Source organism: Luteimonas flava, assembly GCF_036584485.1.
GTDB lineage: Bacteria > Pseudomonadota > Gammaproteobacteria > Xanthomonadales > Xanthomonadaceae > Luteimonas > Luteimonas flava.
Window position 1 is genome coordinate 1,140,572 of sequence record NZ_JAZHBM010000002.1, and the last position, 57,588, is coordinate 1,198,159.

The 57,588-nt window shown below is 67.6% G+C and carries 53 protein-coding genes and 2 tRNA genes (1 of these 55 running past the window's edge); 45 read left to right on the top strand and 10 right to left on the bottom strand.

All coding sequences use genetic code 11. The features are described 5' to 3' along the window. Positions 1-389, top strand: the 3' portion of a protein-coding gene (locus V3391_RS12180; protein WP_332078661.1) for an RDD family protein. Its footprint begins 121 nt before the window's first position; 389 of the gene's 510 nt are visible here — the last part of the coding sequence; its start codon lies beyond the left edge, outside the window; the stop codon is at positions 387-389. Position 390: 1 nt separating this feature from the next. Here V3391_RS12180 and V3391_RS12185 read toward each other — a convergent pair whose 3' ends face one another. Together V3391_RS12185 and V3391_RS12190 are read right to left on the bottom strand one after the other, a co-directional pair. Then, complete coding sequence (locus tag V3391_RS12185; protein WP_332078662.1) at positions 391-807, bottom strand: HIT family protein; 417 nt, start codon at positions 805-807, stop codon at positions 391-393. Next, complete coding sequence (locus tag V3391_RS12190) at positions 804-1,493, bottom strand: dienelactone hydrolase family protein (protein ID WP_332078663.1); 690 nt, start codon at positions 1,491-1,493, stop codon at positions 804-806. The genes V3391_RS12185 and V3391_RS12190 overlap by 4 nt, the downstream gene beginning before the upstream one ends. Positions 1,494-1,667: 174 nt before the next feature. On the opposite strand from V3391_RS12190, the gene rimO reads away from it, so the two are divergent. Next, positions 1,668-3,038: a 30S ribosomal protein S12 methylthiotransferase RimO gene (gene rimO / locus V3391_RS12195; protein WP_232136919.1), complete on the top strand. Its 1,371-nt coding sequence runs from the start codon at positions 1,668-1,670 to the stop codon at positions 3,036-3,038. Beyond that, a complete protein-coding gene (locus V3391_RS12200) occupies positions 3,035-3,430 on the top strand; it encodes a hypothetical protein (protein WP_332078664.1) in 396 nt (131 codons plus the stop codon). Before rimO ends, V3391_RS12200 begins: the two co-directional genes overlap by 4 nt. Positions 3,431-3,524: 94 nt before the next feature. Here the strand turns inward: V3391_RS12200 and V3391_RS12205 are convergent, their stop codons facing one another. Genes V3391_RS12205 through V3391_RS12220 form a run of 4 tightly spaced genes read right to left on the bottom strand, consistent with a single transcriptional unit; the run spans position 3,525 to position 6,605 of the window. After that, entirely contained in the window at positions 3,525-4,055 is a 531-nt protein-coding gene (locus V3391_RS12205) for a hypothetical protein (RefSeq protein ID WP_332078665.1), read from the bottom strand. Positions 4,056-4,102: 47 nt separating this feature from the next. Then, the gene (gene greB, locus V3391_RS12210; RefSeq protein WP_332078666.1) at positions 4,103-4,609 is read right to left on the bottom strand and encodes a transcription elongation factor GreB; all 507 of its coding nucleotides are present in this window, start codon (positions 4,607-4,609) and stop codon (positions 4,103-4,105) included. Further along, the gene (locus V3391_RS12215) at positions 4,609-5,109 is read right to left on the bottom strand and encodes a hypothetical protein (protein ID WP_332078667.1); all 501 of its coding nucleotides are present in this window, start codon (positions 5,107-5,109) and stop codon (positions 4,609-4,611) included. The genes greB and V3391_RS12215 overlap by 1 nt, the downstream gene beginning before the upstream one ends. After that, complete coding sequence (locus V3391_RS12220) at positions 5,106-6,605, bottom strand: helicase HerA-like domain-containing protein (RefSeq protein ID WP_332078668.1); 1,500 nt, start codon at positions 6,603-6,605, stop codon at positions 5,106-5,108. Before V3391_RS12220 ends, V3391_RS12215 begins: the two co-directional genes overlap by 4 nt. Positions 6,606-6,732: 127 nt before the next feature. Between V3391_RS12220 and V3391_RS12225 the strand changes: the two genes are divergently transcribed. Continuing rightward, positions 6,733-8,292 carry a transglycosylase SLT domain-containing protein gene (locus tag V3391_RS12225; protein WP_332078669.1) on the top strand — a complete coding sequence of 520 codons (1,560 nt, stop codon included), beginning with the start codon at positions 6,733-6,735 and terminating at the stop codon, positions 8,290-8,292. A gap of 239 nt (positions 8,293-8,531) precedes the next feature. On the opposite strand, the gene asd is transcribed toward V3391_RS12225, so the two are convergent. Together asd and V3391_RS12235 are read right to left on the bottom strand one after the other, a co-directional pair. Next, positions 8,532-9,380: an archaetidylserine decarboxylase gene (gene asd, locus V3391_RS12230; protein WP_332078670.1), complete on the bottom strand. Its 849-nt coding sequence runs from the start codon at positions 9,378-9,380 to the stop codon at positions 8,532-8,534. Further along, positions 9,377-10,042, bottom strand: coding sequence for an SCO family protein (locus V3391_RS12235; protein ID WP_332078671.1), 666 nt, complete (start codon positions 10,040-10,042; stop codon positions 9,377-9,379). The genes asd and V3391_RS12235 overlap by 4 nt, the downstream gene beginning before the upstream one ends. A gap of 111 nt (positions 10,043-10,153) precedes the next feature. Here V3391_RS12235 and prmB point away from each other — a divergent pair, with 111 nt between their 5' ends. The 7 genes from prmB (at position 10,154) to V3391_RS12270 (ending at position 18,104) form a co-directional block, all read left to right on the top strand. Then, positions 10,154-11,125: a 50S ribosomal protein L3 N(5)-glutamine methyltransferase gene (gene prmB / locus V3391_RS12240; protein ID WP_332078672.1), complete on the top strand. Its 972-nt coding sequence runs from the start codon at positions 10,154-10,156 to the stop codon at positions 11,123-11,125. Between the two features lie 267 nt (positions 11,126-11,392). Beyond that, positions 11,393-12,511, top strand: a complete 1,119-nt coding sequence (gene aroC / locus V3391_RS12245; protein WP_332078673.1) for a chorismate synthase — start codon at positions 11,393-11,395, stop codon at positions 12,509-12,511. Beyond that, a complete protein-coding gene (locus V3391_RS12250; protein WP_332078674.1) occupies positions 12,504-13,529 on the top strand; it encodes a 2-hydroxyacid dehydrogenase in 1,026 nt (341 codons plus the stop codon). Before aroC ends, V3391_RS12250 begins: the two co-directional genes overlap by 8 nt. A 91-nt stretch (positions 13,530-13,620) precedes the next feature. Further along, positions 13,621-14,649, top strand: a complete 1,029-nt coding sequence (locus V3391_RS12255) for an aspartate-semialdehyde dehydrogenase (protein WP_332078675.1) — start codon at positions 13,621-13,623, stop codon at positions 14,647-14,649. Between the two features lie 187 nt (positions 14,650-14,836). Continuing rightward, on the top strand, positions 14,837-16,675 hold the full coding sequence (locus V3391_RS12260; protein ID WP_332078676.1) for a FimV/HubP family polar landmark protein: 1,839 nt from the start codon (positions 14,837-14,839) through the stop codon (positions 16,673-16,675). 8 nt (positions 16,676-16,683) lie between these two features. After that, on the top strand, positions 16,684-17,472 hold the full coding sequence (truA, locus tag V3391_RS12265; RefSeq protein WP_332078677.1) for a tRNA pseudouridine(38-40) synthase TruA: 789 nt from the start codon (positions 16,684-16,686) through the stop codon (positions 17,470-17,472). Continuing rightward, on the top strand, positions 17,469-18,104 hold the full coding sequence (locus tag V3391_RS12270; protein ID WP_332078678.1) for a phosphoribosylanthranilate isomerase: 636 nt from the start codon (positions 17,469-17,471) through the stop codon (positions 18,102-18,104). Before truA ends, V3391_RS12270 begins: the two co-directional genes overlap by 4 nt. Before the next feature lie 104 nt (positions 18,105-18,208). On the opposite strand, the gene V3391_RS12275 is transcribed toward V3391_RS12270, so the two are convergent. Next, positions 18,209-19,093 carry a LysR family transcriptional regulator gene (locus tag V3391_RS12275; RefSeq protein ID WP_332078679.1) on the bottom strand — a complete coding sequence of 295 codons (885 nt, stop codon included), beginning with the start codon at positions 19,091-19,093 and terminating at the stop codon, positions 18,209-18,211. A gap of 94 nt (positions 19,094-19,187) precedes the next feature. Here V3391_RS12275 and trpB point away from each other — a divergent pair, with 94 nt between their 5' ends. The 33 genes from trpB to asnB all read left to right on the top strand — a co-directional run bounded on the left by trpB (position 19,188) and on the right by asnB (position 55,224). Then, on the top strand, positions 19,188-20,405 hold the full coding sequence (gene trpB, locus V3391_RS12280) for a tryptophan synthase subunit beta (protein WP_332078680.1): 1,218 nt from the start codon (positions 19,188-19,190) through the stop codon (positions 20,403-20,405). A 26-nt stretch (positions 20,406-20,431) separates the two neighbouring features. Then, complete coding sequence (locus V3391_RS12285; protein ID WP_332078681.1) at positions 20,432-20,923, top strand: hypothetical protein; 492 nt, start codon at positions 20,432-20,434, stop codon at positions 20,921-20,923. Between the two features lie 44 nt (positions 20,924-20,967). Beyond that, entirely contained in the window at positions 20,968-21,774 is an 807-nt protein-coding gene (trpA, locus tag V3391_RS12290) for a tryptophan synthase subunit alpha (RefSeq protein ID WP_332078682.1), read from the top strand. Positions 21,775-21,945: 171 nt separating this feature from the next. Beyond that, complete coding sequence (gene accD / locus V3391_RS12295; protein ID WP_332078683.1) at positions 21,946-22,827, top strand: acetyl-CoA carboxylase, carboxyltransferase subunit beta; 882 nt, start codon at positions 21,946-21,948, stop codon at positions 22,825-22,827. Beyond that, positions 22,824-24,173 (top strand): phosphoglucosamine mutase, encoded by a 1,350-nt coding sequence (gene glmM / locus V3391_RS12300; protein ID WP_332078684.1) that lies wholly within the window; start codon positions 22,824-22,826, stop codon positions 24,171-24,173. Before accD ends, glmM begins: the two co-directional genes overlap by 4 nt. 16 nt (positions 24,174-24,189) lie before the next feature. After that, a complete protein-coding gene (locus tag V3391_RS12305; RefSeq protein ID WP_332078685.1) occupies positions 24,190-25,128 on the top strand; it encodes an isopenicillin N synthase family dioxygenase in 939 nt (312 codons plus the stop codon). Positions 25,129-25,361: 233 nt separating this feature from the next. Continuing rightward, complete coding sequence (tpiA, locus tag V3391_RS12310) at positions 25,362-26,111, top strand: triose-phosphate isomerase (protein ID WP_332078686.1); 750 nt, start codon at positions 25,362-25,364, stop codon at positions 26,109-26,111. Between the two features lie 58 nt (positions 26,112-26,169). Next, a complete protein-coding gene (secG, locus tag V3391_RS12315) occupies positions 26,170-26,622 on the top strand; it encodes a preprotein translocase subunit SecG (protein ID WP_332078687.1) in 453 nt (150 codons plus the stop codon). A 61-nt stretch (positions 26,623-26,683) separates the two neighbouring features. Then, positions 26,684-26,768 (top strand) — tRNA-Leu (locus tag V3391_RS12320). Between the two features lie 343 nt (positions 26,769-27,111). Next, positions 27,112-27,468 (top strand): NADH-quinone oxidoreductase subunit A, encoded by a 357-nt coding sequence (locus V3391_RS12325; RefSeq protein WP_159679484.1) that lies wholly within the window; start codon positions 27,112-27,114, stop codon positions 27,466-27,468. Continuing rightward, positions 27,459-28,037, top strand: coding sequence for a NuoB/complex I 20 kDa subunit family protein (locus tag V3391_RS12330; RefSeq protein ID WP_159679482.1), 579 nt, complete (start codon positions 27,459-27,461; stop codon positions 28,035-28,037). Before V3391_RS12325 ends, V3391_RS12330 begins: the two co-directional genes overlap by 10 nt. Next, positions 28,030-28,788 (top strand): NADH-quinone oxidoreductase subunit C, encoded by a 759-nt coding sequence (locus V3391_RS12335; RefSeq protein WP_332078688.1) that lies wholly within the window; start codon positions 28,030-28,032, stop codon positions 28,786-28,788. The genes V3391_RS12330 and V3391_RS12335 overlap by 8 nt, the downstream gene beginning before the upstream one ends. Before the next feature lie 5 nt (positions 28,789-28,793). Beyond that, a complete protein-coding gene (locus tag V3391_RS12340; protein WP_332078750.1) occupies positions 28,794-30,098 on the top strand; it encodes an NADH-quinone oxidoreductase subunit D in 1,305 nt (434 codons plus the stop codon). Then, entirely contained in the window at positions 30,095-30,622 is a 528-nt protein-coding gene (nuoE, locus tag V3391_RS12345) for an NADH-quinone oxidoreductase subunit NuoE (RefSeq protein ID WP_332078689.1), read from the top strand. Before V3391_RS12340 ends, nuoE begins: the two co-directional genes overlap by 4 nt. A gap of 14 nt (positions 30,623-30,636) precedes the next feature. Further along, entirely contained in the window at positions 30,637-32,004 is a 1,368-nt protein-coding gene (gene nuoF, locus V3391_RS12350) for an NADH-quinone oxidoreductase subunit NuoF (protein WP_332078690.1), read from the top strand. Beyond that, positions 32,001-34,244 carry an NADH-quinone oxidoreductase subunit NuoG gene (gene nuoG, locus V3391_RS12355; protein ID WP_332078691.1) on the top strand — a complete coding sequence of 748 codons (2,244 nt, stop codon included), beginning with the start codon at positions 32,001-32,003 and terminating at the stop codon, positions 34,242-34,244. The genes nuoF and nuoG overlap by 4 nt, the downstream gene beginning before the upstream one ends. Then, positions 34,241-35,341 carry an NADH-quinone oxidoreductase subunit NuoH gene (gene nuoH, locus V3391_RS12360; RefSeq protein WP_332078692.1) on the top strand — a complete coding sequence of 367 codons (1,101 nt, stop codon included), beginning with the start codon at positions 34,241-34,243 and terminating at the stop codon, positions 35,339-35,341. Before nuoG ends, nuoH begins: the two co-directional genes overlap by 4 nt. Further along, on the top strand, positions 35,341-35,829 hold the full coding sequence (gene nuoI, locus V3391_RS12365; protein ID WP_159679473.1) for an NADH-quinone oxidoreductase subunit NuoI: 489 nt from the start codon (positions 35,341-35,343) through the stop codon (positions 35,827-35,829). Before nuoH ends, nuoI begins: the two co-directional genes overlap by 1 nt. Positions 35,830-35,832: 3 nt before the next feature. Continuing rightward, positions 35,833-36,474: an NADH-quinone oxidoreductase subunit J gene (locus V3391_RS12370; protein ID WP_332078693.1), complete on the top strand. Its 642-nt coding sequence runs from the start codon at positions 35,833-35,835 to the stop codon at positions 36,472-36,474. Then, entirely contained in the window at positions 36,471-36,797 is a 327-nt protein-coding gene (gene nuoK, locus V3391_RS12375) for an NADH-quinone oxidoreductase subunit NuoK (protein ID WP_055247260.1), read from the top strand. The genes V3391_RS12370 and nuoK overlap by 4 nt, the downstream gene beginning before the upstream one ends. A gap of 7 nt (positions 36,798-36,804) precedes the next feature. Further along, positions 36,805-38,967, top strand: a complete 2,163-nt coding sequence (gene nuoL, locus V3391_RS12380) for an NADH-quinone oxidoreductase subunit L (protein ID WP_332078694.1) — start codon at positions 36,805-36,807, stop codon at positions 38,965-38,967. Between the two features lie 13 nt (positions 38,968-38,980). Then, positions 38,981-40,495, top strand: coding sequence for an NADH-quinone oxidoreductase subunit M (locus V3391_RS12385; RefSeq protein WP_332078695.1), 1,515 nt, complete (start codon positions 38,981-38,983; stop codon positions 40,493-40,495). Positions 40,496-40,511: 16 nt separating this feature from the next. Beyond that, positions 40,512-41,975 (top strand): NADH-quinone oxidoreductase subunit NuoN, encoded by a 1,464-nt coding sequence (gene nuoN / locus V3391_RS12390; RefSeq protein ID WP_425497256.1) that lies wholly within the window; start codon positions 40,512-40,514, stop codon positions 41,973-41,975. 120 nt (positions 41,976-42,095) lie between these two features. After that, positions 42,096-42,172: transfer RNA gene (locus V3391_RS12395), tRNA-Met, on the top strand. A gap of 233 nt (positions 42,173-42,405) precedes the next feature. Next, positions 42,406-43,032: a ribosome maturation factor RimP gene (gene rimP, locus V3391_RS12400; protein ID WP_332078697.1), complete on the top strand. Its 627-nt coding sequence runs from the start codon at positions 42,406-42,408 to the stop codon at positions 43,030-43,032. 8 nt (positions 43,033-43,040) lie between these two features. Continuing rightward, entirely contained in the window at positions 43,041-44,552 is a 1,512-nt protein-coding gene (nusA, locus tag V3391_RS12405; RefSeq protein ID WP_332078698.1) for a transcription termination factor NusA, read from the top strand. Between the two features lie 154 nt (positions 44,553-44,706). Then, positions 44,707-47,319: a translation initiation factor IF-2 gene (infB, locus tag V3391_RS12410; protein WP_332078699.1), complete on the top strand. Its 2,613-nt coding sequence runs from the start codon at positions 44,707-44,709 to the stop codon at positions 47,317-47,319. Between the two features lie 126 nt (positions 47,320-47,445). Beyond that, entirely contained in the window at positions 47,446-47,805 is a 360-nt protein-coding gene (gene rbfA, locus V3391_RS12415; protein ID WP_232136869.1) for a 30S ribosome-binding factor RbfA, read from the top strand. Beyond that, positions 47,780-48,826, top strand: coding sequence for a tRNA pseudouridine(55) synthase TruB (gene truB / locus V3391_RS12420; RefSeq protein WP_332078700.1), 1,047 nt, complete (start codon positions 47,780-47,782; stop codon positions 48,824-48,826). The genes rbfA and truB overlap by 26 nt, the downstream gene beginning before the upstream one ends. 154 nt (positions 48,827-48,980) lie before the next feature. After that, on the top strand, positions 48,981-49,247 hold the full coding sequence (rpsO, locus tag V3391_RS12425) for a 30S ribosomal protein S15 (protein ID WP_332078701.1): 267 nt from the start codon (positions 48,981-48,983) through the stop codon (positions 49,245-49,247). Positions 49,248-49,367: 120 nt separating this feature from the next. Further along, complete coding sequence (gene pnp, locus V3391_RS12430) at positions 49,368-51,476, top strand: polyribonucleotide nucleotidyltransferase (protein WP_332078702.1); 2,109 nt, start codon at positions 49,368-49,370, stop codon at positions 51,474-51,476. A 315-nt stretch (positions 51,477-51,791) separates the two neighbouring features. Next, positions 51,792-53,201 carry a C4-dicarboxylate transporter DctA gene (gene dctA / locus V3391_RS12435; RefSeq protein WP_332078703.1) on the top strand — a complete coding sequence of 470 codons (1,410 nt, stop codon included), beginning with the start codon at positions 51,792-51,794 and terminating at the stop codon, positions 53,199-53,201. Between the two features lie 313 nt (positions 53,202-53,514). Beyond that, positions 53,515-55,224 carry an asparagine synthase B gene (gene asnB / locus V3391_RS12440; protein WP_332078704.1) on the top strand — a complete coding sequence of 570 codons (1,710 nt, stop codon included), beginning with the start codon at positions 53,515-53,517 and terminating at the stop codon, positions 55,222-55,224. A 50-nt stretch (positions 55,225-55,274) separates the two neighbouring features. Here the strand turns inward: asnB and V3391_RS12445 are convergent, their stop codons facing one another. Further along, positions 55,275-55,823 (bottom strand): cytochrome b, encoded by a 549-nt coding sequence (locus tag V3391_RS12445; protein WP_332078705.1) that lies wholly within the window; start codon positions 55,821-55,823, stop codon positions 55,275-55,277. A 188-nt stretch (positions 55,824-56,011) separates the two neighbouring features. Between V3391_RS12445 and fabV the strand changes: the two genes are divergently transcribed. Next, a complete protein-coding gene (gene fabV, locus V3391_RS12450) occupies positions 56,012-57,223 on the top strand; it encodes an enoyl-ACP reductase FabV (protein ID WP_332078706.1) in 1,212 nt (403 codons plus the stop codon). Positions 57,224-57,588 lie beyond the last annotated feature (365 nt).

The following is a 57,588-nucleotide window of genomic DNA, read 5'->3' on the forward strand; positions in this document are numbered from 1 at the left end:
TCGTGGTCACGCCGGTGATGTGGCTCGGCGGCTACTGGACCGCGGTGATCGACGCGGCACAACGCGGGGAGCAGGTCGGCTTCGGCCTGCAGGCAATGTGGATGGTGATCGGCATGCTGATCTTCGCCGCGATCCACGCGTGGCCGCTGCACGTCGGCGGCCAGACCTGGGGCAAGCGCCTGCTTGGCATCCGCATCGTCACGCTCGATGGCCGTCCGGTTACGGCGCTGCGCGCGATTCTTGCGCGCTATTTTCCGATGCAGGTGGTGGGTGGCATTCCGTGCCTGGGCGCACTCGTACTGCTCGGCAGCATCTGCATGATCTTCCGCCAGGACCGGCGCTGCGGCCACGATTTCGTCGCCGGCACGCGCGTGGTCCGCGCGCGCTGAGTCAGCGCGGCAACGCGGCCTGCAACTGGCCGATGCGGGCGACGAGCTGCTCCGGCGTGTAGGGCCGAGCGGCGACGCGTCCCCAGACCGGCGCCGGCCACGCGGGATCGTCCTGTTCGCGGCCGATCACGTGCACGTGCAGCTGCTCGACCATGTTGCCGAGCGCGGCGATGTTGAGCTTGTAGGGCCGGAAAGCATCGCGCAGCAGGCGCGCGGCGATGTCGATCTCGTCGGTCAGCTGGCGACGCTGGTCGGCATCGAGATCGATCATCTCGCGCGCACCGGCGATGCGCGGCACCAGCACCAGCCATGGATAGTTGGCGTCGTCCATCAGGCGCAGCTCGCACAGCGTGAGTGTCGTCAGCGGGTGGGTGTCGTCGGCCAGTTGCGGATGCAGCGCGAAGGCGGTGTGTGTCATGGCGTCGCGTCCTGCCGCAGGGCGGCGTCGAGGAAGGCGAGGGTGGCGCGCCGTGCGGCGGCTGCGCTGGCCGCGTGGTAGTGGTCCGGGTCGACATCGCGGTTGAAGCCGTGCCCGCCCGGATGCACCAGCAGTTCGGCGTCGGGCTGCGCGCTGCGATGGCGCTCGATGTCCTCGGGCGGGATTGCGGAATCTCCGGCGCCGAACTGGAACAGCATCGGCGCCTGCAGGGGTTCGTCGAGGAACGGTACCGTGCGCGCGCCGTAATAACTGACCGCAGGCAGTGCCAGACGCGTATTGGCGAGAAAGGCCAGGGTGCCGCCCCAGCAGAAGCCGATCACGCCGATGCCGCGATGGCCTTCGGTCTGAAGCGCGACGCGGCAGGCGCGGAGGATGCCGACGGCGCGTTCGGTGCCCAGCGCGTCCACCAGTTCGCGGCCGCGGGCGAAGCCGTCGGCGTCGTAGGCGAGTTCGACATGGCGCGCGACCGGATCGAACAGTGCCGGTGCCAATGCCACGTAGCCCGCAGCCGCGTAGCCATCGGCGATGCTGCGGATGTGCGCGTTGACGCCGAAGATCTCCTGGATCACGACGATTGCGCCCAGCGCGGCAGCGCCATGGGGCGGATCCGCGCGCCAGGCGTTCACCGGTCCGGAGGGCGTGGCGAGGATGACGTCCCGGCCCATGGGGAATCCCTGTTCAGGTGGCGCCCCGAGTCTAACCGAGTCGCGAACGGCGAATCCGTGCGCCCGGTCCACGGGCGGGCCGGCGGTATACTGCGCGGCCATCGCGCGCGGGCGTCACGCCGCGCGGCCGCGATCCCAGCCGCCCTCGGCGGCCATCTCCAAGCCACGGTTCCCATGTCCGCAGCCAATCCCAAGGTCGGGTTCGTCAGCCTCGGCTGTCCGAAAGCCCTCGTCGATTCCGAACGCATCCTCACCCAGCTCCGGGTGGAGGGTTACGACATCGTACAGACCTACGACGATGCCGACGTCGTGGTCGTCAACACCTGCGGCTTCATCGATTCGGCAGTGACCGAATCGCTGGACGCGATCGGCGAGGCCATCGCCGAGAACGGCAAGGTCATCGTGACCGGCTGCCTGGGCAAGCGCGAAGCGGTGATCCGCGAGGCGCATCCGGGCGTGCTGTCGATCAGTGGCCCGCAGGACTACGGCTCGGTGATGCGCGCGGTGCATTCGGCAGCGCCGCAGACGCACAATCCCTTCATCGATCTGGTACCACGCCGCGCGGCGCTCGACGACATCGGCATCAAGCTGACGCCCAAGCACTACGCCTATCTGAAGATTTCCGAGGGCTGCAACCACCGCTGCAGCTTCTGCATCATTCCGTCGATGCGCGGCGATCTGGTCTCGCGCCCGGTCGACGACGTATTGCGCGAAGCCGAGAAGCTCGTGCGCGGCGGCGTGCGCGAACTGCTGGTGATCTCGCAGGACACCTCGGCCTATGGCGTCGACGTGCGCTACGCCGAGCGCACCTGGCGCGAGCGCCAGTACGCCACGCGCATGAAGGCGCTGTGCGAAGGATTGTCGGAGCTGGGCGTATGGACGCGTCTGCATTACGTGTATCCGTACCCGCACGTCGACGACATCATCCCGTTGATGACCGAGCGCCATGCCGACGGCATGCCGAAGCTGCTGCCGTATCTCGACGTGCCGCTGCAGCACGCCAGCCCGCGCATCCTGAAACTCATGAAGCGCCCGGGTGCGATCGACAAGACCCGCGAGCGCATCGCGCGCTGGCGCGAGATCTGCCCGGAACTGACGATCCGCAGCACCTTCATCGTCGGCTTCCCCGGCGAGACCGAGGACGATTTCCAGCAGTTGCTCGATTTCCTCGACGAGGCGCAGCTCGACCGCGTCGGCGCGTTCGCTTACTCGCCGGTGACCGGCGCGACCGCCAATGCGCTGCCCGACGCAGTGCCCGAAGAAGTGAAGCAGGAGCGCCTTGCGCGCTTCATGGAGAAGCAGGCGGAGATCTCGACCGCACGGCTCGAGGCCAAGGTCGGCACGGTGCAGATGTGCATCGTCGACATGGTCGACGGCGATCTCGCGATCGCACGCTCGATGGGCGATGCGCCCGAGATCGACGGCGTGGTGCAGATCCAGGATGGCCGCGAGGCCGACCTGCAGCCCGGCGATTTCGTCGATGTCGCGATCATGGGGAGCGACGAGCACGATCTCTACGGCGAGGTCGCGCAGGTGCTGGCGTGATCCGCCGCGCGGTGCTGCTCGCGGCCGCGTTGTGCGCGGCCGGTATCGCGCACGCCGCCGATGGACTGAGCGGCACGTATCAGCCGGCCGGCGACGCGGGCGCAGCGTTTCCCGCCGACGCGCAGCTGGTGGTGCGCGCCGAAGGTCGCGGCTGGCTGGCGATGTTCCGCGGCGAAGGTCTCGCGCTGTTGCCGCTGAGCGCGATGGAGCAGCACGGTCTGTTTCCGGACATCGGTCCCGAAGCGCGCCTGCAGTGCGCGTATTCGCGTGCGTTCCTGTTCTGCCGCGTGTCGCCGGGCACGGCGTTCCCGGACAAGAATTTCACGTCGACCACAGGGTATTTCACCGCCCTGTCGGATAACGGGATCTTCGAGATGCGTCGCGTCGATTGAGGGCAGCTGCCGCGTGCGACGTGGCTGACCGCGATCGAACGCTGTGTAGCGCGCGGGAGCTGAAACGCGCGCCTGCAGCGCCGGTTTCGATGCGTCAGCGCGTCGTCTCGACGGCGTCGACGTAATCCCAGGTGGCGACCTCGATCGCATCGATCGATGCGATCGCCCACGGCAGCAGACGCCGGCCTTCCTCGCCGCCGTCGTCGCGCATCGTACCCGCGACGTTGTAGTCGACCAGCGCCTGCCACGCAGGCAGCCGCGTATCGAAGGTGTCGCGCAGCTGGCGCAGCGCGGTGTCGGCAGTCGGCGCCGAACCCGTTGCGGCGAGGGCGTGCGCCGCCCGCGACTGGAAATCGGCGCCGAAATGATGGGTGTCCGTGCGGGCACGCCAGAACGCGCCGAGCCGGAAGCGTTCGTCGTCGGCCGCTGTCTGCCCTCGCGCCACACCGGGCAGGCTGCGCTCGATCAGGAAACGCCGCAGGCGGTGCGCGAGATCCGCGTGCGCCAGCGTCTTCGCGTCCGAGGCCGGCTGCGCCGGGCGTTCCCGGGACGGCGGCGCCGTCGGCGCGTCCCGCGTGCAGGCGGGCAGGGCGGGCAATGCAATCAGCAGCAGCCACGCGCTCACGCGGCGCGCGTTCCAGTGCCATCGTGGCGCAGGGACAGCCGTCGCGCTCACGCCGCGCGATAGTCCACGGCGAGGACCGCGAAGCGCACCGGGCCGCCCGGCAGCTGCGCCTCGAATTCGTCGTCGACCCGCTTCTTCAGCATCGCGCGCGCCAGCGGCGAATCGATGCTGATCCAGCCGGCCTTCGCATCGGTTTCGTCCGGCCCGACGATCCGGTAGTGCGCCAGCTCGCCGCTGTCGATGTCTTCCACCTCCACGTGCGCGCCGAAGAACACAGCGTCCGGATCGCTGGGCGCCGCGTCGATCACGCGCAACGATTCCAGCCGCTTCGACAGATAGCGCACGCGCCGGTCGATCTCACCGAGCTGCTTCTTGCGATAGGTGTACTCCGCGTTCTCCGAGCGGTCGCCTTCCGCGGCGGCGGCCGACAACGCACGCACGACCTCGGGCCGGCGCACGCGCCACAGATCGTCAAGTTCGGCCTTCAGGCGCGCATGGCCTTCGGGCGTGATCAACGCAGTGCTCTTTTCGGCGGGCGGGCGCCAGCGAGACATCAACTGCCTGCCTTTGTGTCGAGACGGACCAGAATCATGCCCGTATCGCGCTCGTCGGCCGACTGGCAGCGCCCGCCGTCCTGATGCAGTTCCAGGGCGGCGTCATGGATGCGGAATCCATACAAGTAGTCGTCGTTGGTGGGCGACGCGTCCGGACCAATGAGAATCAGGCAGCTTCCCGCGATTTCATCGATCCACCAGCCTCCCCGAATCGTTCGCGTTCGCGACGGATCGTCATCGCATCGGAGTGAGATGACATACCGGCGATCGCTTTGGATCAGGAGTTCGGCAGTCTGGAATTCGCAGCTCTGAAATCGTCGTGGCTCATCGCGGACACTGCCGGTGTAACGACCTTCGAGCAGATGCTGGCGCGCCGCGGGCCATTCGACGACATAGTGTTGTGCGCGTACCGGCGCGACGAACGACGCCATCACCACCAACAATGCGAAGGCGTAGCCCGCCTGGATGTGCATTTTTCCGGGCGAAGTCGCTCCGCTCATTTCAGTTTTATGCCGCCGAGCAGATTGCGCACGATGCGATTGGTGATCGTGCGGACCGCCTGCTTGCCGGCGCTCTGCACCGCGCCCTGGCGGCGCTTGGTGCCGAACAGGAATTCATTGATCGAGCGGCCCACGCCGCCTTCGCCTTCGTCGGCCTCGGCTTCGCGCGTGGTCTTGGCAGGCGGCGTCCTGGCCTGCGCGGTCGCGTCCTCGGCGCGTTTCGCGAGCAGTTCGGCCGCGGATTCGCGGTTGATCGCGGTGTCGTACTTGCCGCCGACGGGGCTGTTCGCGCGCACCTGCGCGCGCTCTTCCGGGGTGATCGCGCCCATGCGGCAGCGCGGCGGGGCGATCAGGGTGCGCTCGACCGGCATCGGCACGCCCTTGTCCTGCAGCGTGGACACCAGCGCCTCGCCGGTGCCGAGCTGCGAGATCGCACTGGCGACATCGAGCGCGGGATTCGGCACGAAGGTCTCGGCCGCGGTGCGCACGGCCTTCTGGTCGCGCGGGGTGAACGCGCGCAATGCGTGCTGCACGCGATTGCCCAGCTGGCCGAGCACGTTGTCCGGCACGTCGTCGGGGAACTGCGAGCAGAAGTACACGCCCACGCCCTTGGAGCGGATCAGGCGCACGACCTGTTCGATGCGCTGCTGTAGCGCGGGCGGCGCGTCGTTGAACAGCAGATGCGCCTCGTCGAAGATGAAAACGAGCTTGGGTTTGTCGAGGTCACCGACTTCCGGCAGCGTTTCGAACAGTTCCGACAGCAGCCACAACAGGAAGCTCGCATACAGCCGCGGGCGCAGGATCAGCTGGTCGGCGGCGAGGATGCCGATGACGCCGCGACCGTCGGTGGACGTGCGCATCAGATCGGACAGTTCCAGCGCCGGCTCGCCGAAGAAGTGATCGCCGCCGTCCTGTTCCAGCCGCAGCAGCGAGCGCTGGATCGCGGCCACCGATTGCGGGCTGACCAGACCGTATTGCGTGGAGATGTCCTTGCGCTCGTCGGTGACGACGCCCAGCAGGGCGCGCAGATCGGCGAGATCGAGCAGCAGCAGGCCGCGGTCGTCGGCGAGCTTGAACACGATGTCGAGCACGCCCGACTGGGTGTCGTTGAGTTCGAGGATGCGCGCCAGCAGCAGCGGGCCGACTTCGCTGACCGTCGTGCGCACCGGATGACCGAGCTTGCCGTAGAGATCCCAGAACACCACCGGGCTCGCGGCCGGCGCCCAGTCGGCGACGCCGATGTCGGCTGCGCGTGCGAGCAGCTTGTCGTTCGATGTACCCGCAACCGCGAGTCCGGCGACGTCACCTTTGACGTCGGCCATGAACACCGGCACGCCGATGCGCGAGAAGCCTTCGGCCAGCGTCATCAGTGTGACGGTCTTGCCGGTGCCGGTCGCGCCGGCGACCAGGCCGTGGCGGTTGCCGAGCTTCGGCAACAGGTGGACGGACCCGGCGTCGGGGGTGGTGACGGCCTTGCCGAGCAGGATCGGATCCATCGCGCGGGCACTCCATGAGGTGGATGCCGCGATTCTAGCGACTGCGTCGCGGTTCGCGCTGCGCGCCTTGCCGCGCCGCGACGGGCAGGGCTACCCTGCGGGCCCTGTCTGCTGGACCCCCGTCACGATGCGAGATTCCGTTTCCACGACGCTGCGCCTCGGCGCGCTTGCGCTGGCGCTCGCGCTGGCCGCCATGGCCACCGATGCGAATGCGCAGTCGCGCCGCGACCGCGAGGCCGGCGAGGCGCTCAACCAGCGCATGCTCGATGCCGAGGGCCGCTACCGCCAGGCGCTGGTGCAGATCGCCAACGACGATCCGGCCGGCATCGATGCCAGCAACGCGGCGCTGGAGGACATGGAAGACGTGATGCTCGCCTGCGAGAAGCAGCGCGGTTGCAGCGTTCCGCAGCTGCTGACGACCTACAAGCGCCTGCTCAAGTCGGATGCCGATGCGCAGGCCGGCCAAGGTCCCGAGGACGCCGATGTCGACGGTGCCGAAGGCACGCTGCCGACCGCCGATGTGCCGGCCGCCGCCAGCGCCTCGGCGTTGCTGGCCGAGGACGAGCGCTTCAAGCGCATGGTCCAGCTCAATCCCGCTGTGCAGGCGTCGATCCGCCGCTGGCTCACCGACATGCGCGTGTCGCTGATGACCAGCCACGAGAACTACCAGTACATGCAGCATCTGATGTCGCCGGCGTTCAAGCGCAGCGGTCTGCCCGAGGCGCTGCTGTTCGGCATCATGGCCAAGGAATCCAACGGCCGCGTGCATGCGCGCTCGCGCGCAGGCGCTGCCGGTCCGCTGCAGTTCATGCCGGCCACCGGTCGCCGCTTCGGCCTCGGCCCGGACGGCACCGGCTTCGACACGCGCTACGACCCGCGCCTGTCGGCCGACGCAGCCGCGGTGTATCTCAACGAGCGCTTCGCCCAGCACGGCAACGAGATCGAATACTGGCTGGCCGGCTACAACGGCGGCGAAGGTCGCGCGTTGCGCGTCTATCGCGAGGCGGCCGGCCGCAGCTTCTGGGATCCGGACGTCTACAACCAGTTCCCGGCCGAGACCAAGGACTACGTGCCGATGGTGATCGCCGCGGCGTGGCTGTACCTGCATCCGCAGGAATACGGCCTGACGTTCCCGAAGATCGACACGCGACCGGCGACGTTCACCCTCGAACGCCCGGCGTCGATCTACGAGCTGACGATCTGCCTCGGCAACGGCAACACCCGCGACGGCTACATGCGCGCGCTGCGCAATCTCAACCCGAGCTACGAAGCCGAAAGCCTGTTGCCGGTCGGCACCACGCTCGCCGGCACCACGCGCATGGCCAGCCTGTACAAGCGCTGGTGCGTGCGCGGCGAGCGCGCCGATCTCGCTGCGGAACTGGTCAACAGCGATCCGCGCGCGGCGATCGTGCGCACGGGCGCGATCGAAGTGCTGTCGACCGATGGCGATCCGCCGCCGGCCGCGCTACCGCCGTCCGCCGCCGCGCCGCGTCCGCCCGAAGCTGCGCCGGCACCTGCACCGGCGCCCGCCCGCACGCATCGCGTGGCACGCGGCGAAACGCTCGGCAGCATCGCCCAGCGGTATGGCTGCGACGTGCCGGTGCTGGCCCGTGCGAACGGTCTGCGCGCGCCGGCATATGCGCTGCGGCAGGGGCAGTCGTTGAAGCTGGAGGGGTGCTCGCGCTGAGGATGGCGTTGTTCGACGCGCTCGCCTTCTCCCACTAGCCTGGAAACCTGCACCTCTCCCTTTGGGAGAGCGCCTGCCCCGGACTTGATCCGGGGTCGGCGCGCGCAGCGCGTCGGGTGAGGGCGGGGTTGTCTTGCAAAGCGACAACAGCGCTCTCACCCCAACCCCTCTCCCGGCGGGAGAGGGGCTCGGGATTGCGGAGATCTTCGCGTTGCTGAAATCGGCGCCGCGCGCCGCTTTCAGTCGGCTGTCCGCACCGCCAGCCGCTGCCCCAGTCGCACCGGCGATTCGGCGTGCAGTGACGGGTCCAGATCGGCCACGCCCTTCGGCAACAGCACGATCACCGTCGAGCCGTAATTGAAGCGCGCCATTTCTTCGAAACGCTGCAGGGTGATGCCTTGGCCGCGCCAGTCCTTGCGCTGGATGCGGTCGCCGTAGGCGGGAATTTCCTCGCCGCTCCAGACCGTCTCCACGCCCGAGACCAGCAGCGCGCCGACCATGACCTGCACCATCGGCCCGAAGTCGGTGTCGAAATGGCAGACCAGACGCTCGTTGCGGGCGAACAGACGCGGCACCTTCGACACCGCGGCGGTGCCCACGCTGAAAAGCCGGCCGGGCACGTGCACGGTTTCGCACAGCGTGCCGGTCCACGGCATGTGCACGCGGTGGTAGTCGCGCGGCGACAGGTAGACCGTCGCGAAACTGCCGTCGAGATACGGCGCGGCATCGGCCGCGTCGCCCAGCAGTTCGGCGACGGTGAACGACTGGCCCTTGGCCTGGAAGATGCGCCCGGCCTCGATCGGGCCGCACTGGCTGATGTGACCGTCGGCCGGCATCACCAGCGCACGCGGATCGGGATCGGGGGCGCGCGCGCCTTCGCGCAGGGCGCGGGTGAAGAATGCATTGAAGCTGGCGTAGGACGCGGGATCGGGATTCGCCGCTTCCGACAGGTCGACACCGAACTTGCGCACCACGGTGTCGATCAGCCAGCGGCGCGTGCCGGGGTTCTGCGAATACGCCAGACGCCGCGCCAGCGACGACAGGTAGCGGTGCGGCAGGACGTAGGTCAGCGAGGTGACAAGACTCATGGGCGGTGCTCGGCGGTCAGGCGCAGCAGATCGGCAGCCACCGCCTCGGGACGGGGCGTCTCGGCGTTGAGCGCGCTGCCCGAGACCACGCCGGCCATGCGGCCCTGCGGATCGAGCACGGCCAGCGAGGCGCTGTGGTCGACGGTGTAGGCGCCGTCGGGCGCGTCGCGGTCCAGCGGCACCTTGGCGAACACCATCGACAGCGAGCGCGCGAAACGCTCCAGCGACGGGATGTCGGCAGTCGCGGCCAGCGTGTCGCGATGGAAGGCGTGTGCGTAATCGCCGAGGCGTTCGGGCGTGTCGCGCTCGGGATCGACGGAGACGAACAGCACGCGCGGGCGCGTCGCCTCGGGCAGCGCTTCCCACTGGCGCTGCGCCTGGGCGAGATGGGTCAGCGTCATCGGGCAGACATCGGGGCAGTGGGTGAAGCCGATGAACACCAGCGTCCAGTGGCCGGCGAGTTCGCCCGGCAGCAGCTGGGTGCCATCGGACTGCTGCAGCGCGAAATCGGGCAGATCGCGCGGCGCGGGATACAGCTGCACGACCTCCAGCTGCGGCGTGGCGATGCTGCCGCTCGAGGCGAAATACTTCTGCGCGACCAGCAGGCCGAGCCCGCCGGCGAGCGCGACGCAGAGAATGACGAGGGTGGTCCTGTTGAACATCGCGAAGTCCGGTTCGAACGCCGGGCATGATAACCGGCGCGCCCGGCGGGGCCGTGGCGGGGCGGTGACCTATAATCCGCGGCCATCAAGCCGTCCCGAGCTCCGCGCGCCATGACCGAAGAACTGCAGACGATCGTCGACCTGATCCGCTACGGCGCCAGCCGCTTCAACGCCGCCGGCCTGACCTTCGGCCACAGCTACGACAACGCGATCGACGAGGCGACCCAGCTGACCCTGCACGCGCTGCATCTGCCGCACGACCTGAGTCCGGTCTACGGCCAGTCGCGGGTCACGCTCGCGGAGAAGGAAGACGTGCTGGCGCTGTTCCTGCGCCGCATCGAGGACCGCATGCCGGCCGCGTATCTGACCGGCGAGGCCTGGTTCGCGGGTCTGAGCTTCAAGTCCGATGCGCGTGCGCTGGTGCCGCGGTCGCCCATCGCCGAACTGATCCTGGGTGGGTTCGAGCCGTGGCTGGGCGGTCGCGAAGTGCGCCGTGCGCTGGACCTGTGCACCGGTTCTGGCTGCATCGCGATCGCGATGGCGCACCACAATCCCGACTGGCACGTCGACGGTGTCGACCTCAGCGATGACGCCCTGAGCCTCGCCGCCGAGAACGAGCAGCGCCTCGAAGTGCGCAATACGCGCTTCCTCAAATCCGATCTGTTCGACGGGCTGCAGGGCGAGCACTACGACCTGATCGTCACCAATCCGCCCTACGTCACCAATGACGAAACCGACGCGCTGCCGCGCGAATACGGCTACGAGCCCGAGATGGGCCTGCGCGCCGGCGACGACGGCCTCGACCTCGTGCTGAAGATCCTGCGCGACGCCCCGCTGCATCTGACCGAAGACGGCCTGCTGATCTGCGAAGTCGGCGAGTCCGAGCAGCACCTGATCAAGCTGCTGCCCGAGCTGCCGCTGTTCTGGATCGAGTTCCAGGTCGGCCAGATGGGCATCTTCGTCGTCGAGCGCCACGACCTGGTCACGCACAGCGCGAAGATCACGCAACTGGCGGCGGCGCGTGAGGGCACGACCCCGGCTGCCGTCGCGGCGACGGGCAGTGCAGGGGCGGGGTTGTTCTGATTTTTCGCCGTCATCCCGGCGGCTTTCAACAGACGCATGTCTGGTCAGGCCGGGATCCAGCGACTTCAGCTGTGTCCTGGCAATCCGGGTGACGTTTCGGTGACCGGACTCGAAGTCACTGGATTCCGGCTTTCGCCGGAATGACGGATCTCCAGGTCGAACGCGATTGCCCAAAAGTTCGCTCCGCAACCATGCGTCCACGCGCGGCCCGGGCGCGTTAAGCTTGCCGGTCCGCGTTTTCGTGCTGCGTCGCCCGACGCCCGTCCCATGTCCAGCAACAGCTTCGGTCAACTGTTCACCGTCACGACCTTCGGCGAAAGCCATGGTCCGGCGATCGGCTGCGTGGTCGATGGCTGTCCGCCCGGCATCGCATTGACGGCCGGGGATTTCGCGCACGATCTCGCCCGGCGCGCGACCGGCAAGACCCGGCACACCTCGGCGCGGCGCGAGGCCGACGAGGTCGAGATCCTCAGCGGCGTCTACGAGGGCGTGACCACCGGGACGCCGGTCGCGCTGCTGATCCGCAACACCGATGCGCGCAGCAAGGATTACGGCAACATCGCCCAGCAGTTCCGGCCCGGGCATGCCGATTACGCGTACTGGCAGAAGTACGGCATCCGCGATCCGCGCGGTGGCGGGCGCTCGTCGGCGCGCGAGACCACGATGCGCGTCGCCGCGGCGGTGATCGCCAAGAAGTGGCTGAGTGATCGTTTCGGCGTGCGCGTGCACGGGTATCTGTCGCAGCTCGGCGAGATCGTGCCGGCGCAGTTCGACAGCGCCGCGATCGACTGGGATGTCGTCGAGTCGAATCCGTTCTTCTGGCCCGACGCCGCGCAGGTGCCGGCGCTCGAGACCTACATGGATGCGCTGCGCAAGTCCGGCGATTCGGTCGGTGCGCGCGTGACCGCCGTCGCCGACGGTGTGCCGCCGGGCTGGGGCGAGCCGGTCTACGGCAAGCTCGACGGCGATCTGGCCGCGGCGATGATGTCGATCAATGCGGTCAAGGGCGTCGAGATCGGCGCGGGCTTCGCCTCGATCGCGCAGAAGGGCAGCGAGCACCGCGACCTGATGACGCGCGCCGGCTTCGCATCCAATCAAGCCGGTGGCGTGCTCGGCGGCATCAGCACCGGCCAGCAGATCGTGGTGTCGACGGCGTTCAAGCCGACGTCCAGCCTGCGCCTGCCGGCGGATGGTCTCGACACCGACGGCAACACCGTCGAAGTGATCACCACCGGGCGCCACGACCCCTGCGTGGGCATCCGCGCGACGCCGATCTGCGAGGCGATGCTGGCGCTGGTGCTGATGGACCAGGCGCTGCGCCATCGCGCGCAGTGCGGCGATGTCGGCACGGTGACGCCGCGGATTCCGGGGCGTATCGATGGCTGAGTCGCGGCCGAAGGTCTGGGTGTCGCAACCGCTGTTCGACGACATCGTCGCGCGCCTGCACGCGCATTTCGACGTCGTGCAGGTGCCGGACGTCAGCGAACACGACGCCGCTGCGATTGCCGACGCATTGCGCGATGTCGACGGCGCGCTGGTGACGCTCAACGAGCGCATCGACGGCGACGCGATCGCCGAGGCACCGAAGCTGCGCGCGATCGCCAACGTCGGCGTCGGCTACAACAATCTCGACGTGCCGGCGCTGCATGCGCGCGACATCGTCGCGACCAACACGCCCGACGTGCTGACCGAGACGACGGCCGATTTCGGCTTCGCGCTGATGATGGCCGCCGCGCGCCGCGTCACCGAGGCCGAGCGCCATCTGCGCGCCGGCAAGTGGCAGGGCTGGAACTTCAAGGGTCTGCTCGGCGCCGATCTGCACGGCAGCACGCTGGGCATCCTCGGCATGGGCCGGATCGGGCAGGGCATCGCCAAGCGTGCGTCCGGCTTCGACATGCGCGTGATCTATCACAACCGCAGCCGCCTGCCGGCCGATGTGGAGCGTGCAGTCAACGCGTCGTATGTCGAGTTCGACACGCTCCTCGCGCAGGCCGATCATCTGGTGCTCGTGCTGCCGTATTCGGCCGCCAGTCACCACATCGTCGACGCCGCCGCACTGGCGAAGATGCAGCCGACCGCGACGCTGACCAACATCGCGCGCGGCGGCATCGTCGACGAAGCCGCGCTGGCCGATGCGCTGGCCGGCGGTCGACTGGCCTCGGCCGCACTCGACGTGTTCGAAGGCGAGCCCGCGGTCGATCCGCGCCTGCTGGCGCTCGACAACATCGTGCTGACCCCGCACATCGCCAGCGGCAGCCTCGCCACGCGCCGCGCGATGGTCACGCTCGCGGTCGACAACCTGATCGCCGCGCTCGGCGCAGGCCCGGATGCCGGCAACCCGCCGACGCCGATCGCGCCGGCAGCGAAAGGCGGCAAAGACGCGAAACGTCCGGGAACCGCCTGAGCGTCAGAGGCGGGTGGTTCCCCGAAGCCCACGCAATGCAGCGCCCGCGCGTGCCGCGCGACCCACGTCCAGATCTTTAGAGAATTGCGCAATGTCCAGTTCCCAGAACCGCCGTTTCCGCGTTGCCGTCGTCGGTGCCACCGGCGCCGTCGGCGAGACCATGCTGTCGATCCTCGCCGAGCGTGATTTCCCCGTCTCCGAACTCGTGCCGCTCGCCAGCGAGCGCTCGGCCGGCACCACCGTGAAGTTCGGCGACGACGACATCGTCGTGCAGGATCTCGCCACCTTCGATCCCGCCGGCATCGACATCGCCCTGTTCTCCGCCGGAGGTGACACCAGCAAGGCCTACGCGCCGAAGTTCGCCGCAGCCGGCGCCGTCGTCATCGACAACAGCTCCGCGTTCCGCTACGACGACGACGTGCCGCTGGTGATCAGCGAAGTGAACCCCGAGGCAGCCCGCACGCGTCCGCGCGGCATCATCGCCAATCCCAACTGCTCGACGATGCAGATGCTGGTCGCCCTCGCACCGTTGCATCGCAAGGCGGGCATCGTGCGCATCAACGTGTCGACCTACCAGTCGGTGTCGGGCGCGGGTCGCTCGGCGATGGAAGAACTCGGTCGCCAGACCGGCGATCTGCTGAATTTCCGCGAGATCGATCCGCAGAAGTTCCCGGTGCAGATCGCGTTCAACCTGATCCCGCAGATCGACGCGTTCCTGGAGAACGGCTTCACCAAGGAAGAGATGAAGCTGGTCTGGGAGACGCACAAGATCCTCGGCGACGACAGCATCCGGGTGAACCCCACCGCGGTGCGCGTGCCGGTCTTCTATGGCCATTCGGAATCCGTCGCCGTCGAGCTGCGCGAGCGCATCACCGTCGACGAGGCGCGCGCAATCCTCGCGACCGCGCCGGGCGTGGAAGTCGTCGACGAGCGCACGACGGGCGGCTGGCCGACGCCGGTGACGCACGCCTCGGGTCGCGATCCGGTGTTCGTCGGCCGCATCCGCGAGGACCTCTCGCACCCGAACGGGCTGAACCTGTGGATCGTCGCCGACAACATCCGCAAGGGCGCCGCGCTCAACGCGGTGCAGGTCGCCGAACTGGTCGCCGCCGAGGGCTGAGCCCGCGCGATGCCGCGTCGCAGCCGCGGCTGCGGCGTATTGCGTGGATACTGGCGCGATGCGGTGGACGCATCGCGCGTTGCGGAGCGGGAGTCCGCGCCGCTACAGTCGCCGGATGAATCCGGATCATCGGCAGCAGGCCCGGCAATGCCGGGTGGGGCAAGCCCGCAAGAAACAGGGGACGTTCGTGTCGCGCATCCTTCCGCGTCTGTTGCTGGCCGGTGGCCTGTTGGCCCTGGCCGGGCCCGTGCTCGCGCTGGGGCTGGGCCGCATCGAGGTCCGCTCGCAGCAGGGCCAACCGCTGCTGGCGGAAATTCCCGTCGTCTCCAGCGATCCGGCCGAGCTGCGCCAGCTGCAGGCACGTCTCGCATCGCCCGAGACCTTCGCGCGCATCGGCCTCGAGCCGCCGCGCGGTGTGGTGTCCGATCTGCAGTTCAATGTCGCGCTCGACCGGAGCGGGCGTCCGGTGATCCGTGTCACCAGCGCCGCTCCTGTGACGCAGGAAGCGCTGACGTTCCTGGTCGAAGTCGACTGGGGGCAGGGGCGTCTGGTCCGCGAATACTCCGCGCTGGTTGCCGTGCCCGATACCGTCGCTGCGCCCGCGCAGCCGACGATCCAGGCGCCGGTGGCCGCGCCGGCACCGAGCATCGTGCGTCCACCGGCTGCTGCGCCTGCGCCCGTGCAGGCACCGCCCGCGCCGCCGCCGCAGCAGGCGTCCGCGCCCGCAGAGCCGGCGCCGGCCAGCGATGCGATCGCGACGATACCGCCTCCGCCAACTCCGGCACCTGCTTCTGCCCCGACGCCCGCACCCGCGGCGCGTCCTGCCGCCGCTGCCGTCACGCCGGGCGATGTGCTGCCCGCAGTGCGCCCGGGACAGACGCTGTCGTCGATCGCCGCGCCGCTCGCCGACGAGGCCGGCATCAGCGTCAACCAGGCGATGCTGCTGCTGTTGCGCACGAACCCGGATGCCTTCATCGGCGGCAACCTCAATCTGATCCGCCAGGGCGCGGTGCTGCGGGTGCCGGCGCGCGATGCCTGGTCGCAGTTCAGCGCTGCCGAGGCGAATGCCGTGGTGCGCGAACAGGTGGGCCAGTGGCGTGAGATGCGCCGTCCCGCGCCGCAGCCTGCGGACCCGGTGGCCGATGCGACACCGACGGCGGCGTCCGCTGCGCCGCCTGCCGCAGCCCCGCGCACCGCCGATGCGCGACTCGAAATCACACCGCCCGCCAGCGACAGCCAGCCGGCGGGCACCCAATCCGGCATCGCTGCCGGCGCTGGAGGCGACATGCTGCGTCAGGAACTGCAACAGGCCAACGAGACCGTCGCCGCCCGCACCGCGGAGATCGACGAGCTCAAGGCCCGCCTCGACGATCTCGAACAGCTGCAGCAGCAACAGCAGCAGCTGATCCAGCTCAAGGACGCCGAGCTCGCCGCCGCGCAGCAACGCATGGAAGCAAGCAACCAGCAACAGACCAGCGTGGCTGCACCGCTGCCGTGGCTGTGGCTGGGCGTCGCGATCCTCGTCGTCGCCGCGCTCGCTTTCCTGCTCGGCCGTCGTGGCCGCACGGCGACCCCGAAGCGTCCGTTCGACAGCGCCGCGCTGGCCGCGGGTCTGCCGACGTCGACCGCCGAACCGGCCGCACCGGTGGTGACCGTGCCGGAGCCGGCGACACCGCCTGCGTTCGTGCGGGAAGCGCCTGCACCGGTCGTCGAACCTGCGCCGGTCGTCGCGTCGCCCGCGTCCGGCGGCCCCACTTGGCACGCGCCGACGGCATCGCCGGTCGAGCCGGTCGAATCCAAGGCCGTACCGGTCGTCGATGCGACGCCGGCCGGCAACGCGCCGGTCGAACTCGACAGCGGCGACGCCGTCGAGACCCCGATCGGCGTGGAGCGCATCGAGCTGGCGCGCGCCTACATCGATCTGGGCGACACCGACACCGCGCGCAGCCTGCTGCTGGAAGTGGTGGAAGGCGACGATCTGGCGGCCGCCGCGCAGGCCGCGCAGCTGCTGCGCACTCTGGGCTGAGCCACACGATGCGGGTCGCGATTGGCGTCGAGTACGACGGCCATGGGTTTCACGGTTGGCAGCGGCTGGGCAAGGCCGCCGAGACCGGCCCAGGCTCTGTGCAGGCCGCGCTCGAGAACGCGCTGTCGCGCGTCGCCGCGCATCCGGTCGTGACCACGTGCGCGGGCCGTACCGATGCCGGTGTGCACGCGCGCTGCCAGGTCGTGCATTTCGACACCGACGCCGTGCGCACGCCGCGTGCGTGGATGCTCGGGACCACCGCGCACCTGCCGCCCGCGGTCTGCGTGCGCTGGGCGCAGCCGGTCTCCGACGATTTCAGCGCCCGTTTCTCCGCGCGTGCGCGGCACTACCGCTACCGGCTCATCAACCGGCCGGTGCGGCCGGCGTTGCACCGGCAGTACCTGTCGTGGGAGCTGCGCCCGCTCGATGCCGACGCCATGCACCGCGCCGCGCAGGCGTTGCTGGGCGAACAGGATTTCTCCGCCTTCCGCACCGTGCACTGCCAGGCTCCGCATGCGCGTCGCGACCTGCAACGCATCGCGGTGAAGCGCGATGGTGACGAGGTCATCGTCGAAGTGCAGGCCAATGCCTTCCTGCATCACATGGTGCGCAACATCGTCGGCTCTCTGCTCGTCGTCGGCGCGGGCGAGCAGCCCGAAGCCTGGATCGGCGAGCTGCTGGCCGGTCGCGATCGCAGCGTCGCAGGCCCCACCGCGCCGGCGGCCGGTCTCGTGTTCCTCGGACCGCTGTATCCGCCGGAGTGGGCGCTGCCGGCAGAGGTGACGCTGACGCCATGAGCGCCGCAACGTCCACGCTGATCAAGTTCTGCGGCCTGACCCGGGCCGAAGACGTCGCCGAAGCGGTTGCACTCGGCGTCGACTGCATCGGCTTCGTGTTCGCGGCGCGCAGTGCGCGTCGCCTGACGCCCGAGGATGCGCGCGTGTTGCGCGAGGCGGTGCCGGCGTCGATCCGCGTCGTCGCGTTGACGATGGACAACCCGGCCGACGAAGTCGCGGCCATCGTGTCGACCGTGCGGCCGGACATCCTGCAGTTCCACGGCGCGGAGGACGACGCGTTCTGCGCGGGGTTCGGTCTGCCGTACTGGAAGGCGATCGCGATGGGCGGCGATCCGGCCGCGGCGCTGCGCACGCTCGATGCGTGGCCGAACGCTTCGGCGTTCCTGTTCGACGGTCATGCTGCAGGCGAACCCGGTGGCAGTGGCGAACGCTTCGACTGGGCCGCGCTGCCAACGTCGCTGGATAAGCCGTTCTGGCTCGCGGGCGGCCTCGACGCGGGCAACGTCGCGCAGGCGATCGACATTGCGCGTCCGGCAGGCGTCGATGTGTCCAGCGGCGTCGAATCCGCGCCGGGCATCAAGGATGCGGCGCGGATGCGCGCATTCGTTGAGGCGGTGCGCGGCACGCGCTGATCGTCAGCTCCGGAATGTAGATGCCTGTGCGCGCTCGTGCGCGACGGCACTTTCCGGTAGCGCCCCATCGCGCGTGAGCGCACTCCCACGACGGCCTGACGACGTCAGGCCAACTCCTGCCGGAGCCATGCCGCCAGCGCTTCGAGTCGCGCATCGTCGTCGTCGCGCCGCGTCGCCAACACCCACCGGGCCTCGGTTTCGACGAAGCCCCAGGGCGCGAGCAGGCGACCGGCGGCGAGATCATCGGCGACGAGTTCCTGCGGCGCGATGGCGATACCAAGGCCAGCGGCCGCGGCTTCGAGCAGGAAATACAGATGCTCGAACCCCGTGCCGAGATCTTCGGGCGACGCGGCGCCGTGCAACGCCGCCCACGTCGGCCACGCCTGCGGGCGCGAGGTGGTGTGCAGCAGCGGCTCGCGCAGCAGCGCCTCGGGCGTCAACGCTGCGAGGCGCGTGGCGTCGGCGTGGCGTGCGCTGAGCACCGGTCCGATGCGCTCCGGTGCGAGTGCGCGCACCGTCCACGCGGCAGGCCACGGGGGCGTGCCGATCAGCAGCGCGGCGTCGAATCCCTCCAGTGACGCCGGGAACGCACCTTCGTGCGGCGACAGGTGCAGCTTCAGATCGGGCAGGGCGTCGGTCAGGCGAGGCAGTCGCGGAATCATCCAGCGGGCGAGCAGGCTGCCCGGGCACCCGAGCACGCGCACAGGCGACGTGCCCGAGCGGCGGATCGCTGCCGCCGCGCCCTGCAGGCGCGCGAACGCATCGCCTGCGGCATCGCGCATGCGCATGCCGGCCGGCGTGAGCCGCAGGCCGCGACCGGCGCGCACGAACAGCGGCGTGCCGAGCGCGTCTTCGAGCAGGCGTACCTGGCGGCTGATGGCGCCGTGAGTCACGTGCAGCGCCTCCGCGGCGCGATTCAGGCTGCCCAGGCGCGCGGCGGCCTCGAAGGCGCGGAGCGCGTTGAGCGGTGGCAGATCGCTGTCCGGCATGTGAGATTTCCTGACGTATGCGTCAGATCTTATCGATTCTGGCGCAGCGACGTGTGCGCTAGAGTACAGGCCAGCCCGCACCGTGCACCTCCCGATGTCGCAGTCTCCGATCACTGATTACCACGCCTATCCCGATGCCAACGGCCATTTCGGCCGCTACGGCGGGCGCTTCGTCGCCGAAACCCTGATGGGGCCGATCGCCGAACTCGCAGCGGCCTATGACACCGCCAAGGCCGATCCCGCGTTCCAGCAGGCGTTCGACAAGGACCTCGCGCATTACGTCGGCCGGCCGAGCCCGATCTATCACGCCGAACGGCTGAGCGACGCCATCGGCGGCGCGCGCATCCTGCTCAAGCGCGAGGACCTGAACCACACCGGCGCGCACAAGATCAACAACACCATCGGCCAGGCGCTGCTCGCCAGCCGCATGGGCAAGACACGGATCATCGCCGAGACCGGCGCCGGCCAGCACGGCGTCGCATCAGCGACCGTGGCCGCGCGGCTCGGTCTGGAATGCGTCGTCTACATGGGCGCGACCGACATCGAGCGGCAGAAGATCAACGTCTACCGGATGCGTCTGCTGGGCGCGGACGTCGTGCCGGTGACCTCGGGTTCGGCGACGCTCAAGGACGCGCTCAACGAGGCGATGCGCGACTGGGTGACGAACATCGCCGACACCTTCTACATCATCGGCACCGTCGCCGGTCCCGATCCGTATCCGCGCATGGTCCGTGACTTCAACGCCATCGTCGGCCGCGAAGCGCGCGAACAGATGCTGGCCGAATACGGCCGCCTGCCCGATGCGATCACCGCCTGCGTCGGCGGCGGCAGCAACGCGATCGGCCTGTTCCACGCGTTCCTCAACGATCCGGGCGTGCGCATCGTCGGCGCCGAAGCGGCGGGCGACGGCATCGACACCGGACGTCATGCAGCTTCGATCGCCGCCGGCCGCCCCGGTGTGCTGCACGGCAACCGCACCTACGTGATCTGCGATGACGACGGCCAGATCACCGAAACCCATTCGGTCTCCGCCGGCCTCGATTACCCGGGCGTCGGACCCGAGCATTCCTTCCTCGCCGACGCCGGCCGCGCGCAGTACGTCGGCATCACCGACGACGAGGCCCTGGCCGCGTTCCACCAGCTCGCGAAGACCGAAGGCATCCTTGCCGCGCTCGAATCCAGCCACGCCATCGCGCAGGCGATCAAGCTCGCCCGCGAGCTGCCGAAGGACGCGATCGTGCTCGCCAACCTGTCCGGTCGCGGCGACAAGGATGTGCACACGATCGCGCAGCGGGAAGGGTTCGTACTGTGAGAACGGGCGTCTGCTTGCTGGCAGCCATGCTGTCCCTCACGGCGATGCCCGCACCCGCCGATGCGTGGCCGCATGACCGTGTCGGCGAGTTCCGGATCGGAGATGTCGTCGATATCACCGGGTTCGGACCGGAGTGGGACGTGAGCGATGGTGGCAACCGCGCCGAATGCGCGAGGTTGCACGGTGGCACGTTACCGGCTGGCGTTGGGATGATGCTGATAGATGGTCGCGTGGCGCGTTTCGAAGTGGGGCTGGACGGGAACGCGGAGTCTGAGACACAGCCGGACGCGCCGTTCGGGCTGCGTGTTGGCATGTCGCTTCGATATGCGGCGAGGCTGTTCCCAAACGAGCCGCTCGATCTGGATTTTCACAAGTACGCTTGGCCGCCCGGTGTCTATCTGTCGTGGCTGGACGAAAAGCGGAATCGTGGGGTCCGCGTCGAGGTGCCGGACGACACCGTGACCGTCATTCTCTGGGGTCTGGCTGACGCGATCACGTTGTCGGAAGGATGCGTCTGATGTCTGCATCGCCCTCCCAATCGAACCTTTCAACGCCGGAACCCATGAACCGCATCGACACCCGTTTCGCCGTGCTCCGCGCCGCCGGCCGCAAGGCGCTGATTCCGTTCTTCACCGCCGGCGATCCCTCGCTCGAAGCCACGGTGCCGGTGATGCGTGCACTGGTCGCGGCCGGGGCCGATGTCATCGAACTCGGGGTGCCGTTCTCCGATCCGATGGCCGACGGCCCGACGATCCAGCGCAGTTCCGAACGCGCGCTGGGGCGGGGCGCTGGCATGACCTACGTGCTCGACGCGGTGCGCGAATTCCGCACGCAGGACGACGCCACGCCGGTCGTGCTGATGGGCTATCTCAATCCGATCGACATCCGTGGCGCGGCGACGTTCGCGAAGCAGGCAGGCGATGCAGGCGTGGATGGCGTCCTGCTGGTCGATCTGCCGCCCGAGGAGGCCGACGAATTCCGCGCGGCCTTTGATGGCGCCGGCATCGCGCTGGTGCTGCTGGCGTCGCCGACGACCACCGATGCGCGCATCGAGGCGCTGTGCGCAGGGGCGCAGGGGTATCTGTACTACGTCAGCTTCGCGGGTGTGACCGGCGCGGCGGACCGGCTCGACACCGCGCAGGCCTCGTCGCGGTTGCGGACCATCCGCGCTGCCAGTCGCGCACCGGTGGTGGCCGGTTTCGGCATCCGCGACGCCGCGAGCGCTGCGGCGATGGCGGTCGATGCCGATGGCGTGGTGGTCGGCAGTGCGCTGGTCGCGGCACTCGACGGCGCGGCAGATGCGGACGAGGCTGCCGCACGGGCGGGGGCATTCCTCGCACCGCTGCGCAAGGCGCTCGACGCAGGCTGAACAAGCGCGGGATTCGAGCCGTTCCCTGCGGGCGCCGGGGGCTCGACATCCTCCACGACGGGTCGGGCGGGCGCAGTATGAGCCGTACGCCCCCCGCCGGAAGCCCAACGTCCCGTCGGTTACACTTCCGCGCTTTGCGGCCCCGTTGCGGCCGTCGGGAGAAATACGCCCATGTCCTGGTTGCAGAAGATCATGCCGCCGCGCATCCGCACCGATGCGCCCGCGGCCAAGAAGCGCAGCGTGCCCGAGGGTCTGTGGGAGAAGTGCGAGCGCTGCAGCACCGTGCTGTACGGCCCGGAGCTCGAAGAGAATCTGGAGGTCTGCCCGAAGTGCAACTTCCATCGTGCGATCCGTGCCCGCGCGCGCCTGAAGGCGTTCCTGGACGCGGGCAGCCTGCAGGAGATCGCGGCCGATCTGGGCCCGACCGACATCCTGAAGTTCAAGGACCAGAAGAAGTATTCGGACCGCATCAAGGCCGCGCAGCGCGCCACCGGTGAGCGCGACACGCTGATCGCGATGCAGGGCACGCTGATGCAGCGCCCGATCGTCGCCTGCGCGATGGACTTCGCCTACATGGGCGGCTCGATGGGCTCGGTCGGCGGCGAGAAGTTCGCCCGCGCCGCGGAACAGGCGCTCGCCCTGCAGGCGCCGCTCGTGAGCTTTGCCGCCAGTGGCGGCATGCGCATGCAGGAAAGCATGTTCTCGCTGCTGCAGATGGCCAAGACCTCGGCCGCGCTGGCGCGTCTGCGCGAAGCCGGCCTGCCGTACATCTCGGTGCTGACCAATCCGACCTACGGCGGCACGTCGGCGTCGTTCGCAATGCTCGGCGACATCAACCTGGCCGAGCCCGAAGCGCTGATCGGGTTCGCAGGCCCGCGCGTGATCGAACAGACCGTGCGCGAGACCCTGCCCGAAGGTTTCCAGACATCGGAATTCCTGCTCGAGCACGGCGCGATCGACCAGATCTGCGACCGTCGCGAGATGCGTCCGCGCGTGGCCCACCTGCTGGCGCTGCTGACGAAGCAGGACATGCCGACCGAGGCGGCTGCGTGAGCCGCAGGTACTTCGGTACCGACGGCATTCGCGGGCGGGTCGGTGAGGGTTCGATCTCCGCCGATTTCGTGCTGCGCCTGGGCAATGCCTACGGCCATTCGCTGCGCGGGCGCGGCGGGGACTGGCGTCGTCCGCAGGTGCTGATCGGCAAGGACACGCGCATCTCGAACTACATGTTCGAGGCGGCGCTGGAGGCCGGACTCGTGGCGGCCGGCGTCGACGTGCAGCTGATGGGCCCGATGCCCACGCCGGCCGTCGCGCACCTGACGCGATCGCTCGGCGCCGACGGCGGCATCGTCATTTCCGCCTCGCACAATCCGCATCACGACAACGGCATCAAGTTCTTCAGCGCGCAGGGCGAGAAGCTCGACGATGCGACCGAACTCGCGATCGAAGCCGCGCTCGACCAGCCGTTCCGCACCGTGGCGTCCGAGAAGCTCGGCAAGGCCGTGCGCACGCGCGATGCCGTCGGCCGCTACGTGGAAGCCTGCAAGGCCTCGGTGCCGCGCGGTTTCGATCTCGACGGCATGCGCATCGTCGTCGACTGCGCGAACGGCGCGACCTACCAGGTCGGCCCGATCGTGCTGCGCGAACTCGGCGCGCAGGTCGAGGTGATCGGCGCCGAACCCAACGGCGTCAACATCAACGACGGCGTCGGCTCGACCCATCCCGAACTCCTGAGCGAGCGCGTCAGTCGCAGCGGCGCGAATCTCGGCATCGCCTTCGACGGCGACGGCGATCGTGTGCTGTTCGTCGACGCCAATGGCACCGTGCGCGACGGCGACGACCTGCTCTACGTGCTCGCGCGCGACTGGCAGCAGTCGGGCCGTCTGCAGGGTCCGGTGGTCGGCACGCTGATGAGCAATTACGGCCTGGAGCGCGCATTCGGCGAGGCCGGCATCGGTTTCGCGCGCGCCAAGGTCGGCGACCGCTACGTGCACCAGATGCTGCTCGAACACGAGGGCGTGCTCGGCGGCGAAACCTCCGGGCATCTGCTGTGCCTGGATCGCGCGACGACCGGCGACGGCATCATCAGCGCATTGCAGGTACTGGAAGCGCTGCGCCGCCGTGGCGCGTCGCTGCAGGAAGCGTTGCACGGTCTGTCCAAGGTGCCGCAGAAGACCGTCAACGTGCGTTACGAGGGTGCGTCCAAGCCCGCCGAGGCGCCGGCCGTGCAGGCCGCGCTCGCCGATGCGCAGGCCGCCGTGCAGGGCCGCGGACGCGCGTTCCTGCGTCCGTCGGGGACCGAGCCGGTCGTGCGCGTGACTGTCGAAGCCGACGACGACACCCTGATGCAATCGACACTCGACCAACTGGCCGACGCCGTGCGCGCGGCCGCTGCCTGATTCCAAGGAGTCCGCGATGACCCCCCGTATTCCCACGCTCGATATCCGCCGCTTCGACACGGACCGCGAGGCCTTCGTCGCCGAACTCGGCGCCGCCTACCGCGAGTGGGGCTTTGCCGGCATCAACGGCCACGGCATTGCGCAGGCGCAGATCGACGGCGCCTACGACGTGTTCAAGGCCTTCTTCGCGCTGCCCGAAGACGTCAAGAAGCGCTACCACGTGGCCGGCGGCGGCGGCGCGCGCGGCTACACCGCGTTCGGCGTCGAGACCGCCAAGGGCGCAAAGCACTTCGACCTCAAGGAGTTCTGGCACATCGGCCGCGAGATTCCGGACGACTCCAAGTACCGCGAGGTCATGCCGCCGAACCTGTGGCCGACCGAAGTCCCGGGTTTCCGCGAACACGGCTACGGCCTGTATCAGACGCTGGACCAGCTTGGCTCGAAGGTGCTCTCGGCGCTGGCGCTGCACATCGGGCTGCCGGAAGACTATTTCGTCGACAAGACCGACTACGGCAATTCGATCCTGCGTCCGATCCACTACCCGCCGATCACCTCGGACGACATTCCCAACGAGCGCGCCGGCGCGCACGAGGACATCAACCTGATCACGCTGCTGGTCGGCGCATCGGCGGCGGGTCTGGAAGTGAAGTCGCGTGATGGCGAGTGGGTGCCCTTCACGTCGGACGCCGACACGATCGTCGTCAACATCGGCGACATGCTGCAGCGCCTGACCAACCACGTGTATCCGTCGACGACGCACCGCGTGACCAATCCGCCGGGCGAGCAGGCACGCAAGCCGCGGTATTCGGTGCCGTTCTTCCTGCATCCGAATCCGGACTTCGTCATCGACGTGCTGCCGTCGACGGTGACCGCCGACAACCCGAGCCGCTATCCCGAAGCGATCACCGCGCAGGGCTATCTCGAGGAGCGGTTGCGCGAGATCAAGCTGAAGTAAGGCGTCAGCGGCGTCAGACGCAAGCAGACACGGCGCCCGAGGGCGCCGTGTCCGTTCATGGGCCCTGGAAGTGTCCGCGCAGCAGAAGGTCGAGCTGCGCGCGCTGCCGGTCGCGGCGTCTGCACCGGCTGCTGCGCCAGCGGAGCCGAGGCGCGCGGCAATGGGTGGTCCCTGAACCGGGCCGGCAGGCGCATCGGCTATCCTCTTGCGCCTCTCGTCTCAAGGAGTCGCCCATGCGCCGCAGGATCGTCGCCGGCAACTGGAAGCTGCAGGGCAGCCGCACATTCGCCACCGAACTCGTCGAGGGCATCGCCGCCGGGCTGACGGGCGGGGTGGAGGCGATCGTGCTGCCGCCGTATCCGTATCTCCCGCTGCTGACGCAGTCGCATGCGGGGCGCGGCGTGGCCTTCGGCGCGCAGGACGTCAGCGCGCACGCCAAGGGCGCCTACACCGGCGAGGTGGCCGCCTCGATGCTGGCCGACGTCGGTGCCGTCTACACGCTGGTCGGCCATTCCGAGCGCCGCCAGTACCACGGCGAGGACGACGCGCTGGTCGCGCGGAAGTTCATCGCCGCCCGCGCCGCCGGCCTGGTGCCGATCCTGTGCGTGGGCGAGACCCGCGAGCAGCGCGAAGCCGGCCGTACCGAAGCGGTGATCGCCGCCCAGGTCGGGGCTGTGCTGGCCGAGGCTGGTGTGGCCGCATTCGATGGCGCGATCGTCGCCTACGAGCCCGTCTGGGCAATCGGCACCGGCCTGACCGCCAGCACCGAGCAGGCGCAGGCCGTGCACGCCTTCCTGCGTGGCGTGGTCGCCGGACAGGATGCTAGAATCGCCGATTCGTTGCCGCTGCTCTATGGCGGCAGCTGCAAGCCCGACAATGCCGCTGCGCTGTTCTCGCAGCCCGACGTCGACGGCGGATTGATCGGCGGCGCCTCGCTGGCGGCCGACGACTTCCTGGCCATCGTCGCCGCGGCCGCGCGCTGAGCGCAGCCGGCGATTCCGACACAAGGCCCGTCCGCGGGCACCCCAGAGCGCCCACGCAATGCTGCTGACCGTCTTCAACATCCTGTTCGTCATCATCGCCATCGCGATGATCGCGTTGATCCTCATGCAGCGCGGCGCCGGTGCCGCGGCTGGTTCCGGCTTCGGTGGCGGTGCGTCCGCGACCGTGTTCGGCGCGCGTGGCTCGTCGAACTTCCTGTCGAAGGCGACGAAGTGGCTGGCGATCAGCTTCTTCTCGATCACGCTGTTCATGGCCTGGTACGCGATGCATCGCGCCAATCCGAACGCGCTGGACATGGACCTGGGCGTCATGGGCGGCGAGGTGCCGACCGCGCCGGTCGAAGGCGCGCCGGCCACGCCGGTCGCACCGCCCGCACCCGCCGATGCGACCGTGCCGGCCGCACCGTCTGCCGAGAGCGCAGTCCCGGCCGCGCCGCCGGCGGCGGAAAATTCTTCGCAGGAATCGCCGCAGCCCACTCCCCAGAACGATTGATTGGGATTACAATGCGCGGCTCGCCGGGGCGGTAGCCCCGGATGAGGTTTCAGGTTGACCTGCCCAGGTGGCGGAATTGGTAGACGCACTACCTTGAGGTGGTAGCGGCTTAGGTCGTAGGGGTTCGAGTCCCCTCTTGGGCACCAACCGGAAAAGCGATGCGCGTCACGCGCATCGGACACGAAGAGCCTCGCGCAAGCGGGGCTTTTTCGTGCGCGGATGTATGCGGCGGCGCGCGGACAGGAATCATTCGCGCGCGCACTTCACGAGCCGTGCCGCGTTGCTTCGCGATGCAGTGCGGGCGCGGCGTATGCAGCGGCGGAAATCGTTTACTCACCAGTTCTGTAACCGGTACAATTGCCGGAATCGGGCGATCGCACAACGTGCATCGCCCGGCCTTCGTGAAGCGCTCCGACGCTTCGAGAATGCGGCGTCCACAGGCGCCGAGCCAAGGCCGCACGTTGCGGCCGTAGCCGAGAGAACATCCGAGTGCTGGCCGAATATCTGCCGACCCTGCTGTTCCTGATCGTTGCCACGGGGATCGGCATTGCCTTGCTGATCATTGGCAACCTGCTGGGGCCCAAGCGCCCGACGCTGGAAAAGCTGTCGCCCTACGAGTGCGGATTCGAAGCCTTCGAAGACGCGCGCATGCAGTTCGACGTGCGCTATTACCTCATCGCGATCCAGTTCATCGTCTTCGATCTGGAAATCATCTTCATCGTGCCCTGGGCCACCGTGTTCCGCGAACTCGGCGTGCTCGGCCTGATCGAGATGGGCATCTTCGCCGGCATGCTGCTGCTCGGCTTCGTCTACGTGTGGAAGAAGGGAGCGCTGGAATGGGAGTGAACCAGACCGTCGCGCGCCTGATGAACAACCCGCTGCCGGAAGGCCGCGTGGACGACATCCTGCGCCCGGAAGGCGAGAACCCGCTGCTCGAGCGCGGTTTCGTCACGACCAGTTCCGATGTGCTGCTCAACTGGGCACGCACCGGCTCGATGTGGCCGATGACCTTCGGTCTCGCCTGCTGCGCGGTGGAAATGATGCACGCCGGTGCGGCGCGCCTCGATCTCGACCGCTACGGCGTGGTGTTCCGCCCGTCGCCGCGCCAGTCGGACGTGATGATCGTGGCCGGCACCCTGGTCAACAAGATGGCCCCGGCGCTGCGCAAGGTCTACGACCAGATGCCGGATCCCAAGTGGGTCATCTCGATGGGCAGCTGCGCCAACGGTGGCGGCTACTACCACTACTCGTATTCGGTGGTGCGCGGCTGCGATCGCATCGTGCCGGTCGACGTCTACGTGCCGGGCTGCCCGCCGACGGCCGAAGCGCTGATCTACGGCATCCTGCAGTTGCAGAAGAAGATCCGCCGCGCGACCAACTTCGGCGACACCAAGACGGGGCAGCGCGATGCGTGAGTCCTCCACCGCGTTCGCGGCGCGCCTGCGCGCGCGCTTTTCCGATGCCGATGTGGCGATCGCACTGCCGCGCGGCGAGGTGACGATCACCACGGCCGGCGACTGGCTCGACACCGCGCGGGCATTGCGCGACGAGTTCGGCTTCGAAATGCTGATCGACGTCTGTGGTGTCGACTATCTCGGCCATGGCAGCGACGAGTGGGACACCGACGTGTCCTCCGAAGGCTTCAGCCGCGGCGTCGAAGGTCGGGGCCCGGGCCGTTTCAAGTTCGGTGAGACCGGCAGCCGCCAGGTCTCGCAGCCGCAGGGCGTCGCCGACATTCCGGTGCCGCAGCGCCGCTTCGCCGCGGTCGCGCAGCTGCTGTCGATCCAGCACAACCAGCGCGTGACGCTGAAGTGCTTCGCGCCCAGCGACGATCTGCCGGTGGTGTCCTCGCTGACCGTGCTCTGGCCGGTCGCGAACTGGTTCGAGCGCGAAGCCTTCGATCTGTTCGGCGTGATCTTCGAAGGTCACCCGGATCTGCGCCGCATCCTGACCGACTACGGGTTCGTCGGTCATCCGTTCCGCAAGGATTTCCCGTTGATCGGCAATGTCGAAGTGCGTTACGACGCCGAGCGCAAGCGCGTGGTGTACGAGCCGGTGACCTCGGTCGAACCGCGTGTCGGCGTGCCGCGCGTGATCCGTGACGACGCCCGTTTCGCGACCGCGAGCGGCGAGCAGGCCGCGCGCCGCGTGGAGGCTGCCAAGTGAGCGCCGTGCCGACCACCTCGCTGCACAACAACGCGACGCCGAGTGCGGAAGCGCTGAAGCAGGAAATCCGCAACTACACGTTCAACTTCGGTCCCCAGCATCCCTCCGCGCACGGCGTGCTGCGCCTAATCCTGGAGATGGACGGCGAGACCGTGATGCGCGCCGATCCGCACATCGGCCTGCTGCACCGTGGCACCGAGAAGCTGGCCGAGTCGAAGCCGTTCAACCAGTCGATCGGGTACATGGATCGCCTCGACTACGTGTCGATGATGTGCAACGAGCACGCCTATGTGCGCGCGATCGAGACCCTGATGGGCATCGAGGCGCCGGAGCGCGCGCAATGGATCCGCACGCTGTTCGACGAGATCACCCGCATCCTCAACCACCTGATGTGGGTGGGCTCGAACGCGCTCGATCTCGGCGCGATGGCTGTGATGCTCTACGCGTTCCGCGAGCGCGAAGAACTGATGGACGTCTACGAGGCGGTGTCGGGCGCGCGCATGCACGCGACCTATTACCGTCCCGGCGGCGTCTACCGTGACCTGCCTGTGCAGATGCCGCAGTACGCCGAGTCGCGCTGGCGCAAGGGCGAGAAGCTCAAGCGTTTCAACAAGTGGCGCGGCGGCTCGATGCTCGATTATCTTGAGGCATTCGCCAAGGATTTCCCCAAGCGCGTCGACGAGTACGAAACCCTGCTCACCGACAACCGCATCTGGAAGCAGCGCACCGTCGGCATCGGCGTGATTCCACCGGACCTGGCCAAGGCCTGGGGCATGACCGGCCCGATGCTGCGTGGTTCGGGCGTCGAGTGGGATCTGCGCAAGACGCAGCCTTACGCCAAGTACGCCGACGTCGATTTCGACATCGCGGTGGGCGTCAACGGTGACTGCTACGACCGCTATCTCGTGCGCGTGTTCGAAATGCGCGAGTCGGCGAAGATCATCCAGCAGTGCGTCAACTGGCTGCGGGCGAATCCAGGCCCGGTCATGCTGGACAACTACAAGGTGTCGCCGCCGTCGCGTGAGTCGATGAAGGACGACATGGAAGCGTTGATCCATCACTTCAAGCTGTTCACCGAGGGCTACAGCGTGCCCGCCGGCGAGACCTACAGCGCCGTCGAAGCCCCGAAGGGCGAGTTTGGCTGCTACCTGGTCTCCGACGGCGCGAACAAGCCGTTCCGCGTGCATCTGCGCGCGCCCGGTTTCGCACATCTCTCGTCGATGGACGCCATCACCAGCGGGCACATGCTGTCCGACGTGGTGGCGATGATCGGTACCTATGACATCGTGTTCGGAGAAGTCGACCGATGAAGGCGACTGGCAATTTCGAGAACGCCCGCAACGTCGACCCGATGGTCGTGCTCAGCGGCGACACGCGCGCGCACATCGACCACTGGCTGACCAAGTTCCCCGAAGACCGCAAGCGGTCCGCGGTGCTGCAGGGGCTGTTCGCGGCGCAGGAGCAGAACAACGGCTGGCTGACCGACGAGCTGATCGCCGGCGTCGCCAAGTATCTGGACCTGCCGCCGGTGTGGGCCTACGAGGTCGCGACGTTCTACTCGATGTTCGAGACCGAGAAGGTCGGCCGCAACAACGTCGCGTTCTGCACCAACATCAGCTGCTGGCTCAACGGCGCCGAGGATCTCGTCGCGCACGCGGAGAAGAAGCTGGGCTGCAAGCTGGGTGAATCCACCGCCGACGGTCGCGTCTTCCTCAAGCGCGAGGAAGAGTGCGTCGCTGCGTGCTGCGGCGCGCCGGTCGTGGTCATCAACGGTCATTACCACGAGAAGCTCACACCCGAGACGGTGGACGAGCTGATCGACGGTCTGAAGTAAGGCATCGCGCGGACATGGCACATCACCATCCCAAGTCTTCCGAAGGTTACGGGCCCGTCGGGCCTGCGCCGCAGGAACACCAGGCGGTCTACACCACGCTGCATTTCGACAAGCCGTGGTCCTACGAGAACTACCTCAAGACGGGTGGTTACAGCGCGCTGCGCAAGATTCTCGAGGAGAAGATTGCGCCGGCCGACGTGATCGAGATGGTCAAGCAGTCGGGCCTGCGCGGCCGTGGCGGCGCAGGCTTTCCGACCGGTCTGAAGTGGAGCTTCATGCCCAAGGGCGAGATGCAGAAGTACATCCTCTGCAATTCGGACGAATCCGAGCCGGGCACCGCGAAAGACCGCGACATCCTGCGCTACAACCCGCATTCGGTCATCGAGGGCATGGCGATCGCGTGCTACGCGACCGGCTCGACGGTGGCCTACAACTACCTGCGCGGCGAGTTCCACCACGAGCCCTTCGAGCATCTGGAAGAAGCCACTGCCGAGGCCTATGCCAACGGCTGGCTGGGCAAGAACATCCTCGGCAGCGGCATCGACGTCGACATCTACAACGCGCTCGGCGCGGGCGCCTACATCTGCGGCGAAGAAACCGCGCTGATGGAATCGCTGGAAGGCAAGAAGGGACAGCCGCGCTTCAAGCCGCCGTTCCCGGCCAATTTCGGTCTGTACGGCAAGCCGACGACGATCAACAACACCGAGACCTACGCCTCGGTGCCCGCGATCGTGCGCAACGGCGCGCAGTGGTTCATGGATCTGGGCAAGCCCAACAACGGCGGTTGCAAGATCTTCTCGGTCTCCGGCCACGTGGCCAAGCCGGGCAACCACGAGATCCGTCTGGGCACCTCGTTCGCCGATCTGCTGGCCCTGTGCGGCGGCATGCGCGAAGGCCGCACGATCAAGGGCGTGATTCCGGGTGGTTCGTCGATGCCGGTGCTCCCGGGCGAGACGATGATGGGCCTGACGATGGATTACGACGCGCTGCAGAAGGCCGGCTCCGGCCTCGGCTCGGGCGCGGTGATCGTCATGGACGACACGACCTGCATGGTGCGCGCGTGCCGACGCATCGCGCGCTTCTACTACAAGGAGAGCTGCGGCCAGTGCACGCCGTGCCGCGAAGGCACCGGCTGGATGTACCGCATGCTGTGCCGCATCGCCGACCACACGGCGACGGTCGAAGACCTGCAGATGCTGCGGGCTGCGGCTGGTCAGATCGAGGGACACACCATCTGCGCGTTCGGTGAAGCGGCCGCATGGCCGGTGCAGGGCTTCCTGCGCCATTTCTGGGACGAATTCGAGTACGCGATCGTGAACAAGCGCTTCCTCGTCGACGACCAGCGCAACGGCACCGTGGTGCCCAAGGCGGTCGCCGCATGAGCGCGCAGCCTGTGAACCCGAACCTGCCGCCCGACCACGTCACCGTCTTCATCGACGGCGTCGAACTGGCCGCGCCCAAGGGCTCGATGATCATCCATGCCGCCGACAAGGCCGGCATTCCGATCCCGCGTTTCTGCTATCACGACAAGCTCGAGATCGCCGCGAACTGCCGCATGTGCCTGGTCGACACCGAAGTCGGCGGCCGCGGTGCGCCCAAGCCGTCGCCGGCCTGCGCCACGCCGGTGATGGACGGCCTGAAGGTCTTCACGCGCAACGAGAAGGCGCTCAAGGCCCAGCGCAACGTGATGGAGTTCCTGCTGATCAACCATCCGCTCGACTGCCCGATCTGCGATCAGGGCGGCGAGTGCGAACTGCAGGATCTCTCGCTCGGTTACGGCCGTTCGGTGAGCCGCTTCGCCGAGCGCAAGCGCGTCGTCGCCGACGAGGACCTCGGTCCGCTGGTCGCCACCGAAATGACGCGCTGCATCCAGTGCACGCGCTGCGTGCGCTTCACCGCCGAGATCGCCGGCACCTACGAGCTGGGCGGCATGCAGCGCGGCGAGAACCTGCAGATCGGCACCTACGACGGCAAGCCGCTGACGACCGAACTGTCGGGCAACGTCATCGACGTGTGCCCGGTCGGCGCGCTGACCAACAAGGTGTTCCGCTTCCGTGCGCGTCCGTGGGAACTGATCGCGCGCGAATCGCTCGGCGGTCACGACGCGCTGGGCAGCAACCTGTTCCATCACCTGCGCCGCGGCGACGTGATGCGCACCGTGCCGCGCGACAACGAAGTGGTCAACGAGTGCTGGATCTCCGATCGCGACCGTTACTCGCACCAGGGTCTGACGGCCGATGACCGCGCGGTGCATCCGCTGGTCAAGGACGGGGGCGAGTGGCGCGAGGCGTCGTGGGACGAGGCGCTCGAGCGCGCGATGACGATCCTGCGCGACAACGCGGCCGACGAGCTCGGCGTGCTGGTGCATCCCTCGACCTCGAACGAGGAGGGCGCGCTGCTGGCGCGTCTGGCCGAAGCCCTGGGCACCGGTAACCTCGATCACCGCATCGCCCAGCGCGACCTGTCCGATGGCGCAGTCGCGGAAGCCTTCGCGATGCCGGTCGCCGAACTCGAGCAGGCCGACGTCGTGCTGCTGGTCGGCAGCAATCTCCGTCACGAAGTGCCGCTGCTGCATCACCGCGTGCGCCAGGCGTGGAAGCGCGGCGCCAAGGTGTACGTGGTCAATCCGGTCGATTTCGAATTCACCTTCGACATCGAGGACAAGGCCATCGTGGCGCCGTCGAAGATCGCCGAAACGCTGCAGGTTGCCGAACTCGGCGACGCGCTGCGCGGCGCGAAGCATGCGGCGATCATCGTCGGTGCGCAGGCGGAAGCCAGCGCGCACGCGGCCGACATCCGCAAGGCGGCGGCTGCACTCGCCGCGGAGACCGGCGCGTCGCTGTGCCGCATTCCGCACGGCGCCAATGCGCTGGGTCTGTCGCGTGTCGGCGTGCTGCCGACCTCGCGCGATGCGAACGCGATGCTGGCCGAGCGCCGCGGCGCGTACGTGATCTACGGCATCGAGCCGGGTCTGGACTTCGCCGACCAGGCGCAGGCGTTGCAGGCACTGGGCGCGGCGCAGGTCGTGGCCTTCAGCCACTTCGCCTGCCAGTCCACGCGCAGCGTCGCCGACGTGATCCTGCCGATCGGCGCGCTCGCCGAAGTCGACGCGACGCTGACCAATCTCGAAGGCCGCGACCAGCAGGCCACGGCCGCCGGCAAGCTGCCGGGCGACGCACGTGCCGGCTGGCGCGTGCTGCGCGCCCTCGGTGGCGCGCTCGAAGCGCCGGGCTTCGAGTTCACCGATCTCGCCGGTCTGCGTGCGGGCCTGCAGGGCAGGGCGGTCTCGGTGGCTGCATCCGCGGCGCCGGTCGTCGATGGTGACGGCTTCGAACTGGCCGTCAGCCAGGCGATCTACCGCGTCGACGGTCTGACCCGTCGCGCTGCCGCGCTGCAGTCGCATCCGTTGACCGTCGGCCCGCGCATCGTGCTGCATCCCGACGACGCGGCCGCGAGCCAGGTCGCCGACGGCGGCATGGCCAAGGTCTCGAACGCGGTCGGTACCGCGACGCTGCAGGTGGCGATCGACGATCGCGTCGCACCGGGCGCGGCGTGGGTGGAATCGGGCTACGGCGCCACGGCGGCGCTGTCTGCCGGCAAGGTCAAGGTGGTGGCGGCATGAGTGCGACCCAAACCGGCGTGACCAACACCGCATCGCTGCTGGGCGATCTGTCGGCGCCGCTGTACGACTGGCTGATGTCGCTGGGCGCGATCGGGCTGATCCTGTGGATCGTGCTCAAGATCCTGCTGATCGCGATGCCGGTGATCATCGCCGTCGCGTTCTACGTGGTCTGGGAGCGCAAGCTGCTGGGCTGGATGCATCAGCGCCACGGTCCGATGTACGTGGGCATGGGCATCTTCCAGGCCTTCGCCGACGTCTTCAAACTGCTGTTCAAGGAAGTCATCCAGCCGACCAACGCGCAGCGCGTGCTGTTCGTGCTGGCGCCGCTGATCACGCTCGCGCCCGCATTCGCGGCCTGGGCCGTGGTGCCGTTCGATGCGCAACTGGTGCTGTCGAACGCCAACGCCGGTCTGCTGTATCTGCTGGCCATGACGAGCTTGGGCATCTACGGGATCATCCTCGCCGGCTGGGCCTCGAACTCGAAGTACGCGTTCCTCGGTGCGATGCGCGCCTCGGCGCAGATGATCAGCTACGAAATCGCGATGGGCTTCGCGCTCGTCGGCGTGATGGTCGGTGCGGGCAGCCTGAACCTGTCCGAGATCGTCATGGCGCAGGCCGGCGGCAAGGGCCTGTTCGACTGGTTCTGGCTGCCGATGCTGCCGCTGTTCGTCATCTACTTCATCTCCGGCGTGGCCGAGACCAACCGCGCGCCGTTCGACGTCGTCGAAGGCGAGTCGGAAATCGTCGCCGGCCACATGGTCGAGTACTCGGGGTCGGCGTTCGCGCTGTTCTTCCTCGCCGAATACGCGAACATGATCCTGATCAGCTTCCTGGTCGCGATCTTCTTCCTCGGCGGCTGGCTGTCGCCGTTCCAGGGCCTGGGCATTCCGCTGCTGTCGGTCGACGGCTGGTGGTGGCTGTTCGCGAAGGTGTTCTTCTTCGCCAGCTGCTTCATCTGGTTCCGCGCCTCGTTCCCGCGCTACCGCTACGACCAGATCATGCGGCTGGGCTGGAAGGTCTTCATTCCGATCAGCATCGGCTGGATCGTGGTCACCGCGCTGATGGCGTACTTCGGAATCTTCGAGGCAGGGCAGTAATGGCCAAGTTCGTTGCATGGTTCAGGGGCCTGTTGCTGCTCGAGTTGCTCGGCGGCATGGCGCTGACCTTCCGGTATCTGTTCCGGGACAAGTACACGCTGATGTACCCGATGGAGAAGACGCCGCAGTCGCCGCGTTTCCGCGGTCTGCATGCGCTGCGCCGGTATCCCAACGGCGAGGAGCGCTGCATCGCGTGCAAGCTGTGCGAGGCCGTGTGCCCCGCGCTGGCGATCACGATCGATTCCGAGCAGCGCGAGGACGGCACCCGCCGCACCACGCGTTACGACATCGATCTGTTCAAGTGCATCTACTGCGGCTTCTGCGAGGAATCGTGCCCGGTGGACTCGATCGTCGAGACCCATCTGCACGAGTACCACTTCGAGAACCGCGGCGAGAACATCGTGACCAAGCCACAGCTGCTGGCGATCGGCGACCGTCTCGAGAGCGAGATCGCAGAACGTCGCGCCGCCGACTCCGCGTACAGGTAAGTCATGAATTTCGACCTGATTGCATTCCTCGTCTTCGCCGCGATCACCGTGATGTCCGCGGTGGCGGTGATCAGTGCCCGCAACCCGGTGCACGCGGCGCTGTTCCTGGTGCTGACGTTCTTCTCCACCGCCTGCACCTGGCTGCTGGTCGGCGCCGAGTTCCTCGGCCTCGCGCTGGTGCTGGTCTACGTCGGCGCGGTGATGGTGCTGTTCCTGTTCGTGGTGATGATGCTCGACGTGGACGTCGCGCCGATGCGCGAAGGCTACGTGCGCTATCTGCCGGTCGGCCTGATCGTCGCGGTGGTGATGCTGGTCGAGATCGTCACCCTGATCGGCGTGCGCGCGAAGATGGCGCCGTTCGCCGTCGATGCGGTCGACGAGGCGGGCGTGTCGAACACGGTGTGGATCGCACGCCGGCTGTTCACCGACTTCCTGCTGCCGTTCGAAGTCGCCGCGGTCATCCTGACCGTCGCGGTCATCGCCGCGGTGATGCTCACCCTGCGCCGCCGTCCCGGCACCAAGCACCAGAATCCGGGCGAGCAGGCCCGCGTGCGGGCGTCGGACCGCATGCGCGTGGTCAAGATGGACGCGGTGCGTCCGGTCGTCGAGCCCACACCGGGCGAAGGCGAGGGAGAAGCGAAATGACCGAGCTGTTCGGAACCGGCCTCGCGCTGGGCCATTACCTCTCGCTGGGTGCGGTGCTGTTCTGCATCTCCGTCGCGGGCATCTTCCTCAACCGGAAGAACGTGATCATCCTGCTGATGTCGATCGAGCTGATGCTGCTCGCGGTCAACATCAACTTCATCGCGTTCTCGCGCGAGTTCGGCGACGCCGCCGGGCAGATCTTCGTGTTCTTCATTCTCACCGTGGCCGCGGCCGAGGCCGCGATCGGTCTCGCGATCCTGGTCACGCTGTTCCGCAACCGGCGCACGATCAATGTCGCCGAACTCGACACGTTGAAGGGCTGATCCGGGCATGGAGAACGCTGTTTCCGAGATCATGATTTCCCAGACCACGCTGGTCGCGATCGTGCTCGCGCCGCTGCTGGGCTCGATCATCGCGGGCCTGTTCGGCCGCCAGGTCGGCCGCGCCGGTGCGCACACGGTCACCATCGCCGGCGTCGCGATCAGCTGCGCCCTGTCGATCTATACGCTGTGGCAGTTGATGCAGGGCGCGCCGACCTTCAACGAGAACGTCTACACGTTCTTCGAGGTCGGCAACTATTCGGCGCATGTCGGCTTCCTGATCGACAACCTCACCGCGATGATGATGGTCGTGGTGACGTTCGTGTCGCTGCTGGTGCACGTCTACACCATCGGCTACATGTCCGAGGATCCGGGCTACCAGCGCTTCTTCAGCTACATTTCGCTGTTCACCTTCTCGATGCTGATGCTGGTGATGGGCAACAACTTCCTGCAGCTGTTCTTCGGCTGGGAAGCGGTGGGCCTGGTGTCGTACCTGCTGATCGGTTTCTGGTTCAAGAAGCCGACCGCGGTGTTCGCCAACATGAAGGCGTTCCTGGTCAACCGCGTCGGCGATTTCGGCTTCCTGCTCGGTATCGCCGGCGTGCTGTACTGGTTCGGCAGCCTGGATTACGCGACCGTTTTCGCTGCGGCTGACACCACGATCGGCGGCGGCCAGACGATCGAAGTGATCACCGGCTTCGAGTGGTCGGTCGCGACCCTGGTCTGCATCTGTCTCTTCATCGGCGCGATGGGCAAGTCGGCCCAGGTGCCGCTGCACGTGTGGCTGCCCGACTCGATGGAAGGCCCGACCCCGATCTCGGCGCTGATCCACGCCGCGACCATGGTCACCGCCGGCATCTTCATGGTGGCGCGCATGTCGCCGCTGTTCGAGCTGTCGGAGACCGCGCTGCAGTTCATCCTCTTCATCGGTGCGACCACGGCCTTCTTCACCGGCCTGATCGGCATCGTGCAGAACGACATCAAGCGCGTCGTCGCCTATTCGACGCTGTCGCAGCTGGGCTACATGACCGTCGCGCTCGGCGTGTCGGCCTACTCGGCCGCGGTGTTCCACCTGATGACGCATGCGTTCTTCAAGGCGCTGCTGTTCCTGGCGGCGGGCTCGGTGATCATCGGCATGCACCACGAGCAGGACATGCGCAAGATGGGCGGCCTGCGCAAGTACATGCCGATCACGTTCTGGACCAGCGTCATCGGCACGCTGGCCCTGGTGGGCACGCCGTTCTTCAGCGGCTTCTACTCCAAGGACACGATCATCGAGGCGGCCAAGCACGCCAGCGACGGTGGCGGCTGGGTGTTCCAGTACGCGTACTGGTCGGTGCTGCTGGGCGCGTTCGTGACCTCGTTCTACAGCTTCCGCCTGCTGTACATGACGTACTTCGGCAAGGAGCGTTTCCGCGACGCGCATGCGTCCGACGCCCATGCGACGCACGACGCGCACGGGCACGAAACGCATCACGAGCCGCTGCACGACGACGGCCACGGCCATGCGGTCGCCGCGCACGCCGACCACGCGCACGACGACCATGGTCACCACGGTCCGCACGAGCCGCACGAGTCGCCGTGGGTGGTGACGCTGCCGCTGATCCTGCTGGCGATCCCGTCGATCCTGATCGGTTACTTCACCGCGGGTCCGATGCTGTTCGGCACCGACTGGACCGGCCATCACGAGGTGCGCGGCTTCTTCGACGGCGTGATCCACGTGCTGGCGTCCAACGACGTGCTGGCCGCGCTGAAGGAAGAGCTGTGGCACGGCCCGGCGGCGTTCGCGCTGCACGGCTTCATGGCGCCGGCGTTCTGGCTGGTCGTCGCGGGCTTCGTGCTGGCCACCGTCATGTACTGGTGGAAGCCCGAACTGGCGGCGAAGGCCGCGCACGTGTTCCGCCTGCCCATCCGCGTGCTCGAGAACAAGTACGGCATGGACGACCTGTGGATCGGCGGTTTCGCCGGTGGCGGTGTCGGGCTGGGCAAGCTGTCGCGGGTGTTCGACACCAAGGTGATCGACGGCGTCTTCGTCAACGGTCCGGCGCGCGTCGTCGGCCTGTTCTCGGGCGTCGTCCGCCGGCTGCAGTCCGGCGCTCTCTACCACTACGCATTCGCGATGATCGTCGGCCTGATCGTGCTTCTGGCCATCCTCATCAAGTACTGGCGCTGACGGAATACGATACGTGTCGAACTGGCCTCTTCTCAGTCTCCTGATCTGGCTGCCGATCCTCGGCGGTGCGTGCGTGCTCGCTCTGGGCGAACGCCGCCCCGACGCGGCGCGCTGGGTATCGCTGGCGTTCGCGCTGCTCGTCTTCGTCCTCAGCATTCCGCTGTTCACCGGCTTCGACTATGCCAACGCGGGTCTGCAGTTCCTCGAGCGGCGCGAGTGGATCCCGTCGCTCGACATCGAGTACCACCTCGGCGCCGACGGCATCTCGGTCGCGCTGATCATCCTGACCACGCTGACCACCGCGCTGGTGCTGATCGGCGCCTGGGGCTCGGTGACCAAGCGCGTCTCGCAGTACTTCGCGGCGATGCTGATCCTCGAAGGCATGATGGTCGGCGTGTTCGCAGCCGTGGACGCGATGCTGTTCTACGTGTTCTTCGAAGCCATGCTGATCCCGATGTTCATCATCATCGGTGTCTGGGGTGGCGCGAACCGCGTGTACGCCTCGGTGAAGTTCTTCCTGTACACGTTCCTCGGCTCGGTCTTCATGCTGGTCGCGCTGATCTACCTGTACATCCAGGCCGGCAGCTGGCAGCTGCCCGATCTCTACGCACTGCGCCTGTCGTCGACGGAACAGATGTGGATCTTCTTCGCGTTCCTCGCCGCGTTCGCGGTGAAGGTGCCGATGTTCCCGGTGCACACCTGGTTGCCGGACGCGCACGTCGAGGCGCCGACCGGCGGCTCGGTGATCCTGGCGGCGATCATGCTGAAGATCGGCGGCTACGGCTTCCTGCGCTTCAACCTGCCGATCACGCCGGACGCCGGCCACGAATGGGCGTGGCTCGTCATCGGCCTGTCGCTGATCGCGATCGTCTACGTGGGTCTGGTGGCGCTGGTCCAGCAGGACATGAAGAAGCTGGTCGCGTATTCGTCCGTGTCGCACATGGGCTTCGTGACGCTGGGTGTGTTCATCGCGTTCGCGCTGATGCGCGACGTGCAGGGTGGCTCGGACGCCGCGCGTCTCGGTCTGCAGGGCGCGATGGTGCAGATGGTCTCGCACGGCTTCATCTCCGGCGCGATGTTCTCCTGCATCGGCATCCTCTACGACCGCATGCACACCCGGAACATCAAGAATTACGGCGGCGTCGCCAACGTGATGCCGTGGTTCGCCGCGTTCTACGTGCTGTTCGCGATGGCCAACTCGGGCCTGCCGGGTACCTCGGGCTTCGTCGGCGAGTTCATGGTCATCCTGGCCGCGTTCCAGAGCCATCCGCTGATCGCGTTCTTCGCGGCGATGACGCTGATCATCGGTGCGGCCTACACCCTGTGGCTGGTCAAGCGCGTGCTCTACGGTGAAGTGTCGAATGCGCACGTCGCGGCGCTCAAGGACATCAACGCCCGCGAAGCGCTGGTGCTCGGCGTGTTCGCGGCCGGCACGCTGCTGATCGGCGTGTATCCCAAGCCGCTGACCGACCTGATGGAGCCGTCCATCGCGCAACTGGCGAACCTGATCGCCGCAAGCAAGCTTTAAGGACACCGTTGCGATGATTTCTGCCCCGATGACGCCTCCCATCCGCACGCTGGCCGAGCTGGGCCCGATCGTGCCCGAGCTCGTGATCGTGCTGGGTGCGTTCGCCCTGCTGATGCTCGACCTGTTCATCGACCCGCGCCGCCGGATCATCACCCACGTGCTGGCCGTCGCGACGATGCTCGCCGCCGCCGCGCTGATCGTGTTCGGCGTCGGTGGCCACGGCAGCATCCTCGCCGACATGTTCGTGCGCGATGGCGGCGCCGACGTGCTCAAGGTCGCCGGTCTCGTGGTCGGCGCCGCGGCGCTGGGCTACGCCTGGACATGGCTGCGCGAGCGCGATCTGTACCAGGGCGAGATCCCGGTGCTGTTCCTGTTCACCACCGCCGGCATGATGCTGCTGGTGTCGGCCAACAACCTGACGATGGTCTACGTCGGTCTGGAGCTGCTGGCGCTGTGTTCCTACGCGCTGGTCGCCTGCGACCGCGACAGCAAACTCGCGTCCGAAGCGGCGATGAAGTACTTCGTGCTCGGTGCACTGGCGTCGGGCATGCTGCTGTTCGGCATGTCGCTGATCTACGGCGCCACCGGCACGCTGTCGCTGCCCGCGATCCACGACGCGATCGGCGGCCTGTCGGGCGACGGCCGCGTGCTGATGCTGACTGGGATGGTGTTCCTGATCGTCGGTATCGCGTTCAAGTTCGGCGCCGCGCCGTTCCACATGTGGCTGCCCGACACCTACCACGGTGCGCCGACGCCGATCGTCGCCTTCATCAGCTCGGTGCCGAAGATCGCCGCGTTCGGTATGGCCTGGCGCCTGCTCGACACCGCGCTCGGCCCGATGCACGACCAGGCGCAGATCCTGCTGTCGATCCTCGCCGCGCTGTCGCTGGTGGTCGGCAACCTGTTCGCGCTCGCGCAGACCAATCTCAAGCGCATGCTCGCCTACTCGACGATCTCGCACGTCGGCTTCCTGTTTCTCGGCCTCGCCGGTGGCGGGGAAGTGGGCTATGCCTCGGCGATGTTTTACGTCGTCAGCTACGCGGTGATGTCGGCGGCCGCGTTCGGCGCGATCGTCATGCTGTCGCGCAACGGGTTCGAAGCCGATCGCATCGACGACTACAAGGGCCTGAACCAGCGCAGCCCATGGATGGCCGGCCTCGTGCTGTGCGTCATGGCCTCGCTCGCCGGCGTGCCGCCGTTCCTCGGTTTCTGGGCCAAGCTCGCCGTGCTGCAGGGCGCCCTGCAGGGTGATCTGCTGTGGCTGGCGATTGTCGGCATCGTGTTCGCGGTGATCGGCGCGTTCTACTACCTGCGCGTGATCAAGGTCATGTACTTCGACGCACCCGAGGCCGCGCCGATGGCGCAGCGTGCCGGGACGCCGATGCGCGTGGTGTTCGCACTCAATGTGCTGGCGCTGCTGGTGGTCGTGCCGTTCTTCAGTCCGCTGATGGCGTGGTGCCAGCAGGCATTCGCCGCCTGAGTCTGTTAGGATGCGCGCCCGGTCGTTGCGAATGCAGCGATCGGGGGAAGTTCGAGGGATGCGGAATCGTTCGAAACTTCTTGCACTATCGAAGAGAAATCTTCATAATTCCGCTTCTGATGCGGGGTGGAGCAGTCTGGCAGCTCGTCGGGCTCATAACCCGAAGGTCGCAGGTTCAAATCCTGCCCCCGCTACCACATTCAACGCAGTAAAGAAGGCGCACCTCCGGGTGCATCCGACGCGAAGAATCTGGGCTTTGCCGAAGCAACTGCTTCGCTTCGGCGCCGACATCCAGTGGTATCGGACAAGGGGCCCATCGGGCCCTTTGTCGTTTTCCGCGATCGGAAAACCGCAGGCGCCCGGGGCAACGCGGTGCGCTTCACGACAGCGACGATCGTGCGATACCGGATACGCAACGGACGAGGGATCAGTGGCGGACAAAGCGACACAACTGACGCAATTGCTGGCACCGACGGTCGAGGCCCTCGGGCTCGAACTGCTGGGCATCGAATACCTGACGGCGCCGGGTGGCGCGCTCGTACGCATCTACATCGACGTGCCGGCCAGCGCCGAAGCCGGACAGGCCGATCCGGAAGGCGAGGGCGGCCAAGGCGTGACGATCGAACACTGCGAGGCGGTCAGCCGCGAAGTGTCGGCGCAGCTCGACGTCGAGGATCCGATCAGCGGCAACTACACTCTCGAGGTGTCGTCGCCCGGCATCGACCGTCCGCTGTTCAACGTCGCGCAGTTCGCACAGTTCCAGGGCGAGACCGCCAAGGTCGGCCTGAAGCTGCCGCAGGACGGGCGTCGCCGCCTGACCGGTCGCATCACCGCGGTCGAAGGCGACACCGTGACGTTCGATGTCGACGGCAACACGTTCACCGTGCAGGCCGACAACATCGAGAAGGCCCGCGTGGTGCCCGACTGGGCCGCGCTGGGCCTCGCCGCGTCGAAGGACAAGAAGGACAACGGCCGCGCCACCGGCGCGACCCGCAAGGCCAACCACACACCACGTGACAACAAGCGGTCGGCGGATCCGTCGACCGGTGCGGAGTGAATGAAAAGATGAGCAAGGAACTGTTGCTGGTCGTCGACGCGGTCGCGAGCGAGAAGGGCGTCCCGGAATCCGTGATTCTCGAGGCCATCGAAGCCGCGCTGGCGACTGCCGCCAAGAAGCGCTACATGGACCAGGACGTGCTGACGCGCGTCGCGATCGATTCGAAGGACGGAAGCTACGAGACCTTCCGCCGCTGGGAAGTGGTGGCCGACGACGTCGTCATGGAATCGCCGGACCGCCAGCTGCGTCTGATGGATGCGATCGAAGAAGCCGAAGGCGTCGAGGTCGGCGACTACATCGAAGAGCAGATCGAGAACGTCGACTTCGGCCGCATCGCCGCCCAGGCCGCCAAGCAGGTCATCGTGCAGCGCGTGCGCGAGGCCGAGCGCCAGCAGGTCGTCGATGCGTGGAAGGATCGCGTGGGCGAGCTGGTCACCGGCGTGGTCAAGCGCGTCGAGCGCGGCAACGTCTACGTCGATCTGGGCGGCAACGCCGAAGCGTTGATTCCGAAGGACAAGGCGATTCCGCGCGACGTCGTGCGCGCCGGCGATCGCGTGCGCGGTTTCCTGTTCGACGTGCGCAGCGAGCCCCGCGGCCCGCAGCTGTTCATCAGCCGCGCCGCGCCGGAATTCATGATGGAGCTGTTCAAGCTCGAAGTGCCGGAAGTCGGCCAGGGCCTGGTCGAGATCAAGGCCTGCGCACGTGATCCGGGCGACCGCGCCAAGATCGCCGTGCTGGCCTACGACACCCGCACCGATCCCATCGGCGCCTGCATCGGCATGCGCGGTTCGCGCGTGCAGGCGGTCTCGAACGAGTTGAACGGCGAGCGCGTCGACATCGTGCTGTGGTCGGACAACCCGGCGCAGTTCGTCATCAACGCGATGGCCCCGGCCGAAGTGCAGTCGATCGTCGTCGACGAAGACAAGCACTCGATGGACCTGGCGGTCGCCGAGGACAAGCTCGCCCAGGCGATCGGCAAGGGCGGCCAGAACGTGCGCCTCGCCAGCCGCCTGTCGGGCTGGCAGCTCAATGTGATGACCCAGGACCAGGTCACCGCGAAGTCGGATGCCGAGCAGGCATCGGCGCGCGCCCTGTTCCAGGAGAAGCTGGAAGTCGACGAGGAAATCGCCGGCATCCTGGTCGCCGAGGGGTTCAGCACGGTCGAGGAAATCGCCTACGTGCCGGTCGGCGAGCTGCTGGCGGTCGAAGGCTTCGACGAGGACATCGTCGAGGAACTGCGTGGCCGTGCACGCGACTCGCTGCTCAACGACGCGCTCGCGGTCGAAGAGGGCGTGGACGAGAACGCGCCGGCGGACGATCTGCTCGCGCTCGAGGGTATGGACGAGGCGACGGCGTACGCGCTGGCCGCCAACGGCATCCGCACCAGCGAGGACCTGTCGGACCTGGGCGCGGACGAAGTGGTCGAGTTCGGCATCGAGGACCTCGACGAGGCCCGCGCCGCCGCGCTGATCCTCGCCGCCCGTGCCGAAGAGATCGCGCGCCTGGAAAGGGAAGGCTGACGGGTCGCGCCGCGCCGGTGCCCAGCGCCGGCGCAGAACGCGGCCGCCAGCCACGGATGACGATCCAGTTCGGAACGAATCCCATGCAGCGGTAGAATGACAAATCCACTGCGCCCCGCACTTCGCGGCGGCGCGCAAGGAACCGGAATCACGAATGTCGCAACAAACCACCATCCGCAAGCTGGCCGCACTGGTGAACACGCCGGTCGAGAAACTGCTTGAACAGCTGTCCGAAGCGGGCATGCCGTTCAGCGATCCCGACCAGAGCGTGACCAGTGCCGAGAAGCTCAAGCTGCTCGGTTTCCTCAAGCGCGCGCACGGCAAGGGTGAAGACCCGGCCGAGGAAGCCGCTGCGCCGAAGAAGATCACGCTCAGCCGCAGCCGCAAGCAGGAACTGACGGTCGGTGGCGGCAAGAACCGCCAGACGGTCGACGTCGTCGTGCGCAAGAAGGTCACGCTGAGCCCGAACGCGGGTGGTGCGGTCGATCCGGATGCCGAGCGCGCCGAGATCCTGCGCAAGCTCGAAGAGTCGCGCGCGAAGAACCTGTCCGAGCAGCAGCGCCTGGCCGAGGACGACAAGCGTCGCGCCGACGAGGCCGAAGCGCGCAAGCGCGAAGCGGAAGCCGAGGCCGAGCGTCTGCGCCAGGTCGCAGCCGCCGCTGCCGCCGTGCCGCCGGAAGAAGCCGCCGAAGCGACGCGTCGCCCGCCGGCTGCGCACGGTCACGGCCACAAGCCGCCGGCGCCGCCGCGCGCCGACGACCGCAACGCGCCCGCCGGTGCCAAGCACAAGGGCAACCGCGGTTCGCACGCGATGGTCAGTGGCGTCGAGGACGACGACAAGACCGCGCGCTTCGCCGGCCAGTTGCACCTCAGCGCCTCCGATCGCGCCCGTCGCAGCACCAGCAACACGCGCGGCAAGCCGCAGCGTGGCGGTCCGCAGCGTCGTGGCAGTGCCCCGTCGCGCAGCGGCGGTGGCCCGCACGGCTTCGAGCGCCCGACCGCGCCGATGCAGCGCGAAGTGGCGATCGGCGATGCGATCACCGTGGCCGATCTCGCGCAGAAGCTCGCGATGAAGGGCGGCGACGTGGTCAAGGCGCTGTTCAAGATGGGCGTCATGGCGACCATCACCCAGTCGATCGATCACGACACCGCGGCCCTGGCCGTCGAAGAACTCGGCCACATTCCGGTGCGCGCCGATGCCGACGACGCCGAGAGCGAGCTGATCGCACACGTGGGCGAGGCGCAGGGCGACCAGGTCGCGCGTCCGCCGGTCGTCACGATCATGGGTCACGTCGATCACGGCAAGACCTCGCTGCTCGACTACATCCGTCGCACCAAGATCGCCTCGGGCGAAGCGGGTGGCATCACGCAGCACATCGGCGCGTACCACGTCGAAACCGACAAGGGCGTCATCAGCTTCCTCGACACCCCGGGCCACGCGGCATTTACTTCGATGCGTGCGCGCGGCGCCAAGCTCACCGACATCGTGATCCTGGTGGTCGCGGCCGACGACGGCGTCATGCCGCAGACGGTCGAGGCGATCAAGCACGCGAAGGCGGCGAAGGTGCCGCTGATCGTGGCGATCAACAAGATCGACAAGTCGGGCGCGGATCCGTCGCGGGTCAAGAACGAACTGCTCGAGCACGAGATCGTGGCCGAGGACTTCGGCGGCGACACGCAGATGGTGGAGCTGTCGGCCAAGACCGGCGACGGCGTCGACGATCTGCTCGATGCGATCTCGCTGCAGTCCGAAATCCTCGAACTGCGCGCCGTGGCCGAAGGCCGCGCGAGCGGTACGGTCATCGAATCCTCGCTCGACAAGGGCCGCGGCCCGGTCGCGACGGTGCTGGTGCAGAACGGCCTGCTGTCGCGTGGCGATTACCTCGTCTGCGGCGTGCAGTACGGCCGCGTGCGTGCGCTGTTCGACGAAACCGGCAGCCAGGTGCCGACGGCCGGTCCGTCGATCCCGGTGCAGGTGCTGGGTCTGTCGGGCGTGCCGGATGCGGGCGACGATTTCGTCGTCGTCGCCGACGAGCGTCTGGCCAAGGACGTGGCCTCGCAGCGCGACACCAAGCGCCGCGAAACGCGCCTGGTGCAGGCCGCGGGCAACCGCATGGAAGACATCATGGCGCAGATGGGCCAGGCCGAGCAGCAGCTGTCGCTCAACCTGGTCATCAAGGCCGACGTGCAGGGCTCGGTCGAAGCGCTCAAGCAGTCGCTGGTCGCGCTGTCGAACGAACAGATCCGCATCAACGTCATCGTCTCCGGCGTCGGCGGCATCACCGAGTCGGACGCCAACTCCGCGGCCGCGGCCAAGGCCACGATCATCGGCTTCAACGTTCGTGCCGACGCCTCGGCGCGCAAGGTGATCGAGAACAGCGCGCTGGATCTGCGCTACTTCTCGGTGATCTACGACGTGATCGACCAGGTCAAGCAGGTCGCCTCGGGCATCCTGGGCATGGAGATCCGCGAAGAGATCATCGGTACCGCGGAAGTGCGCGACGTGTTCCGCAGCTCCAAGTTCGGTGCGGTCGCCGGCTCGATGGTCATCGAGGGTGTGGTCAAGCGCAACAAGCCGATCCGCGTGCTGCGCGACAACACGGTCATCTTCGAGGGCGAGCTGGAATCGCTGCGCCGCTTCAAGGAAAACGTCGACGAAGTGCGCAACGGCACCGAGTGCGGCATCGGCGTCAAGGCCTACAACGACGTCAAGCCGGGCGACCAGATCGAGTGCTTCGAGCGCATCGAGGTCCAGCGCACCCTGTAAGGGCGCGCCGGATGCAATGCCGGCGGCCGGGCTCCGTACATGCGGACCCGGCCGTCGTCGTCTCAGGCGGTTCCGTCCGCCGTGTTCCAGACTTTCTTCCGTCCCATCGCAACAGGTGTTCCGTCCGTGCCCACGAAATCCTTCCACCGTACCGACCGCGTCTCCGCCCAGCTCCGTCGTGAGCTCGGAACGCTCGTGCGCGAGGCAGTCTCCGAACACGGCTTGCCGTCGGTCAGCGTGTCCGACGTCGAGGTCACCCGCGACATGGCCCACGCCAAGGTCTTCGTGACCGCGCTGCAGTCCGAGCGTGCCGACGAGGCGATGAAGGGCCTCAAGGCCGTCGCGCACGAGATCCGCTTCCGCCTCGCGCGCGCGGTGAAGCTGCGCCACGTGCCGGAATTGCATTTCCACTACGACGATTCGGTCGATCGCGGCGAGCGCATCGACAATCTGCTGCGCGATGTCGGCGAACCTTCCGCCGACTGACGCCGGCGCCCCGCCTGCGACGCCGCCGCGCCCGCGCGGCAAGCGTCGGCAGCAGGACCGTCCGCGCACCCAGTTCCGCAAGCTCGACGGCATCCTGCTGCTCGACAAGCCGCGTGGCATGAGCTCCAACCAGGCGCTGCAGCGCGTGCGGCACCTGTTCCGCGCCGAGAAGGGCGGCCACACAGGCAGCCTCGATCCCCTGGCGACCGGCCTGCTGCCGGTCTGCTTCGGCGAGGCGACCAAGATCGCCGGCGGCCTGCTCGGCGCACGCAAGGCCTACACCACCGTCGCCCGGCTCGGGCAGGTCACCGATACCGACGACGCCGACGGCGAGATCCTGCGTGAGCGCCCGGTGCCGTCGCTGACCATCGAAACCCTCGATGCCGCGCTCGGCCAGCTGGTGGGTCGCATCCAGCAGCGCCCGCCGATCTACTCCGCGCTCAAGCGCGGCGGCGAGCCGCTGTACGCCAAGGCGCGTCGCGGCGAGACGGTCGAGGTCGACGTGCGCCCGGTCGACGTGCACGCCTTCGAGCTCCAGTCCGCGGCCGATCTGCTCGACGGCGTGCTCGAACCCGACGGCATGCCGCAGCTGCGTCTGCACGTCGAATGCGGCTCGGGTACCTACGTGCGCAGTCTGGTCCGCGATCTGGGCGAACTGCTGGGCTGTGGCGCGCACGTGGCCGAGCTGCGCCGGCTCTGGGTCGATCCGTTCCGCGATCCGCGCATGTGGACGCTGGAGGACCTGCAGGCGCTGGCCACGCGCGGCGAATCGCAGCTCGAAGCCTGTCTGCTGGAAATCGAGGCCGGCATGCTGGCGTGGCCGAAAGTCCACGTCGACGCGCGCCAGGCTGCGCGCCTGCAGAACGGCCAGGACGTGCCGGTCGCGCATGCATCGGTGGGCGAGGTGGCCATCATCGGGCCGACCGGTCGCGCCGAAGGTCTCGGGCAGGTGGCCGATGATGGCCGCCTGAAACCGCAACGCATGTTCCGCCGCGCAGACGCGAACGACACCGGGGCCTGAATGGCCGCCTTGTCCGGCTGTCCGCCCGGCGGTACAATTTCGCCGCCTTTTTCAAGGCACACTGCAGCATCCATCCACAGGCGGTCCGGGCGGTACGCGACGGTCATACGACCGGTCGCTGTCTTCTGCGGGACCCGCGTCCAGAGAACATGAAATGACCAGCACCATCGACAACGGCAAGATCATCGAAGAACACAAGCGCGGCGACAACGACACCGGCTCCCCGGAAGTCCAGGTCGCTCTGCTGACCGCACGCATCGTGCACCTGACCGAGCACTTCAAGACGCACAAGAAGGATCATCACAGCCGCCGCGGCCTGCTGATGATGGTCAACCGTCGTCGCAGCCTGCTCGACTATCTGCACCGCAAGGATGCAGGTCGTTACAAGGCCCTGATCGAGAAGCTCGGTCTGCGTCGCTAAGACTGGTACCCACCGCGGCGCAGAAATGCGCCGCGGTTCTTTTTAGGGCGTGGGCAGCGTCCGCCCGGACGGGGCATGGGTCCCGGTCGGTTCATCGCAAGAGACATCAAGGAATTCAACGTGGCGAAAGTGACAAAGAGCTTCCAGTTCGGCAACCACACGGTGATGCTCGAGACCGGCGAGATCGCGCGCCAGGCCGGCGGCGCCGTCATGGTGTCGTGCGAGGGCACCCAGGTGCTGGTCACCGCGGTCGCCAACAAGACCGCACGCGAAGGGCAGGATTTCTTCCCGCTGACCGTCGACTACCAGGAGAAGTTCTACGCCGGCGGCCGCATCCCGGGCGGCTTCTTCAAGCGTGAAGGTCGCGCCACCGAGAAGGAGACGCTGACGTCGCGCCTGATCGACCGTCCGATCCGTCCGTTGTTCCCCGATGGCTTCCGCAACGAAGTCCAGGTCATCGCCACCGTGATGTCGATGAACCCCGAGATCGACGGCGACATCCTCGCCCTGATCGGCGCCTCGGCTGCACTGTCGCTTTCGGGCGCGCCGTTCGACGGCCCGATCGGCGCCGCCAAGGTCGGTTACAAGGACGGCCAGTACCTGCTGAACCCGACCGTGTCGGAGCTGAAGGATTCGGACCTCGAGCTCGTCGTCGCCGGTACCGCGAACGCCGTGCTGATGGTCGAGTCGGAAGCGAAGGAACTCTCGGAAGATGTGATGCTCGGCGCCGTGATGTTCGGCCACCAGCAGATGCAGGTCGCCATCGCCACGATCAACGAGCTCGTCGCCGAAGCCGGCAAGCCGAAGTGGGAATGGTCGGCGCCGGCCGCCAACGAGGGCCTGATCTCGACCCTGCGTACCGCGATCGGCGAGCAGCTCGCCAGCGCGTTCCAGGTGCGCGACAAGCTCGAGCGCAAGGACGCGATCTCCAAGGTCAAGAAGGCGATCCTCGAAGCCGTACAGCCGCACGCCGAAGCCAACGCCTGGTCGAACAGCGAGCTGTCGAAGGAATTCGGCGAGCAGGAATACCAGACGATGCGCGACTCGGTCCTCAAGACCAAGGTCCGTATCGACGGTCGCGCGCTCGACACCGTGCGCCCGATCAGCTCGAAGGTCAGCATCCTCCCGCGCGTGCACGGCTCCTCGCTGTTCACCCGTGGCGAGACGCAGGCGATCGTCGCTGTGACCCTCGGCACCGCGCGCGATGGCCAGATCATCGACGCCGTCGCCGGCGAGTACAAAGAGCACTTCCTGTTCCACTACAACTTCCCCCCGTACTCGGTGGGCGAAGCCGGCCGCATGATGGGTCCGAAGCGTCGCGAGATCGGCCACGGCCGTCTGGCCAAGCGCGGCGTGCTCGCCGTGATGCCGACGATGGAAGAGTTCCCGTACACCATCCGCGTCGTTTCGGAGATCACCGAGTCGAACGGCTCCTCGTCGATGGCGTCGGTCTGCGGTTCCTCGCTGGCGCTGATGGACGCGGGCGTGCCGATCAAGGCACCGGTCGCCGGCATCGCGATGGGCCTGGTCAAGGAAGGCGACGACTACGTCGTGCTGTCGGACATCCTGGGTGACGAAGATCACCTCGGCGACATGGACTTCAAGGTCGCCGGCACCACGAACGGCATCTCGGCGCTGCAGATGGACATCAAGATCCAGGGCATCACCGAAGAGATCATGAAGGTCGCGCTGGCCCAGGCGAAGCAGGGTCGTCTGCACATCCTCCAGGAGATGAGCAGCGCGCTGACCACGGCACGTACCGAACTCAGTGAGTTCGCGCCGCGCCTGATCACGATCAAGATCCACCCCGACAAGATCCGCGAAGTCATCGGCAAGGGCGGTTCGGTCATCCAGGGCATCACCAAGGAAACCGGCACCCAGATCGACATCCAGGACGACGGCACGATCACGATCGCCTCGGTCGACGCCGCTGCCGGTCGCGCTGCGAAGGAACGCATCGAGCAGATCACGTCGGACGTCGAGCCGGGCCGCATCTACGAGGGCAAGGTCGTCAAGCTGATGGACTTCGGTGCATTCGTGACGATCTCCCCCGGCAAGGACGGCCTGGTCCACGTGTCGCAGATCTCCAACGAGCGTGTCGAGAAGGTCGGCGACGTGCTCAAGGAAGGCGATGTGGTCAAGGTCAAGGTGCTGGAAGTCGACAAGCAGGGCCGCATCCGCCTGTCGATGAAGGCCGTCGCCGAAGGCGAAGGCACGCCGGCCGAGTAATCGCCAGCGTTGCATGTCTTAAGGAAACGGGCCGCGCAAGCGGCCCGTTTTCGTTGGGGCGTGTCGTCGGTGTCGACCACGCGCCTCGCGCTCGCATCGAAGCCGGGCCGCGCACGTCAGATGCGGTTTCCACCTCTGCCGACCTCTCGATGCAGGTGCAACGGATGCATTTTTCGATTGCTGCTCAAACAGCCGCAATCCCTGCAAATCCCCGCAGAAGAACGCCCTTCGACGCCGTTCCCGCAGGAAACTGACTGCGCCATCTAGTCCCATGGTGTGAGTTTGCAATCGTTGTTCATCTGGCAGGCTTGCGGCATGCAGACCGATACCTCGACCCAGACCGCTGTCAAAGCCCCGACCCCCGGGCCCGCGCCGAAGCGCAAACAACTCTGGCACCACCTGTACTTCTGGGTACTGGTGGGCATCGCCGCGGGCATCGTCATCGGCCTCGCCGCGCCGCAGGTCGGCGCGCAGATGAAATGGCTGGCCGATCTCTTCATCAAGCTGGTCAAGGTCGTCATCGCGCCGACCATCTTCGCGACCGTCGCGGTGGGCATCGCCGGACTCGGCAACCTCGCCAAGGCCGGCGGCCTGGCGCTCAAGACCGTCATCTACTTCAACGTCACCACCGTTTTCGCGCTGGGCATCGGCCTGGTCGTCATCAATCTGCTGGGCCCGGGCCGCATGCTCGGCCTCGACATCGCCACCTTCGACGCGTCCGCTGCCGACGGCACGCTGCAGAGCGCGGGCGCCGCGGCGGGCGAGGGCATCACCGGCTTCCTGCTGCATCTGGTGCCCAGCTCGTTCATGGGCGCGTTCGTCGAGGGCCAGCTGATCCAGGTGCTGGTGATGGCGATCCTCGTCGCCTGCGCGATCACGATGCTCGGCGAACGCGGCAAGCCGGCGGTCGCCGCGCTCGATACCATCGCCCAGGTGATGTTCGGCGTCATCAAGATCGTCATGTGGTTCGCGCCGCTGGGCGCGATGGGCGGCATGGCCTTCACCATCGGCGAGTACGGCAGCGCGATCCTCGGCTCGCTCGGCTACTTCATGGTCAGCTTCTGGATGACCTGCCTGCTGTTCCTGTTCCTGGTGCTCGGACCGATCTGCTGGTGGTCGGGCTTCAGCATCCTCAAGTACATCCGCATGATCCGCGACGAGCTGCTGATCGTGCTCGGCACCTCGTCGTCGGAGACGGTGCTGCCGCGCATGCTGGCCAAGCTCGAAGCGGCCGGCGTGCCGAAGTCGGTCGTCGGCCTGACGATTCCCACCGGGTATTCCTTCAACCTCGACGGCACCGCGATCTACATGACGATGGGCGCGATCTTCATCGCCCAGGCCTTCGGCATCGAAGTGCCGCTGGGCACGCAGATCGCGCTGCTGGTCTTCATGCTGATCTCGTCGAATGGTGCGGCTGGCGTGTCCGGCGCGGGCCTGGTGACGCTGGCGGCGTCGCTGGCGGCGTTCGAGAGCGTGATTCCGCTCGCGGGTATCGCGCTGATCGTCGGCATCGACCGTTTCATGTCGGAGGGCCGTGCGCTGACCAACCTCACCGGCAACGGCATCGGCACGCTGGTGATCGCGCGCTGGACCGGCCAGCTCGATCGCGAGCGTCTGCAGGAGGTGCTCGACAATCCCTCGCTGGTCGATCCCGACCGCCTGCTGGCGGAGAAGAACGCGGCCGCCGCTGCGCAGCCGCCGATCGACGCGCTGCCGGCCAAGTGAAGTCGATGGCCGCGTTTCGATGCGGCCCGCGTTGAACGATCAGGTGCAGCCGTTGCGCACGCAACGGTTGCACCGCCTCCGCAGAGCCTTTAGGTTGCACCCCATGCCCCGCATCGCTGCCAACAATCGCAACCGCAACGCTCTGCGCACGAATAATCGTGCGCGGCCGATGCGGGTGTGGGAGCTGGCGCAGCAGTAAAGCAAGACGCGCAGGCACCGGAACACGAACCCGCATCGGCCGCGATGCGGGTTTTTTTGTGTCCGCATCCGGCTCCACCGACATCGCAATCCACGACATCCCAGGAGCTCCACCATGTGTTCGATCTTCGGCATCTTCGGCCTGCAACCCGGCGACGACGCCACCGCGCTGCGCCGGCAGGCGCTCGAGTGTTCGCAGCGCCAGCGTCACCGCGGCCCCGACTGGAGCGGCGTGCACGTCGACGACCGCGCGATCCTCGTGCACGAGCGTCTCGCCATCGTCGATCCGGCGGGTGGCTCGCAGCCGCTGCTGTCCGAGGACGGCGCGCTGGTGCTCGCGGTCAATGGCGAGATCTACAACCACCAGACGCTGAAGACCGAACTGCGCGTGCCGTACGCGTTCCAGACCGCGTCCGATTGCGAAGTGGTCAGCGCGCTGTACCGGGAGCACGAGGCCGACGGCAGCGGGCCGTCCGCGTTCCTCGAGCGGCTCAACGGCATCTTCGCGTTCGCACTGTGGGACCGCGACAGCGGCCGCGCGATCATCGCCCGCGACCCGATCGGCGTGGTGCCGCTGTACTGGGGTCACGACCGCGAAGGCCGCCTGCGCGTGGCGTCGGAAATGAAGGCGCTGGCCGATACCTGCGCCGATGTCGCGCAATTCCCGCCCGGTCACTGGTACGACAGCGCGACCGGCGTGCTCACGCAGTACTACAAGCGACCGTGGCGCGACTTCGACGCAGTCGATGGTGTGGACGTCTCGCTGGACGATGTGCGCGAAGCGTTCGAGGCCGCCGTGCATCGTCAGCTGATGACCGACGTGCCCTATGGCGTGCTGCTGTCGGGTGGTCTGGATTCCTCGCTGGTCGCCGCCGTGGCCGCACGCTATGCACGGCATCGCGTCGAGGATGGCGACCGCAGCGAAGCCTGGTGGCCGCGTCTGCACTCGTTCGCGATCGGTCTCAAGGGCTCGCCCGATCTCGCCGCGGCGGCGATCGCTGCGGAGTCGCTGGGCACCGTGCATCACGGCTTCGAATACACGTTCGAGGAAGGCCTCGACGCGATTCCCGACGTGATCCGCCACGTCGAGACCTTCGACGTGACCACGATCCGCGCGTCCACACCGATGTTCCTGCTCGCCCGCCGGATCAAGGCGATGGGCGTGAAGATGGTGCTGTCGGGCGAGGGCAGCGACGAGATCTTCGGCGGCTATCTGTACTTCCACAAGGCGCCGGACGCGCGGCAGTTCCACGAGGAACTGGTCCGCAAGCTCGACGCGCTGCACACCTACGACTGCCTGCGCGCGAACAAGTCGATGATGGCCTGGGGCGTGGAACCGCGCGTGCCGTTCCTCGACCGCGCGTTCCTCGATGTGGCAATGCGCTTCGACGCCGCGCACAAGATGATCCATCGCGGCAGCAACGGGTATCAGCGCATGGAGAAGGGCGTGCTGCGCGCCGCGTTCGACGGTCATCTGCCCGACGAGATCCTGTGGCGCCAGAAGGAACAGTTCAGCGACGGCGTCGGCTACGGCTGGATCGACGGGCTCAAGGCGCATGCCGAGGCGCAGGTCAGCGATCGAGAACTCGCGGCCGCGGCGAGCCGCTTCCCGCACAACCCACCGCTGACGAAAGAGGCGTATTTCTACCGCAGCGTATTCGAACGCCTGTTCCCGTCACCGGCGGCGGCCGCCACCGTGCCGGGCGGCAAGTCGATCGCCTGTTCGTCGCCTGCGGCGATCGCCTGGGACGCTGCGTTTGCGAATGCCGCCGATCCATCGGGGCGTGCGGTGGCCGGCGTGCACAACGCGGCGGTGGCGGCCTGAGTATTGCCCCCGCCTCCGCGATGCGGGGGCTGGGGCAGATTCCTGCGGGCTCAGAGCTTGCCGGCCATCCGCGCCAGCGTCGTGTCACGCCAGAAGAAGTGATGCAGCGCGACCATTGCGACATGGCCGGCGACCACCGCCAGCAGCGTCCAGGCGAGGACGCCGTGCGACAGATTCGCCGGCGCCATCAGCCACTCCAGTTTCTCGCCGGTGGCGGGAAACAGCGGTACGCCCCACGGTGCGAAGCCGCGGCCGCTGCCGTATTCGCGCAGCAGCGCGACGGTCGGCACGTAGAACATCAATGCATAGAGCAGGGCATGGCCTGCGAGCGCGAGACGGCCGACCCCTGTCGCCGGATGCGGCGGACGATTGCGCCATTGCGACAGGCCCCAGGCGCCGCGCAGCAGGATCGCCAGCATCAGCAGCGTGCCGACCGGCTTGTGGCTGCCGACGAGGAAGGCGGTGAGCGGATGGCGACCGAGCAGCAGCTTCACGCCCATGCCGGTGAACTGCCACGCGAACAGCGCGCCCATGCCCCAGTGCAGCACCCGCGTGACCAGGCCGTAGCGCAGCGGTGAATCGGTCCAGCGAGACGGCATGGGTGCATCCGGTGCGAAGTCAGGTGCACAGTTCAGCCGCGCGCCCGCGTGCTGTCAATCGCGCGTGCGAAGACGCATGCAGGATTCGCACGCGCGACCGTTCCGCTTCACCATCGACCCCCGTACGGGACCGCGGCGACCCCAGCCCGTAAACTGGGCGCCACGTTTCCAGACACACGGGCGACACAGTGATCATCCATCCCAAGGTCCGCGGCTTCATCTGCACCACCACGCACCCGATCGGCTGCGACCACAACGTGCGCGACCAGATCGCGGCCACGCGCGCGCGCGGTGTGCGCGACGATGGTCCGAAGAAGGTGCTGGTGATCGGCGCATCCAGCGGCTACGGCCTGGCGGCGCGCATCAGCGCAGCGTTCGGCTTCGGCGCCGACACGCTGGGTGTGTTCTTCGAAAAGCCCGGCACCGACAAGAAGCCCGGCACGGCCGGCTGGTACAACTCGGCCGCGTTCGATCGTTACGCCAAGGAGGCCGGCCTCTACAGCCGTTCGATCAACGGCGATGCCTTCTCCGATGCCGCGCGCGCGCAGGCGATCGATCTGATCAAGAACGAGATGGGCGGCCAGGTCGATCTGGTCGTCTATTCGCTGGCCTCGCCGGTGCGCAAGCTGCCCGACACCGGCGAAGTGAAGCGCTCCGCGCTCAAGCCGATCGGCGAGGCCTACACCTCGACCGCGATCGACACCAACAAGGACCAGATCATCGAGGCGTCGATCGAGCCTGCAACCGAGCAGGAAATCGCCGACACCGTGACCGTGATGGGCGGTCAGGACTGGCAGCTGTGGATCGACGCACTGCGCGAAGCCGGCGTGCTGGCCGATGGCGCGAAGACGGTCGCCTTCAGCTACATCGGCACCGAGATCACCTGGCCGATCTACTGGCACGGTGCGCTGGGCAAGGCGAAGGCCGATCTCGACGCGACCGCGCGTCGCCTCGATGCACAGCTCGCCGAAACCGGCGGCAGCGCGAACGTCGCGGTGCTCAAGTCGGTCGTCACGCAGGCCAGTGCCGCGATTCCGGTGCTGCCGCTGTACATCGCCATCGCCTTCAAGGTCATGAAGGAAAAGGGTCTGCACGAAGGCACGCTCGACCAGCTCGACCGCCTGTTCCGCGAGCGCATGTACCGCGCCGACGGCGCGCCGGCCGAACTCGACGACGAAGCGCGCCTGCGTCTGGACGACTGGGAACTGCGCGACGACGTGCAGGCGCAGTGCAAGGCGCTGTGGCCGCAGATCACGACGGAGAACCTGTTCGCGCTGACCGATTACGCCGGGTACAAGCACGAATTCCTGAAGCTGTTCGGTTTCGAGCGCAGCGATGTGGATTACGACGCCGAGGTGGATCCGGTGGCGGAGTTCGATGTGATCGAACTGCGGGACTGATCGCGTATGCGCTCCTGGAGAAGCCCCGCTCATGCGGGGCTTTTTCTTGGGTGGAGGTTGCGTCGTTGTGGCGGCACACGGCGGCGTACTGGCAGCCAGCTGGATGCGCTGTGTCTGGGTTTTGGACTGCTCTTCCTTGGCTCTGCTGGTGCCTCCGCTTTTGCTTTGGTTTTTAGCTTTGGCTTTGCTATTTGCTGTTGACCTGAATCGAGCCGTAAAGCGAGCCGAGCATCGCAGGGCGACGGGGTCGAAGAGCAGCCCATGTCTGAGCGCAGCGAGTTTGGGCTGCGTGCCCCGTCGACCGAGAAGCGCAGGGGACCGCCGCGGCTGTATCGCGGCGGATCGCGTCCGGCGAAGACGGTTTT

Bases quoted from the DNA above. Each gene is read 5' to 3' on its own strand.
- V3391_RS12445 (WP_332078705.1), bottom strand. From the start codon at position 55,823: ATGCCGTCTCGCTGGACCGATTCACCGCTGCGCTACGGCCTGGTCACG.
- greB (WP_332078666.1), bottom strand. From the start codon at position 4,609: ATGTCTCGCTGGCGCCCGCCCGCCGAAAAGAGCACTGCGTTGATCACG.
- truB (WP_332078700.1), top strand. From the start codon at position 47,780: ATGTCGGCGAACCTTCCGCCGACTGACGCCGGCGCCCCGCCTGCGACG.
- nuoK (WP_055247260.1), top strand. From the start codon at position 36,471: ATGACCGAGCTGTTCGGAACCGGCCTCGCGCTGGGCCATTACCTCTCG.
- V3391_RS12255 (WP_332078675.1), top strand. From the start codon at position 13,621: ATGTCCAGTTCCCAGAACCGCCGTTTCCGCGTTGCCGTCGTCGGTGCC.
- nuoH (WP_332078692.1), top strand. From the start codon at position 34,241: ATGAGTGCGACCCAAACCGGCGTGACCAACACCGCATCGCTGCTGGGC.
- nuoF (WP_332078690.1), top strand. From the start codon at position 30,637: ATGGCACATCACCATCCCAAGTCTTCCGAAGGTTACGGGCCCGTCGGG.
- nuoI (WP_159679473.1), top strand. From the start codon at position 35,341: ATGGCCAAGTTCGTTGCATGGTTCAGGGGCCTGTTGCTGCTCGAGTTG.
- V3391_RS12190 (WP_332078663.1), bottom strand. From the start codon at position 1,493: ATGGGCCGGGACGTCATCCTCGCCACGCCCTCCGGACCGGTGAACGCC.
- nusA (WP_332078698.1), top strand. From the start codon at position 43,041: ATGAGCAAGGAACTGTTGCTGGTCGTCGACGCGGTCGCGAGCGAGAAG.
- secG (WP_332078687.1), top strand. From the start codon at position 26,170: ATGCTGCTGACCGTCTTCAACATCCTGTTCGTCATCATCGCCATCGCG.
- trpA (WP_332078682.1), top strand. From the start codon at position 20,968: ATGAACCGCATCGACACCCGTTTCGCCGTGCTCCGCGCCGCCGGCCGC.
- nuoL (WP_332078694.1), top strand. From the start codon at position 36,805: ATGGAGAACGCTGTTTCCGAGATCATGATTTCCCAGACCACGCTGGTC.
- nuoG (WP_332078691.1), top strand. From the start codon at position 32,001: ATGAGCGCGCAGCCTGTGAACCCGAACCTGCCGCCCGACCACGTCACC.
- truA (WP_332078677.1), top strand. From the start codon at position 16,684: ATGCGGGTCGCGATTGGCGTCGAGTACGACGGCCATGGGTTTCACGGT.
- V3391_RS12225 (WP_332078669.1), top strand. From the start codon at position 6,733: ATGCGAGATTCCGTTTCCACGACGCTGCGCCTCGGCGCGCTTGCGCTG.
- V3391_RS12235 (WP_332078671.1), bottom strand. From the start codon at position 10,042: ATGTTCAACAGGACCACCCTCGTCATTCTCTGCGTCGCGCTCGCCGGC.
- V3391_RS12215 (WP_332078667.1), bottom strand. From the start codon at position 5,109: ATGAGCGGAGCGACTTCGCCCGGAAAAATGCACATCCAGGCGGGCTAC.
- nuoE (WP_332078689.1), top strand. From the start codon at position 30,095: ATGAAGGCGACTGGCAATTTCGAGAACGCCCGCAACGTCGACCCGATG.
- V3391_RS12285 (WP_332078681.1), top strand. From the start codon at position 20,432: ATGCTGTCCCTCACGGCGATGCCCGCACCCGCCGATGCGTGGCCGCAT.
- asnB (WP_332078704.1), top strand. From the start codon at position 53,515: ATGTGTTCGATCTTCGGCATCTTCGGCCTGCAACCCGGCGACGACGCC.
- infB (WP_332078699.1), top strand. From the start codon at position 44,707: ATGTCGCAACAAACCACCATCCGCAAGCTGGCCGCACTGGTGAACACG.
- V3391_RS12330 (WP_159679482.1), top strand. From the start codon at position 27,459: ATGGGAGTGAACCAGACCGTCGCGCGCCTGATGAACAACCCGCTGCCG.
- prmB (WP_332078672.1), top strand. From the start codon at position 10,154: ATGACCGAAGAACTGCAGACGATCGTCGACCTGATCCGCTACGGCGCC.
- accD (WP_332078683.1), top strand. From the start codon at position 21,946: ATGTCCTGGTTGCAGAAGATCATGCCGCCGCGCATCCGCACCGATGCG.
- dctA (WP_332078703.1), top strand. From the start codon at position 51,792: ATGCAGACCGATACCTCGACCCAGACCGCTGTCAAAGCCCCGACCCCC.
- V3391_RS12370 (WP_332078693.1), top strand. From the start codon at position 35,833: ATGAATTTCGACCTGATTGCATTCCTCGTCTTCGCCGCGATCACCGTG.
- V3391_RS12270 (WP_332078678.1), top strand. From the start codon at position 17,469: ATGAGCGCCGCAACGTCCACGCTGATCAAGTTCTGCGGCCTGACCCGG.
- trpB (WP_332078680.1), top strand. From the start codon at position 19,188: ATGTCGCAGTCTCCGATCACTGATTACCACGCCTATCCCGATGCCAAC.
- asd (WP_332078670.1), bottom strand. From the start codon at position 9,380: ATGAGTCTTGTCACCTCGCTGACCTACGTCCTGCCGCACCGCTACCTG.
- V3391_RS12220 (WP_332078668.1), bottom strand. From the start codon at position 6,605: ATGGATCCGATCCTGCTCGGCAAGGCCGTCACCACCCCCGACGCCGGG.
- V3391_RS12250 (WP_332078674.1), top strand. From the start codon at position 12,504: ATGGCTGAGTCGCGGCCGAAGGTCTGGGTGTCGCAACCGCTGTTCGAC.
- aroC (WP_332078673.1), top strand. From the start codon at position 11,393: ATGTCCAGCAACAGCTTCGGTCAACTGTTCACCGTCACGACCTTCGGC.
- V3391_RS12185 (WP_332078662.1), bottom strand. From the start codon at position 807: ATGACACACACCGCCTTCGCGCTGCATCCGCAACTGGCCGACGACACC.
- V3391_RS12275 (WP_332078679.1), bottom strand. From the start codon at position 19,093: ATGCCGGACAGCGATCTGCCACCGCTCAACGCGCTCCGCGCCTTCGAG.
- rpsO (WP_332078701.1), top strand. From the start codon at position 48,981: ATGACCAGCACCATCGACAACGGCAAGATCATCGAAGAACACAAGCGC.
- rimO (WP_232136919.1), top strand. From the start codon at position 1,668: ATGTCCGCAGCCAATCCCAAGGTCGGGTTCGTCAGCCTCGGCTGTCCG.
- V3391_RS12305 (WP_332078685.1), top strand. From the start codon at position 24,190: ATGACCCCCCGTATTCCCACGCTCGATATCCGCCGCTTCGACACGGAC.
- tpiA (WP_332078686.1), top strand. From the start codon at position 25,362: ATGCGCCGCAGGATCGTCGCCGGCAACTGGAAGCTGCAGGGCAGCCGC.
- V3391_RS12335 (WP_332078688.1), top strand. From the start codon at position 28,030: ATGCGTGAGTCCTCCACCGCGTTCGCGGCGCGCCTGCGCGCGCGCTTT.